Source organism: Amycolatopsis vancoresmycina, from assembly GCF_000716785.1.
Classification (GTDB): domain Bacteria; phylum Actinomycetota; class Actinomycetes; order Mycobacteriales; family Pseudonocardiaceae; genus Amycolatopsis; species Amycolatopsis vancoresmycina.
In genome coordinates this window covers 1-57,138 of the sequence record NZ_JNYY01000001.1, presented here as the reverse complement: position 1 = coordinate 57,138, position 57,138 = coordinate 1, and the positions used below count along the sequence as shown (strand labels likewise).

The window sequence follows — 57,138 nt, the reverse complement described above, 5'->3', positions numbered from 1 at the left end:
GCGATGTGGTCGGCGCGGCCGGTGAAGTCCTTGATCGCCAGTGGCAGTTGCCGCGGCACTCCCGGCCGCGTGCCCCCGGCCCACGGGTCGGGCGGCGCGGTCAGGCTGACGTGCCGGATCGTCCCGGCCTGCACCACCGGGCCCGTCACCCCGCCACGGACATCGTTGGCAACGCCGGTTCCCTCCGTCACGGGAGCAGTGTGTCGCTTCCCGTGCCTCCCGGCGCGAGCCGGACGTCCAGGTCCACCCGCACGGAGCAGGTCACGTGCCGACGACGACCGACGGTGTCAACGCCGTTCCGCGGTCCCGGACCACCAGCTGCACCGGGCCGCGGGCGACCCCGTCGAAGGCGAACCTCCCCTGTTCGTCGGACCTGGCCGGCCGCGGACCGTCCGCGGTGCGCAGCTCGACCGCCACGGCGCCGGGCGGGGTCAGCCAGCCGTCGACGCGGATCGTGTCGGCCGCCGACTGCGTCACGGTGAGCACGACCGTCCGGCTCGTTCCCTCGAACGTCATCGAGTGGGTCCGTTCGCCGCCGCGGGTGGTGGCGGGTTCGCGGCAGCCGCAGGTCTTGAGGATCTCGATGTCGGGGCCGGCCGGTTCCAGGGCGAACAACGCCCAGTCCGCCAGCAGGGGCGGTGGCGGGTCGACGGCCGACCACAGGTCGCGGATCCGGCGCAGGACGGCGTCCTCGGAGCTGGTCACGGTGTCCGTCCTTCCTCGCCGGGGATTCCGGCTTCCAGGAGCCGGCGCAGCCGGGCCAGGCACCGGCCGCGGGTCGGGCCGATCGAGCCGTGGGGCACGCCGAGGCTCTCGCTGATCGCGTCGTAGTCCGGGCGCGGGACGAACGCGACGATGCGCAGCAGGGCCTGGCACCGCTCGGGGAGCTGCTTCACCAGGCTCCAGAGCCGCCGTTGGGTGTCCGAAGCCACCGCGAGCTGCTCGGGGCCGGGATCGTCCGCCGGGGTGTCACGGAGGTCCCAGGGATCGACGAACCGCTCGGCGCGACCGGCGCGGGCGACCCGCCACGCCTCCCGCTTGGTGACCTGCACGAGCCAGCCGGTGAGCGCCGCGGGGGTGCGGATGTCCGCCAGCGAACGCACCAGGGCGAGCCAGGTCTGCTGCACGACGTCCGACGCCGTTTCGGCGTCGATCCCCTGCGCCCGCGCGACGTGCCAGAGCATCGGGCTCAGCGCGCGGACTATCTCGGCGAAACCGGTGCGGTCGCCGGCCCTCGCCGCCTCGAGCAGTTCGCCGATGTGCGCGTTCGTGGCCGGTGTCGGCGAGCCGGTCTCGGAAGTCATTCCCACCACCTCCGAAGCAGCCAGAAAACAATAACAGGATTTCCGGGGTATCCACGCGTTTCCGGCCGCACTCCTGGTGCCATCGGTGACCGGAATCCGGAGGAGTGGAGTGCAGTGGCGACGAAAGAAGAAGTGAACGCGTCGGTCGGGCTCGTGCTGGCGATCATCGGGGCGGTGTGCGGGACGGTGGCGACCAGCCTGGCCGCCGAACCGGGCCCGATCAGGCTGCTGGGACTCTGCCTCGGCGCGGCCATTCCCCCGTTCGTCACCGCGGTCGGCCGGTGGCGCCCGGTCCGGGCCGGTCTGGCGGTGCTGATCACCGTGGTCGCCGCGGTGGTCACCTATTCGGGCGCCTTCGGCGTGGGAGTGGCGACGGATCACAAGATCGTGCCTGCTCCGCCCGGCGTGCCGGGGCCGACCGCCCCGTGGCCACCCACCACACCGCCCACAACCGAAACATCCGTTCACGAAGACCGCGAACTCGAGACAACGCCGGAAAAATTGACCTGCCAACCGGTCTGCACCGGTGGAATCACGATCAAGAGCGTCGGCAAATCCCCTGTTCCCATCAAATCCGTGGAACTCACCGGCCCGGCGAAGGCGAAGTTCACCCGCACCGACGACTGCGTCGGAAAAACCCTCGCTCCCGATGCCACCTGCAGTTTCCAGGTGACGTTCGAACCCGGGGGCGCGAGTGGGCCGCAAACCGCCCAGGTGATCATCCGCGACGACCACGGGCTCGAGAAGACCGTCGAACTGAGCGGTGGAGGCGACCTTCTCGATCTGAGCGTTTCGCCGACCGGGCTGAGGTGCGTCGTACAACCCGCCGGCACCGTCGACGGCCGTGACGCGCTCCAGGTGTTCTTCCACGTCTCGCTGACCGGCGATCCCGCGGACCTGCCCGGGCTGGTCCCGGTGAAGGTGACCGCAGGCCCGGGCAAAACCGTCACGCTCCACACGGCGGTCGGCAAGACCGGCTCGACCGTCGCCGCGCTGCCGCTGGCCGCGACCGACTACGGCCAAACCCGCACCGTGATCGTCACCGTCGATCCGGCTCGTGAAATCGCCGAACTCAGCGAGGCGAACAACGCGCTCACGACCCACGTGAAGCTCCCCGCCAAGCCTGGCCACTCCACCGCAGTGCCCTGCTGACCCTTCGCCCCGCCGCGCCTGCGCGGTTTATGGTGGGAACGCCGGCGAGGGAGGGGTTCTGGACGAACGGATTTCGGCCCGCAACCGGGTCCACGGCCCGACCGGCCCGGTCCTGCAGGCGGGGGCGGTCCACGGCGACGTCCACCTGCATTCCGCGCCGTCGCCGGATCCCGGGCGCGTTCCGGCGCGGCCGGTCGGCGGGTGGAGCCCGTTCGACCTCGGTGTCCACCGGGCGATCACCGTGGGCGGGTCGCCGGCCGGTGAGCGGCTGCCGGATCTGCCCGGCTACCTGCGCCGCCCCCACGACGACGAGCTGGCCGGCCTGCTCGACGACGTGACCGCGAACGTGATGGTGGTGCTCAGCGGGGAATCGTCGACCGGCAAGACGCGGGCGCTCTACGAAGCGGTGCTGGCGAGCCGGTCCCTGCGCGACTGGCCGCTGTGGTACCCCCGCACCGCCGACGACCTGCTGCGGCTGCTGCACTCCGGCCGGCTCGCCGACAAGGCGGTGCTGTGGCTCAACGAGACCCACAACCACCTGTCCGGCCCGACCGGCGACCTCGCCGCGGCCGCCCTCCGGGACCTGCTGGACGGCTCCCACGGCGGGCCGTTCGCCGTCGTGGGCACGCTCTGGCCGCAGTTCTGGGCCGAGTTCGTCGCGCAGCCCAGAAGCGGGCAGCGGGACGAGCACGCGAACGCCCGGGCCCTGCTCCAGCACCGGGCCAGCCGGATCCGGGTCGCCGAGCAGCTGAGCCGGGCGGAGGTCGCCCGGCTCCGCGCGACCAGTGCCGTCGACCCCCGCCTCGCGGCCGCCGCGTCGGCGTCCGGCGACGGCCGCCGGGTGATCCAGACGATGGCCGGCGGCCCGATGCTCGTGGAGCTGTTCGAACACCCCGACGACGAAGACGGCCGCTACGCCGCCGCGATCCTCACGGCCGCGGTCGACGCCCGGCGCCTGGGCCACCTCCAGCCCCTGCCGCGTGCCCTGCTGGAAGCCGCCGCCGGCGGCTACCTCGGCGAACGCGACCGGGTGAACCCTCCGGACGACTGGTTTTCCCGCGGTCTCACGCGCGCCGCGGACGAGGCGCTGCTGGGCGTGACCGCCCTCGTCGCCCGGCGGAGACAGCCGGGCACCGGGCCACCCGACGGCTACGAGCTGCACGACTACCTCGACCAGCACGGCCGCGCGGCCCGCCGGTGGACACCGGCCGCCGCCGAGCTGTGGGAAGCCTGCGTGACCCATGCGGCGCACCCCGAGGATCTGGTGCGCCTGACCGAGAACGCTTACCAGCGCCTGTTGTACCGCTACGCGGATCCGCTGATGGACCGGACGCTGGAGCTGGCCGACACCGGGTACCGGAGTCACCTGGTCGATGTGCTCGCCGAGTTCGGCCGGGTGGAGCGAGCAACGGCTGTTCTTCGCACCGTTGGCGAATCTGAAGCCCCCGCCCTGATCACCCGATTGATGTGGCATTCTCACGAAGCCGTGACCACCATGCTCGTCGATACCGGCCGTATCTCCGATGCCGAGACGCTCCTTGAAACGCTGAACATCTCCGGATCCGACTCCCGATGGGCATGGAAGGCACTCACAGACCTCCTAGTCGCTTCGGGGCGAGCCGATGAAGGCATCGATCTGCTCCGCTGGCTCATCGAGCGAAGCCGAACCACAGCAGATTCACTCGTCGACGAGAGATCCACCGAACGACTGCCAACCACCACGGCGGCCGCGTACCTGTCCTTGGACGCAGGCACCGTGGGAGAACGGCTGGCCGACCTGTTAGCGGACGCCGGTCGTTGGGAGGATGCCTTGGCGGTGGCACAAACCACTGCCGCGCACTGGCCTCGCACCTGGCTCGCCCGGCAGTTCGCGAACCACGGACGGCTGGACCGGCTCAAAGCTCTTGCGGAGGTCGGCGACGCCGATGTTTCGCTCATCCTGGCGGAAAAGCTCCTCGAAAGGGGCGAGGTACCGGAGGCCATCCGGCTGGCGGCCGGAGCGAGCCCGGGTAATCCGAGCGCCCGGTTGTTGGAACTGCTGGTTCAGCACGGACGGCAGGAACTCGCCATCGAGCTCGGCCTCCCCCGGAACCGGCCACAGTCCGCTGAACTGTTGCAGGCGCTGGCCCGTGCCCTGCTCGCGCACGGCCACCGGGAACGTCTGGTCAGCCTGCTGAAGGAGCTCAGCGAACCCGTCTCGGCGTCCTTCCACAATGCCGTGGAGGAGATTTCGGAAACAGTCGCCGACCTGCTGGCCGACCTGGACTGCTGGGAGGAGGCGCTCAAGATCGCCCGGCGGGACTCGGAATGGGCGCGGCGCTGGGTCGCGCAGCGCCTGGCCAAAGCGGGCAACTTCACTCAGGTGAGGCGGCTGGCCGAAACGGGCAACGAATACGCGGGCGCCGAACTCGTCCGCCACCTCGTCGGCAACCGCCGCTCCCGCGAAGCGTTCGACCTACTCAACGAATCCGCCCGTTCGGGGGCGGCCTGGTCCGACCGCGAACTCGCGAACCTCCTGGCGGATTCCCAGCTCTGGGACGAGCTCGTCACCCGCGCGGCCAACGGCAGCCGGTACGCGGCTCGGGCGCTGCTGGCCGCCGCGCACCGGGCACAGCTGCCCGATTCCGCGCTGCTGCTCGAACGGGGCCTTTCCCCGCACGGCCGGGCCTGAAGGCCGCGGCCCGGGAGCCGCGCGCTCCCGGGCCGCGCCCGCTCAGCTCACCTGCAGGTCGATGCAGGCGTAGAACGCGTTGGCCGTGTCCGCGATGTTCCACACCGCCAGCACCGTCTGGCGGCCCGTGTGGCTGCCCAGGTTGACCTGGTGCGCCACCGTCGCCGGGGGCTGCTGGTTGTTGCCGCTCACCTCCGCGATCTTCTGGCTGCCGATGAAGTACTGGTAGTTCGACGTGCGGTGGCGGGCGGTGAAGGTCCACGTGAACGTCACCGTGCGGCCCACCGGGGCCGCGCGCCAGCCCTTGCTGTTGTCGTTCAGCTCGGCGAACTGGGACAGGCCGCCGTTGCAGGACTTGAGGCCCTTCGGCCCCTCCACGCTCTGGGGTTCGTACTGGATCTGCCCGCACTGCACCGTGTGCTGGGCGCACTGCGCCTGCCGGCTGGCCGGCGAGCTGACGTAGCCGTGCGCGCTCGCGATACCCGCCGGGTTCAGCACCACCAGCACCGGGGCCAGGAGTGCGCCCACCGCGGCCGCGACCAGTTTGCGGTTCATACCAGCTCCTTCGGGGACAGGCTCGCCTTCCGCCGCCGGGCACGGCGGAGCTGCGGCCGGGGTGGGCCGCCGCGTCGGAAGGGTTACGAGCGAAGGAAAATTGTGGTCTAGACCATACGTCGATTCGTTACGAAGGTCAACGGCTGGCAAAGTCCCGGTTGGTGTTGGTAAGGCGCCAACCGTCACCCGGTGTTCCGGTCAGCGGGACCGCGTGCCGGGGACCGGGCGGCGAGCGGCCGGCCGCAGCCCCTAGGATCACGCCCGTGACCACCTACGACGACACGTTCGAGCACCTCGACCCCTCGCTGCTGCCGGAGCGGCAGCAGAAGATCCTGGTGGCGATCCGGGACTGGGTGGTCCGGCACGGCTACTCCCCCAGCACCCGGGAGATCGGCGACGCCGTCGGCCTGCAGTCGACGTCGTCGGTGTCGAAGCACCTGGCCGCGCTGGAGGACAAGGGGTACCTGCGCCGCGGCGCGGGAGTCTCGCGGCCGATGGACGTGCGCGCGTTCCTGCACGGCACCGCCGCCCCCGAGGACGGCGACTCGGTGCCGGTGCCCGTGGTCGGCGACATCGCCGCCGGCACGCCGATCTCGGCCGTCGAGCACGTCGACGACGTCCTCAAGCTGCCCCGCGACCTGACCGGGCGCGGGAACGTCTTCGGGCTGCGCGTGCGCGGGGATTCGATGATCGACGCGGCCATCTGCGACGGCGACATCGTCGTGGTGAAGCAGCAGTCGGAGGCGCACTCGGGGCAGATCGTCGCGGCGATGATCGACGAAGAGGCGACCGTCAAGGTGTACCGCCGCCGCGACGGGCACGTCTACCTCGAGCCCCGCAACCCGGCCTACGACGTCATCGACGGCGACCGCGCCACGATCCTGGGCGCGGTCGTGTCGGTGCTGCGCAGCGTCTGACCTACCAGGTCACCGGCAGTTCGTAGACGCCGTAGACGGATCCGTCGTGCTTGAACGGGATCCGCCCGACGTCGGTGGCCGGCGCCAGCGTCGGGATCCGGCGGTACAGCGTGCTGTAGACGACCTGCAGCTCGAGCCGGGCCAGCGGCTGGCCGAGACACTGGTGGACGCCGAAGCCGAAGGCGACGTGCCGGTGCGAGTCGCGGGTGAGGTCCAGCCGGTCGCCGTCGGGGAACACCTCCGGGTCGCGGTTGGCGATGTCGCTCGCCATGATCAGGCCCTCGCCCGCGCGGATCGTCTCCCCGGCGATTTCGATGTCCTCCAGCGCGACGCGCCGGCGCCCGTTGTGCGTGATGTTCAAGTAGCGCAACAGCTCTTCGACCGCCGACGCGACCAGCGCCGGGTCGTCGGACTCGCGCAGCAGCGCCAGCTGGTCCGGGTGCTCCAGCAGGGCCAGGGTGCCGAGCGCGATCATGTTCGCCGTCGTCTCGTGGCCGGCGACGAGCAGCAGCAGGCCCATTTGCGCCGCTTCGGCCCGGGTCAGCTCCCCCGCCGCGACCCGGGCGGCGACACCGGAAAGCAGGTCGTCCGCAGGATTCTCGAGCTTCGCCCCCACCAGCCGGTCGAGGTAGCCGATCAGCGCCTGGTGCCCGGCCGCCCGCTCCTCGGGCTTCGCGTCACGGCGGACGATGACCTTGCTGTTCTCCTGGAAGAAGTCGTGATCGGCGTACGGGACGCCGAGCAGCTCGCAGATCACCAGTGACGGCACCGGCAGCGCGAACGCCTCGACGAGGTCCACCGGCTTCGGGCCGGCCAGCAGCTCGTCGATCAGGTCGTCGACGATCCGCTGCACCGCCGGGCGCATCGCGGCGACCCGGCGGATCGTGAACGGCGCCGTCACCATCTTGCGCAGCCGCGCGTGTTCCGGGTTGTCCATCAGGATGAAGCCGAACCCGGTGCCGCGCTTCGGCAGCGGCGCGGGGCTCGGGTACCCGGGCCGGGTGATGTCGGCGCTGACCCGGGGATCCACCAGCAGCTCCCGCTGGTCGGCGTAGCGGGTCACCAGCCACGGCGTGCTGCCGTCCCAGAGCCGGACCCGGGCGAGCGGGGTCTCCTCCTGCAGCGCGCGGGCGGCGGGCGGCGGGTCGAACGGGCAGCCCGCGGCCCGGGGCATCGGGAACTCGGGAATCTCAGTGGTCGTCATCGTTCCTCCACGGTCGCCGTCAGTTCGTCAGCAGTCAACCGAAGGCTGCTACGCTAAGTCAAGCGACTGATTTAATTGAACTCTGCTACCCGATCACCCGGAGGACCGCTCGTGCCCGATCCATCCAGAGCCGCCGGGGAGGCGTCGCCGCGCGCGAACCTCGTCGTCGCGGTCCTCGCCCTCGCGGGCATCACCGTCTCGCTGATGCAGACGCTGGTCATCCCGCTGATCCCGGCGCTGCCCGCACTGCTGCACGCGTCCGCCGCCGACGCCACCTGGGCCATCACCGCCACCCTGCTCGCCGGCGCCGTGGCCACGCCGACCATGGGCCGGCTCGGCGACATGTACGGCAAGCGGCGGATGCTGCTGATCAGCCTCGGCGCGCTGGTCGTGGGTTCGGCGATCGGCGCGCTCTCCGACAGCCTCGTGCCGATGGTCGCCGGGCGGACCCTGCAGGGCCTCGCCGCCGGCGTCATCCCGCTCGGGATCAGCATCATGCGCGACGAGCTGCCCGCCGAACGGCTCGGCTCGGCCACCGCGCTGATGAGCGCGTCGCTCGGCGTCGGCGGCGCACTGGGCCTGCCCGCGGCGGCGCTGCTGGCCGAAAACGCCGACTGGCACGCGCTCTTCTGGACCGCGGCCGGGCTCGGCGTCGTCGTCACCGCGCTGGTCGTGGCGCTGGTGCCGGAGTCGCCGGTCCGCACCGGCGGCCGGTTCGACGTGCCCGGCGCGGCCGGGCTCTCGGTGGCGCTGGTGTGCCTGCTGCTGGCCATCTCGAAGGGCGCCGACTGGGGCTGGGGCAGCGGCGCGACGCTCGGGCTGTTCGCCGCGGCCGCCGTCGTCCTGCTGCTGTGGGGCCGCTGGGAGCTGCGGACCCGGCAGCCGCTGGTGGACCTGCGGACGAGCGCGCGGCGGCAGGTGCTGCTGACGAACATCGCGTCCGCGGTGTTCGGCTTCTCGATGTTCGCGATGTCGCTGGTGCTGCCGCAGCTGCTGCAGCTGCCGGCGGCCACCGGGTACGGCCTCGGCCGGTCGATGCTGGCCGTGGGCCTGGTGATGGCGCCGTCCGGGCTGGTCATGATGGCGCTGGCGCCGGTGTCCGCGCGCATCACGCGGACCCGTGGCCCGAAGACCACGCTGATGCTCGGCGCGGTGGTCGTCGCGGCGGGGTACGCCCTCGGCGTCGTCCTGATGAGCGCGACCTGGCACCTGGTGCTGATCTCGTGCGTCATCGGCGCCGGGATCGGGCTGGCCTACGGCGCCATGCCGGCGCTGGTGATGGGCGCCGTGCCGGTGTCGGAAACCGCCGCCGCCAACAGCCTGAACACGCTGATGCGCTCGATCGGGACGTCGGTGTCGAGCGCCACCGCCGGGCTGATCCTGGCCCGGCTGACCATCTCGTTCGGGCCGGCGACCCTGCCGTCGCAGAACGGTTTCCGGCTGGTGCTGGGGATGGGCTCGGCGGCCGCGCTGATCGCACTGGCCGTCGCCGCGTTCCTGCCCCGGTGGTCCCCGGCGGTGCCCGCCGCGGCCCGCCCGGAACCCGCGGCCGCGGCTCGCTGACCGTCCGCGCACCGCTGCTCCGGCGGCGGTGCGCGCACGGTGCGTGTCCGGTCAGCGCCGGGCGGAAACCTTCGGTCAGCGCCGGGCCACCAGGGTCCGGCACCGACCCGGAGGAGCCGGACATGACGAGCAGGAACGCCTTGGTGACGGGGGCTTCGCGGGGAATCGGCCGCGCGATCGCCCGGCGGCTGGCCGCGGACGGCGCCGTGGTCGCCGTGCACCACGGCGGCAACGAGGTGGCGGCGAAGGAAACCGTCGCGCTGATCGAGGCGGCGGGCGGCCGCGCGTTCACCGTGGCGGCCCGGTTCGGCGAAGCCGGCGCCGTCGACCGGCTGGCGGACGCGGTCGCCGCGGAGTTCGGCGACGGCTTGGACATCCTGGTCAGCAACGCGGGAATCGGCTCGCACAGCACGATCGGGCAGCTGACCGAGGAGGAGCTGGACCAGCTGCTGGCCATCAACGTCAAGACACCGACGTTGCTGATCCGGCGGCTGCTGCCGGTGCTGAACGACGGCGGCCGGATCGTCACCGTCGGCTCGATGGCCAGCCGGATCGCGGTGCAGAGCCAGATCGGTTACACGATCAGCAAAGCCGCGGTCGAGGCGCTCGCCCCGACGCTGGCGAACGAGCTCGGCCACCGCGGGATCACGGTGAACACGGTCGCCCCGGGCCCGATCCGCACGGACATGACGGAGCCGCTGCTGGCCATCCCGGAGGCGGCGGCCGGCCTCACCGCGATGACGGCGCTGGGCCGGATCGGCGAGCCGGAGGACGTCGCCGACGTGGTGGGTTTCCTTACCGGGCCGGGCGGGCGGTGGATCACCGGCCGCACGCTCGACGTCTCCGGCGGGACGTTCCTCGGGCCGATCGCGCCCGCCTGAGGCCGGGAACGCGGAACTCGCGTGATTGAGCGGGCATCTCGCGTGATTGGGCGCGGATCTCGCGTGATTGGCGGGGCAGCACGGCGGCGGGGCCGCCCGGGTCAGGGCCGGGCGGCCAGGCCGTCGAGGTGGAGGACGCCGCCGGTGTGGTGGGCGGCGACGAACTCGGGGCCCTTCGTGATGAGGCGGGCGATGGCCGTCGCGTGGCCGTGGCCGAGGCCGTGTTCGGTCTTCAGCCAGGTGATGATTTCGCCGTGCTTCGTGCGGTTCTGGGCGGCGGCCAGGTCGAGGAAGCCGCGCGGGGTGATGCCGGTCTGTTTCTCGGCGTTGTCGAGGTAAGCCTGGAAGGACATGCCACCAAGGTCTCACCGACAACTTTTTTTGTCAATACTTCCGGGCGACGACGGCCAGGGTCGTGTACGGCAGCACGAAGCTCCCGCCGAGCCCGTCGATGGCCGCGCCGACCTCGGCCAGCACCTCCGCGAGCACTCCCGGCGGCACCCGGGTCAGCCCGCCGGTGGTGGGCAGGAAGTCCAGCCACTCGTCGCGCGTGTAGGTCCGCTCCCACGTGAAGCGGCGGCGGTCCGGGGCCCCGAGGCCGCCGGTTTTCGCGATCGCGTCGGCGAAACCGGTGAACATCACGTCGTAGACGTCGGAGGCCGGCCGGGACTCCCCCGCGAAGGGCGAGCCCGGCAGCACCCGCCGGCACGCCGCGGCGAAGGCCTCCGCGACCGCCGCGGGCGGCTGGAACACGTGGGCGAAGACGGCGAGCAGCCCGCCGGGCCGCAGGATCCGGGCCGCCTTGGCCGGTCCCGCCACCGGGTCCACCCAGTGCCAGGCCTGCCCGGCGACGACGGCGTCGAAGGTCCGCCCGGCCGGCTCCCAGTCCTCGAACGCCGCCACCTCCACGTCGATCCCGCCGCGGCGGGCGAAGGCGGCCATCCGCGCGTCGGGGTCGACGCCGAGCACCCGGCAGCCGGCGGCGCGGAACTGCCGCGCCTCGATCCCGGTCCCGCACCCGACGTCGAGGACATCGGCCCCGGGACTCTCGGCGACCACCCGGTCCACCAGGTCACGCGGGTACTCCGGCCGCGCCCGGTCGTAGCGTTCGACATCGGCACCGAAGGACTCTGCCATCGCGCGGGCTTCATGAGGTTGAGTGGGCATGCGCCCACTCTAATGGGCGCTCGCCCACTAGGACAACCACCGGCCGTATCGGAGAATGGGGCCATGCCAACCGGGGTCCATCTGCGGGACGTGCGCAAGCAGCTGTTCGAGGCGGCCGAGCGGGTCCTCCTCCGCGACGGCCCGAACGCCCTGACCAGCCGCGCGGTGACCACGGAAGCCGATGTGGCTAAGGGGGTCCTGCACCGCTACTTCACGGACTTCGACGACTTCCTGGCCGACCTCGTCCGCGACCGCCTCGCCCGCTTGGCCGATCAGGCGGCCCTCCTGCGGGCAGCAGCGGGCACCCGCGGGGTGACGGAAAACCTCATCGACGCGCTGACGGAGCTGTTCGACCCCGTGTCACTTGCGTTGACGAGCCTGGTCTTCTTCCGCGACGAGCTCCGCACCCGTTTGCGCCGGGGAAACGGCCTCCCGATCTTGACGGAGGCCCGCGACATGCTGAAGAGCTACCTGTCAGCCGAGCGCGAACAGGGCCGCATAGCGGCGGACGCCGAGGTGGACTCACTGTCCCTGTCGTTGATCGGCGCAGCCCACCTGCTCTTCGCAGGCCGCCGCCAAGGAACCCTCCCGAACGACAAGGAACTGGAAACGACGGTGACGACGATCATGGCCGACGCACTCCAGCGCCGCCTGCTGTGACCAAAACAGTCCGATGTGAACGAAAACCGCCACCCACCAACGCAAGGCAACCACACGCGGGGGTCCGGGGGCTTGCCCCCGGCGGGGGTGTGGGGGCTCGGCCCCCACAAGACACAGAATGAGAGAGCCCCGTTCGCGCAGTCCGCGAACAGGGCTCTCCCCGATTCGAATGGGCGATACTGGGATCGAACCAGTGACCTCTTCGGTGTGAACGAAGCGCTCTCCCCCTGAGCTAATCGCCCGTGGTACGAAATTCACGAGGTCCGGGGGGTGGACTCGTGGTGCGCGATACTGGGATTGAACCAGTGACCTCTTCCGTGTCAGGGAAGCGCTCTCCCGCTGAGCTAATCGCGCGCTGCGGAACTTCGTACTGGCGGAAAGCATATCGGACGCCCGAGACGGCTTCGCAGGGGGTCCGGTTCACCGAAAACCGCCTGACAGGGAGGGTGCGAAACGGGCACACTGCGAAGGACGTCCCGTGTGCCACGCGGCCGTCCCGGCCGACCAGGAGAGTCCCATCCCGATGACCGAAACCGTGTCCACTCCGTCTTCCGGCCTGGATCGCGCTCCGGCGCGCTCGGGGCTCCTCATCGGGGTGCTCGTGCTCTCCGCGTTCGTGATGATCCTCAACGAGACGATCCTGAGCGTCGGGCTGCGTGAGCTGACCGTCGACCTGCGGGTGCCGACCACGACGGTGCAGTGGCTGACCAGCGGGTTCCTGCTGACGATGGCGGTCGTCATTCCCACGACCGGGTTCCTGCTGGAGCGGTTCTCGCCGCGGGAGGTGTTCCTCTTCTCGCTGTCGGCGTTCAGCCTGGGCACGCTGGTGTGCGGTGTCGCGCCCGGGTTCGGCCTGCTGATGACCGGGCGGGTGATCCAGGCGTGCGGCACGGCGGTGATGCTGCCGTTGCTGATGACGACGGTGATGCGGCTGGTGCCGCCGGAGCGCCGCGGCGCGACGATGGGCACGATCACCATCGTGATCGCGGTCGCGCCGGCGATCGGGCCGACGATCGGTGGCGCGGTGCTTTCGCTGGGCTGGCGCTGGATGTTCTGGATCGTGCTGCCGCTGGCGGTGGCCGCGCTGGTGGCGGGTGCGCTGTTGCTGCGCCTGGCCGCCGAACGCCGGCGGGTGCCGTTGGACGTGCCATCGGTGCTGTTGTCGGCGATCGGGTTCGGCGGGGTGCTGTTCGGCCTGTCGGCCGGCGGGGAGCAGGCCGGGGCCGAGCCGCTGGTGCCGGGCTGGGTGCCGATCGTGGCCGGGGTCGCGGCGCTGGCGGTGTTCGTCTGGCGGCAGCTGCGGTTGCAGCGCCGGGACCGGGCGCTGCTGGACCTGCGGCCGTTCACGCACCGCAGTTTCGTGGTGGCGCTGGTGCTGACGGCGCTGTTGTTCGTGTGCCTGATCGGCGCGGCGGCGATCCTGCTGCCGCTGTACCTGCAGACGGTGCTGCACACGAGCACGTTCGTCAGCGGGCTGGCGATGCTGCCGGGCGGGCTGGTGCTGGGTCTGCTGGGCCGCCCGGTCGGGGCGCTGTTCGACAAGGTCGGCGGCCGCCCGCTGGTGATCCCGGGCGCGGCGGCGATGGCGGCTTCGCTGGGGCTGTTCGCGGTGCTGGGGCCGGGTTCGCCGCTGGTCGCGGTGATCGGGATCCACGTGCTGATGATGGCCGGGCTCGGCCTGATGATGACGCCGCTGTTCACCGAGGCCCTCGGCGTGCTGCCGGACCACCTTTATTCCCACGGCAGCGCGATCCTCTCGACGCTGCAGCAGGTGGCGGGCGCCCTCGGCACGGCGATGTTCGTGAGCATCGCGACGCTGGGCAGCCACGACGCGACGGCGAGCAGCCCGGACGCCGCGGGCCTGCGGGCGGCGTTCGTCGTGGCCGGGCTGGTCGGCCTGCTGGCGTTCGCGGGCAGCTGGCTGATCCGGCGCGGGCCGATGGCACCGTCCACTTCGGAGCACTGACGGAAGGCCCGCTTCCGCTCGGCGAAGGCTGGGGGGAGACCTGCGAGCGGAAGCGGGAGTTCGGGGCCGGTACGGGGGTCGCCTCGCGGCGGAAGGCACAACACGGCTCCGTCATGACAGGTATTCCGTGAAGGCAAGGGGTGAGGCCCGGGGACACCGCCGTACCGACACCCCTTACAACGCCACGCCGCCGCCGGTGTTCCCCGACGTGATCCGGCTCATGCCGGCACCTTCGGGGTCGCGCGGACGCCGCTGTGGAGGTACCGCTCCCCCGTCGGCAGCGTGTAGAACGTCGCCGAAATCCACGACCGCGCGCCCGGCTCGCGGAACGCGAACTGCGGTCCGCCGAGCGGGATCAGGTCGTGCTCGGTCGTCGGTTCCGGCACGAGGGCCGCGATCGGGCCCGTGACCGTCTGCCGCATCCGCAGGCCCGTCTCCCCTTCGAACACCTCGATCCGCATCGACGCGCGCTCGTACACCCCGAGGTACTCCGCGACGTCGACCGACGGCGGCGCCGCGGGAGGCGAAACCGGCTGCGGCAGCGCCACCCCGGCCAGCGCGGCGAAGATCTCGCGGTACAGCTCCTCGTACAGGTCGCGGGTGTTGCCGCCGTTGGTGAGCAGCGTGACCGCCAGGCCGTGCGAGGGCAGCAGCCGGAGGAACGCCGACTGCCCGATCGTGTTGCCGTCGTGGCCGATCACGCGGTGGCCGTCCCAGTCGAAGCGGATCCAGCCGAGGCCCCACGAGTCGCCCAGCGTGTGCTTGTCCGGCATGTCCGCCTGCCACTCGGTCATCGCCGCCGCCGACGCCTCCGACAGCACGTCGAGCCCGCCCGCCAGGTGCATCCGTGCGAACGCCAGCACGTCCGCCGCCGACGCCGTGATCAGGCCGGCCGGGCCCGCCGAGCGCGGCAGGCCCCACGCCGGGGCCGGCTGCGGCTCGCCGTCGCCCGCCGCGACGTGGCCCATCGCCGCTCGGTGCAGCAGCGCCTCCTCCGGCAACGTCCCCGTGTGGGTGAGCCCCAGTGGGGTGAACAGCCGCTCGCGCAGGGCCGCGTCCCAGGTCTGCCCGGTGAGCTTCTCGATCACCCGGCCGGCCAGCACGAACCCGGAGTTGCAGTAGGACAGCGTCGCCCCGAGCGGGTGGTTCTGCGCGACCTCCGGCAGCAGGCCGACGAACTTCTCGATGCAGTCGTCGCCGCGGCCGGTGTCGGTGAAGACGTCGCCGTCGATGCCGCTCGTGTGGGTGAGCAGGTGCCGCAGGGTCACCTGCTTGGTGACGTCGGGGTCGGCCAGCCGCAGCTCGGGCAGCACGTCGGCGACCGGCGCGTCGAGGTCCAGCAGGCCCTCGTCGATCAGCTGCATCGCCACCGTGGCCGTCCAGACCTTGGTGATCGAGCCGATCTGGAACACCGAGTCGTCGGTCACCTCGACGCCGGTCGCGGTGTTGAGCACGCCGTGGCTCGCCACCACCCGGTCGTCGCCGCGCAGGATGCCCAGCGACGCGCCCGGGACGCGGTGCTTGCGCGCGAGTTCGGCCAGGCGCCGCCGCCAGTGCGCGGCGTCCAGCGGCACCCGGGCCGGCTTGCCCGGCTCGCCCGCGTACTGCGAAACCCAGTCGACGATGCGCCGGTTGAAGTCCGTGCGGTGGGACGGCTTCCCGTTCAGGATGAACAGGTGCGACGCGCCGGGGTAGAGCACCATCCGCGCCGGCACACCCTGCTCGCGCAGCGCGGTGAACCACTGCTCGGCCTGCCCGGCCGGGCACCGGTCGTCGGCCGCGCCCTGCACCACCAGAGTCGGCGTGCGCACCTTTTCCACCTGGGACAGCGGGGAAAGGGCCGCGTAGTGCGCCCGGTTCTCCGACGGCAGCGCATCGAGTTCGGCGAAGCCGAGGTAGTGCCCGGCATCGGACGTCCCGGCCATGCTGACCACGTCGGACACCACCCCGCCCGCGACGGCCGCGGCGAACCGGTCGTCCCGGCTGGTCAGGTAGCAGGTCATGAAGCCGCCGTAGCTGTACCCCGCCACCGCGAGCCGCTGCGCGTCGGCCACGCCCTCGGCGACGAGGTCGTCCAGGGGCTCGAGGAAGTCCTTCGCGTCGGCGAGGCCCCAGGCGCCGACGGCCGCGGTGTAGAACGCTTCGCCGTAGCCGTCGCTGCCGCGCGGGTTGAGCAGCAGCACCGCCCAGCCGCGGGCGGCGAGCTCCTGGTGGTAGAGGTGCACGGCGTCGGCGGTGCCGCTCCAGGCGTTGTGCGGGCCGCCGTGGATGTCCAGCAGCAGCGGCCGCGGGCCGGTGCGGGCGGGGTCGCGCAGCAGCCAGCCGGACACGGTCGTGCCGTCGGAGACGGTGAACTCCCGCTCCTCGTGGGTGAACGGCTCGAGGTCGGCGGGCCCGTGCGCGGTGCGCACCTCGACCTCGCCGCCGGGCAGGCTGACCGTCGCGATCTCCCCGTACGACGTCGGCGTGGCCAGCACGATCGCCGCCGTGTCCCCGGCGACGGACATCGCCGCCACGGTCGTCCCGGCGCCGCCCACGACGAGCCGCGGCCCGGCACCGTCGACCGCGTACAGGTGGGTGTAGCCGCGGTCGCGCGCGCAGAACAGCACGCTGGTGCCGGAAAGCTGCGGGAGCGCGCCGGGGTAGCCCGGCGCGCCCGGCATGACGTTCCGGTCCAGCGGGGCGGCCAGGTCGGTGGTTTCCCCGCCGTCCACGGGGATCCGCAGCAGCTGGAGGTGCCCGGGTGCGGTGTCACGGCGGCCGACGGCCAGGAGCGCGGCGCCGTCGGCGGTCCACGCGACCGCGCCGCACATGCCCTCGCCGGAACCGATCAGCCGCGGCTCGGCCCCGCGGTCCCCGGGCTCGACGACGTACGCGCCGGAGCGGAACGTCAGGTCGGCGTCGGCTTCCGGGCCCGCCGGGAAGGCCAGCAGCGTGCCGTCCGGCGACCAGGCGGGGTCGCCGGCGTGCCAGTCCCCCGACGTCACCCGCCGGACCTCGCCGGTGGCGACGTCGAGGACGTGGACGTGCTTGCGCAGGGTCCGCAGCAGCCCGGCGCCGTCGGCCTTGAAGTCGAGCCGGTCGGCGACCACCGGAGCGCTCGCGCGGCGGGCGCGGGCGGCGGCGTCTTCGCCTTCGTCCGCGGCGAGGTCGACCGGGGCGGCGAAGGCGATCTCGGTGCCGTCCGGGCGCCACACCGGCGTTCCCGCGCCGAGCGGGAGCGTGCTGACCTGCTCGGGCTCGCCGCCGTCGGCCGGGAGCAGCCACAGCTGCGGCGGGCCGTCCTGGGCGCGCAGGAAGGCGAGCCGCGTGCCGTCCGGCGACCACGCCGGCGCCAGGTCGGCCGGGCCACGGGTGAGCCGGCGCGGCTCGCCGTCCTCGGTGCCGACGAGCCACAGCGAGCGGGTGTCCTCGTCCTGGGCGCGGTCGGCGGTGCGCAGCACGTACGCGATCCGGCGGCCGTCGGGCGAAATCGCCAGCTGCTCGGGGAACTCGAAGGCGTACAGGTCGTCGATGCCGGGACGTCGGGTCATGCGGATCTCCTCGTGGGATGGCTCGCGGCGTAGTGGCACGCCGCGGAGTGGGGCCGGCCCGCGGCGTCGCCGGCCGGGTCGGCGGTGACGCAGGCGGTGCGGTCGGGGTGCACGAGCGGCCCGATCGGGCAGCGCGGGTGGTAGCGGCAGCCGGACGGCGGGTGGTGCGGGTCGGCGGGTTCGGTGTCGGCGAGCGGGTCGTCGCCGGGGTCGTCGAGCAGGTTCCGCCGGGCCGAGGGCGCGGCGGCCAGCAGCTCGCGGGTGTAGGGGTGCTGCGGATCGGTGAGGACCTGCGCGGCGGGCCCGGCCTCGACGATCCGGCCGAGGTACATCACCGCGACGACGTCGCTGACGTACCGGACCACGGCGAGGTTGTGCGAGATGAACAGCATCGACAGCGAAAGCCGCCGCTGCACCTCCCGGACCAGGTTGAGCACGGCGCCCTGCACCGAGACGTCGAGCGCCGAGGTGATCTCGTCGGCGATCAGCACCTCCGGCCGGCCCGCCAGCGCCCGGGCGAGCGCCACGCGCTGCCGTTGCCCGCCGGAGAGGCGGCCGGGCAGCTCCGCGGCGCGGTCCGGGTCCAGGTTCACCAGCTCGAGCAGCCGGGCGACCTCGGCCCGCCGCTCGGCGCGGGACGTGCCCGGCGGCATCGCCTCGGCGATCGACTCGCCGACGGCCATCCGCGGGTCGAGCGACGAATACGGGTCCTGGAACACCATCTGCAGCGGACGCCGCCGCGGCAGCCGTCGCACGTCGACGCCGCCGAGCAGCACCCGCCCGGCGCTGACCGGGGCCAGTCCGGCCGCTGCCCGTGCGAGGGTCGACTTGCCGGAGCCGGACTCCCCGACCAGGCCGACGACCTGTCCGGGAGGGACGGTCAGGCTGACCCCGTCGACCGCGGTCAGCTTCCCGTAGCGGACGCTCACCGCGTCGAACTCCAGTGCGCTCACGCGGCACCCTCCTCATGCGACTGTCCGGAAAGGACGGTGACCTGCGGGTGCCAGCAGGCGACCCGGTGCCCCTCGCCCGCCGGTTCGAGCACCGGGTCTTCGGTGCGGCAGCGCTCGGAAGCCAGCGGGCAGCGGGCGGCGAACGCGCAGCCCGCCGGCACCTGGCCGGGTTCCGGCGGGCGGCCGGGGATGACTTCGAGGGGCTGGTCGCGGTCGGTGTCGAGGTCGACCGTGGTGGCCAGCAGCGCGCGCGTGTACGGGTGCCGGGCCGGGCTCCCGGTCGGCAGGTCTTCGACGATCCGGCCGGCGTACATCACCAGCATCCGTTCGCACGTCTGGGAAACGACCGCGATGTCGTGGCTGATCAGCAGGATCGCCGCGCCCTCGGCTTCGCGCGTGCGGGCCAGCAGGCGCAGCACCTGCCGCTGCACGGTGACGTCGAGCGCGGTCGTCGGCTCGTCGGCCACGATCAGCTTCGGACGGCCCATCAGGCCCATGCCGATCATCGCCCGCTGCCGCATGCCGCCGGAGAATTCGTGCGGGTACTGCCGGGCGCGCCGCTCGGCGGCCGGGACGCGGACCGCGGCCAGCCGGTCCACCGCGCGGGCGAACGCCTGGCGCCGGGACAGGCCGTGGTGCTGCTCGGACACCTCGGCCAGCTGGCCGCCGACCCGGCGGGCCGGGTTGAACGACGTCATCGGGTCCTGGAACACCATGGCCAGCGCGGTGCCGAGGTCCCGGTCCGACGCGTCGGCCAGTGCCTTCCCGGCGAACTCGAGCCGGTCGGCGGTGACCACGCCGGGTGCTTCGACCAGCCGGGACACGGCCAGTGCGGTCAGGCTCTTGCCGGAGCCGGATTCGCCGACCACGCCGATCGCTTCCCCGGCGCGGACGCTGAAGGTGACCCCGCGCACCGGGACCGTCCAGCCGGACGGCCCGGGGAACGCCACCCGCAGGTTCTCCACGACGAGCACGGCGTCCGCGGGGTGTTCCGCGAGCGCCGGTCGCGCGGCCGGGGCCGACGGTGCGCCGCGCCGGGTCACGCGCGTCCGGATCCCGACCACCGCGGCGACCGTCTCGCCGACGAGGTTGAACGCCAGGCCGGCGAGCACCACCGCGCCGGCGGGGGCGAGCGCGGCCGCCGGGTTGACGTAGATGCCGTCCAGACCTTCGCGCAGGAGCCGTCCCCAGTCGTAGTCCGGCGCCTGCACGCCGATCCCGAGGAACGACAGCCCGGCGAACGCCAGCAGCGCCGAACCGGCCCCGATGGTGGCGTTCACGACGAGCGGCTCGCCGATGTTCGGCAGCACGTGCCGGGCCAGCAGCCGAATCCGGCCGACGCCGGCGATCCGGGCCGCGGCGACGAAGTCGCGTCCGCTCACCGACGCCGACAGCGTCTGCACGAGCCGGGCGAACGCCGGCGCCATCGCGAACCCGATGGCCAGCACCGCGCCGTGCGTGCCGACGCCGAAGATCACCGCGAGGAACAGGGCCAGCAGCAGCCCGGGGAACGCGACGGCGATGTCGACGACGGCGGTGAGCAGCCGGCCCACCCGGCGCGGCAGCACCGACGGCAGCGTCCCGAGCACAACCCCGGTGCCGGCGCCGATCGCGGTCGCGAGCACGGCCAGCCCGACCGAGAGCCGGGTCGCCACCAGCGTGCGCAGCAGCAGGTCGCGGCCGAGGGAGTCGGTGCCGAACGGGTGCGCCCCGGACGGTCCCTGGCCGATCGCGTCGGTGTCGATCGCGGCGGCGCCGTCGCCCCACAGCAGCGGGGCCAGCGCCGCCAGTGCGACGACCAGGGCCAGCAGCACCGCCGAGCACGCGCCCACCGGGGTGCGCACCGCGGCCGCCCACGTCCCGCGTCGAGCCATGTCACGCCTCCCGAATGGCCGAGCGCGGGTCCAGCAGCCCGAGCACGACGTCGACCAGCAGGTTCACCAGCAGCACGCCGACGCCGTAGACCAGCACGATCCCCTGGACCAGCGGGTAGTCCTTCTGGAGGATCGACTGCACGATCGTCGAGCCGAGGCCGGGCCAGGCGAACACGTTCTCCACCAGTACCGTGCCCGCGACCATCCCGGTCAGCATCAGCCCGCCCAGGGTCAGCGTCGCGGTCAGCGCGTTCGGCAGCGCGTGCCGGACGTAGACCAGTCGCGCGGGCAGCCGCTTCGCCCGCGCGGTGCGGACGAAGTCGGCGCCCAGCACGGAAAGCAGCTCCACCCGCACGATCCGGGCGAGCACCGCCGACGGGCCGGTGGCCAGGGCCGCGACCGGCAGCACGTACGCGCTCGCGTCGTCGCTGCCGGCCACCGGGAACCAGCCGAGGCCGACCGCGAGCAGCGCCACCAGCGTGACCGCGATCAGGAATTCCGGGACGGCGGCGAGGAAGGCGCTCACCGAGGTGAAGGCCAGCTCGCTGCCGCGGCGGCGGCCGCCGCGGGTCAGCACCGCGAAGGTCACGCCGAGCGGGATCGCGACGGCGACGACGACCGCGAAGGCCAGGACCGCCAGCTGCAGGGTCGACGGCAGCCGGTCGCCGATCACCTGCGCGACCGGCTGGCCGCTCGCCATTGACGTCCCGAACTCGCCGGTGACCAGGCCGCGCAGGTAGTGCCCGTACTGCACCCACAGCGGGTCGTCGAGGCCGAGTTCCAGCCGTTTCGCCCGCACCAGGTCGGCCGGGGCGGTCATCCCGAGCGCGGCGCGCACGGGGTCGCCCGGGACCAGGTGGATCATCAGGAAGGCCGCGGTGACCAGCGCCCACAGCGAAACGGCGAACCGGGTCAGCCGCCGCGCGGCGAACGCGGGCCAGCCGCCGCCGCGCAGCCGCGCGGGCACCGCCGCCGTGGTCATCGCGCGTACATCCGGATCGACGACGGCGTGACGCTGCCCTGGCTGACCTCGAACCGGGAACCGCTCGCGTAGTACGGCACGACGGAGTCGATGTAGGGCACCACGTCGACGCGCTTGACCAGCGCGGTCTCGGCGGCCTGCCAGGCCGGGCAGCTGGTCTCGCCGCTCATCGACGCCGCCTGCTTCACGCTCTGCTCGTACGCCGGGTTGGCGATGTGGCCGAAGTTGGTCCCGTCCGGCGCCGCCGGGCCGGACACGAACGGCACCAGCTGGCTGGGCAGGGTGAGCCCGAGCGGGCCGAGCGAGACCTCCCACTCGCCGGTGCCGAACAGCACCTGGGACAGCCCGGGGCTGTCGACGGCCTTGAGCGTGACCTCGGCGCCGAGGGCCTTCCACGTCTGCTGGACGAGTTCGGCGGTGGGGGCCATCGTCGGGCCGAGCTGGGTGCCGTAGAGGACGGTCAGCGCCAGCCGCTTGCCGCCCTTGGTGCGCACGCCGTCCGGGCCCGCCTTCCAGCCCGCGGTGTCCAAAGTGGACGCAGCCGCGGCCGGGTCGTGGTTCGGCAGGTGGCCGGTGACGGTGTCGCCCGAGCACGCCCTCGGCTCGGCCGTGACCAGGCTCTGCGACGGCTTGCCGGTGCCGGTGGTCAGCACCTTGCCGAGCTGGGCCAGGTCGAGCGCCTGGGTGAGCGCGCGCCGCACGGCCTCGTCCTGGCCGGGGCGCCCGGCGGCCTGGTTGTAGAAGATCTCCCCGAGCGGGGCGAGGAAGTCCGCGTGGAAGAGCTTGCGCGCTTCGAGCCGCTGGCGGTCCGGCCCGTTGATCTGGCCGGCGTTCAGTTCGCCGGACAGCAGCAGGTTCGCCGCCGTCGCGGTGTTCGGGACGACCCGGGCGACGACCTTGTCCGGCAGGCCCGGCTGCTGCCCCTGCCAGTCCCCCGGTCCCCACGTGTAGTCCTTGCGGCGGGTGAACGTGTAGTGGTCGTTCGGCACGACCTCGGTGACGGCGAACATGCCGGTGCCGCTGCCGCCGGTGGCCAGCAGCTTGCGGTCGGCCAGGCCCTTGCCGCAGACGATCGGCAGGCTGCCGACGTTGCGGAGCAGGAACGCGTCGGGCGCGCCGCTGGTCACGGTGATCGTCCGGGTCGCTTCGTCGGCGGCGGCCTTCGTGCCGGGCGCGATCGTCAAGCCGGCGTAGGGCGACTTGTTGGCCGGGTCGCCGACGAAGGCGATGTTCGCCGCGACGTCGGCGGCGGTCAGCGGGCTGCCGTCGGCGCAGGTGATGCCCGGGCGCAGGGTGAACTTCGCCGTGGTGTTCGTGGCGTCCCACTTCCCGGCGAGCGCCGGGAGCGGCTTGCCGTCGGGGGCGAGTTCGAGCAGCGGGTCGTAGAGGAACCGGTTGACCTGGTTGGTCACCGAGAGCACCGACATGTGCGGGTCGAGGTTGCCGGGGTCGGAGGCGATCCCCAGGGTGAACGTCTTGCCGTCGGCCAGTGCGCCGCCGCTGGTCCCGGCGCTGCCCGGTCCCCCGCAGGCCGTGGCCACGAGGGCGAGCGCGCCGGCCAGGACCACCGCCGTCCGTGTGTGGGTCATGGGGTTTCCTTCCGCAGGTGGTCCACGGCGAGCCGGCCGGCCTTGCCGATCGCCGCGTCGACGGCGGGTTGCCGTTCCGACAGGGAGTTCGCTCGGGTGAACACCGCGACGGCGAACCGGCGGCCGTCCGGGAAGGACACGACGCCGGCTTCGTTGCGGACCGCGGGCAGGGTGCCGGTCTTGGCCGCGACCGCGACGTCCGAGCCGAACCCGGACGAGAGGCGGTGCGGCCAGATCTGCCGCGCCAGCATCGAGCGGACCCGCTCGCACGCCGCGGGTTCGCCGGCGCGGTCGGTCCACACCGCGTCGAGCAGCTCGGTGATCTCCCGGGGCGTCGACGACGTCGTGCGCTCCGGGTCCAGCACCGCGAGCTTCCAGGTCTGCTCGGAGGTGGCGCCGGCGAACACGGCGTCGATGTCGGCGCCGCCGGCCGCCCCGAGGTCGGCGAGGACCGAGGCGAACAGGTCCTCGCAGCAGCCGATCAGCCGGGTGCGGCGCAGGCCGAGGTCGGCGAGCACGCGGTCGACGGCGGCGGCCCCGATCCGGTGGTAGACGACGTCGGTGGCGGCGTTGTCGCTCATCGTCAGCATGAACAGCGCCAGGTCGCGCCAGCTCATCTCGACGTCGTCGGCGCAGCCCGCGGTCCCGATGCCGCCGATGCGGTAACGCGGCCCGACGCGCGTCCGGGCGGTCTCGTCGAGCCGTCCCGCCGCCACTTCGCGGGCGTAGGCGACGGCGACCGGGATCTTGAACACCGAGGCCAGCACCACCGGGTCGTCCGCGCCGACGGCCACCTCCGGCCCGCCGCCGATCTCCCGCGCGTGCAGGAAACCCCGCGCGCCCGCCGCGGCGAAGACGCCGTCGATCTCCGCCTCGACGGTGCTCACGCGGTCACCCGCCGGTCGGCGCGGCCGGTGTGCAGGTACAGCGCGCGGCCGGTGCCGTCGTCGCCGACGAACGCGTGCGGGATGTACATGCCCTGCATCGGCTCGGCCAGGATGAGCGTGTCGCCGTTCATCGCCACCAGCTCGGTCTTCTCCGGCTTGGCCAGCTCCGCGAAGATGCCCTTCGGGACGCGCTCGACCCAGACGCGGCCGTCGTCGTCCTGGCTGACCACGATGTCCGCCACCGACGACGAGTACTCGCCGACGTACCGCGAGGCGTCCACGCGCGGCGCGGCCGGGTCGGGCACCGGCGGCACGCGCAGCTCGATACCGGTCAGCTCGCGCAGGAGGTGCCCGACGAGCTCGGTGTAGACGGCGATCGGGTCGCCGCCGTTGGTCAGCAAGGCCACCGCGACCCCGTGCTCCGGAGCCACGCGCAGGAACGCGGACTGGCCGATCGTGCCGCCGTCGTGGCCGACGACCAGCCCGCCGGGCGCGTCGAACAGCGACCAGCCGAGGCCCCAGGCGTCGCCGAAGAGGCCGAGGTCGGGCAGCTCCACCAGGCGTTCCCGCATCGCCCGGGCGCTCGCCGCGCTCAGCACGCGGGTGCCGTCGGCGGCTTCGCCGTCCCGCAGGTGCATCGCGGCGAACGTGACGAGGTCGCGCGGGCGCATGGCGAGCATCGAGCCGGCCGGGGCGTTGGACGGCGTCAGCGCCCAGACGCCCGCGGGTTCCGGGTCGGCGCCGGGCTCGGCCGTCAGGTGGCCGAGCGCGGCGCGGAACCGGATCGCCTCGTACGGGCTCTGCGCCGCGTGCGTCAGGCCGAGCGGGGTGAACAGGTGGTCCTGCAGGCACTCGTCGTAGGTCTTGCCGCGCAGCACTTCCACCAGCCGGCCGAGCACGCAGAACGCGGCGTTGTTGTAGGAGAACATCTCGCCGGGCGCGAACAGCTGGGGCACGTCGCCGAGGGTGGCGACGTACTTCTCGATGCGGTCCTCGCCGCGGCCGGTGTCGGTGAAGATGTCGCCTTCGAACCCGGCGGTGTGGCACATCAGCTGCCGGACGGTGATCCGCGCAGCCGCCTCCGCGTCGCCGAGCACGAATTCCGGCAGGTACGCCCGGACCGGCTGGTCGAGGTCGAGCACGCCGTCGTCGACGAGCTGCATGGCCAGGGTGGTCGTCCAGACCTTGGTGATGGAGCCGATCTGGAACAGCGAGTCGGCGTCGGCTTCGACGCCGGTGGCCTTGTTGAGCACGCCGGCGGCGTGGTCGATGATTTCGCCGCCGGCGTACACCGCGACGGCCGCGCCGGGCACGTGGTGCTCGGCCAGCAGGGCGGGGAGACGGTGTTCGAGCCAGGCGGAGAGTTCGGGGAGTTTCGACATGGGGAGCCTCTCGTTTCGCTAGGCGAGCCAGGACTTCGCGGTGGTCACTTCGGCCAGCCGCCCGGGGATCGGGGTGACGCCGAGCCCGGGCCCGGACGGCACCGGCAGCCGGCCGGCTTCGAGCACGAACGGTTCGGTGATGTCGGTGCGGTAGAACCGGTCCGACGCCGAGGTGTCGCCGGGCAGGGTGAACCCGGGCAGCGACGCCAGTGCGACGTTGGCCGCGCGGCCCAGCCCGGTTTCGAGCATCCCGCCGCACCAGACCGGGATGCCGTGCGCGGCGCAGACGTCGTGCACCCGCCGGGCTTCGAGGTAGCCGCCGACCCGGCTCGGCTTGATGTTGACGATCCGGCAGGCGCCCAGCCGGATCGCGGCCGCCGCCGACGCCGCCGAGACGACGGTCTCGTCCAGGCAGATCGGCGTGCGGAGGTGATTGGCGAGCTCGGCGTGGCCGAGCACGTCCTCCTCTTCCAGCGGCTGCTCGATCAGCAGCAGCCCGAACGGGTCGAGCCGTTGCAGCTGGGGGACGTCCGAGAGCGTGTACGCCGTGTTCGCGTCGACCTGCAGCAGGATGTCGTCGCCGAAGCGCTCGCGGACCGCGCGGACCGGCTCGACGTCCCAGCCGGGTTCGATCTTCAGCTTGATCCGGAGGTACCCGGCGTCGAGGTAGCCGCCGACGACGTCGAGCAGCTGCGGGATCGAGTCCATGATCCCGACGGACACCCCGCACGGCACGGTGTCCGTTGTGGACCCCAGGGCGGCCCCGAAGGACATGCCGCGCGTGCGCAGTTCGGCGTCGAGCACGGCCATCTCGAGCGCGGCCTTCGCCATCCGGTGCCCCTTGAACTTCGCCAGCAGCGGGGCGACGCGGTACGCCGTGAGGTCGCCGGCGGCGAGGAGCGCGGGCACCAGGAACGCCTGCAGCACGTGCTCGACGCCGTCGATGTACTCCGAGGAGTAGAGCGGGCCGGCCATCGCCCCGCACTCGCCCCAGCCTTCGCCCTCGGCCGTCACCGCCCGCAGGAGCAGCAGTTCGCGGTCGGCCTGCGTGCCGAACGACGTCCGGAACGGGGCCACCAGGGGCATCCGTACCCGGAGGAGTTCCACCCCGGTGAGTTTCACGACGAGTGCTCCCTTGCGACCACGTACCAGCCGGCACGATCGAATCCGGTGACCGCGGCCCCCTCGGCGAGGAGGCCGCCCAGCACGTCCCGCACGGCGGCCCGCCACGCCCGGCCCTGCCCGGGATCGGCCCGCCGGAGCGCCTCGATGTCCGGCGGCACGGCGACGAGCACGACCGGCGCGTCCGCGGGACCGGCGACCGGCGCGCCGGCGGGATCCGCCGCCAGTGCGACCGCGGCGCCCCGGGCCCGCAACGCCGCCGCGTCCACCCGGTCCGGCCGGCCGGCGGCGGCCGTCCGGACGGCCGGGCTCGCCAGGTCCCAGGCGACCATCAGGCGGTCGGTGTCGCCCGTGCTGTTGATGCCGTCGGTCATCGGGCCGTAGAAGTCGGGCAGGTAGTGCTCCGGGCGGGCGGCGAGCTTGGTCAGGTTGAAGTGGGCGTTGCGGCGCACCAGCGGGTCGAACGTCCACGAGATCGCGGTGACGCCCTGGTGCAGCGCCCACGCGCGCTGGTGCTGCTTGAGCGCGAAGCCGATGCCGCGGCCGTGCCCGGGCGTCGCGACACCGGCGATGTGGCTGTGCAGTCCTCCCTTCGCCGGTTCGCCGAAGAACCCGAAGCAGGCGCCGAGCAGGTCGGGCCCGTCGAAGGCGCCGGCCACGTAGTTGCCCGCCGAAACCATGGCCCGCAGCAGTTCGGCCGTCACCAGGGGGTTCCGCGGGGCGCGCTGCCAGATCGCCTCGAAGAGCCGCGCCACGGCACCCAGCTCGGCGACCTCGGCCAGGGTCCGGATCCGGACGCCCGAGGCGAGGGCGGCGCCGTCCGCCGCGGCGGCGGCCTCGTCCCGCAGCGGCGGGGCGGTGTTCGTCACGAGATCTGTCACGCCCACCATCCTTTCCGGACGTTCGCGCCGGGTCACCGTTGTCCCGCACGGGTTTCACCCGGTTCGTTCGTCGGTGTGGACGAACTTCCCCGCGCCAGAACGGTTTCCGCGAGCGCGGTGAGCAACGCGGTGCGCCGCGGCAGCTCGGCGACGACGACGTGCTCGTCGTCGGCGTGCGCTCCGCCGCCGACCGCACCGAGGCCGTCGAGGGTCGGAATGCCCAGCCCGGCGGTGAAGTTGCCGTCCGACGCGCCGCCGACCGCGGCCTGGGTGAGTGTCCCGGCCGCGAGTTCGTTCGCGAGCCGGAACAGCTCCGAAGACGCGCCCGCGTCCAGCGGTGCGCGGTTGATGCCGCCGTCGATGCGGATCCGGACCTCTTCGTGCACCGGCGCGAGGCTTCTGATGGCGCGGTCGACGCGCTCTTGTTCGGCCGCGTCCCACACCCGCACGTCGACGGCGACGCTCGCCTTGGCGGGCACGGTGTTCGTCGTGGTCCCGGCGGTCAGCGCGGTCGGCACGACGGTGGTGCCCCGGTCCGCGTCGGCGAGCGCGGCGATCGCGAGGATCTGGTGGGCGACCTCGATCCCCGCGTTGACCCCCTTTTCCGGTTCGAGCCCGGCGTGCGCGGCGCGGCCTTCCACTTCGACGCGGTACAGGGAAACGCCCTTGCGGCGGGTCTTCAGCGCGCCGCCGTCGGCCGAGGCTTCGAGCACGAACACCGCGTCGCAGCTGCGGGCTTCCTTTTCGATCAGGGTGCGGGACAGCGGCGAGCCGATTTCTTCGTCGCCGGTGATGAGGATCGAGAGGCCGTCGCGGCCGGGCAGCGCGGCGGCGGCGTGCAGCGCCATCACCACGCCGGCCTTCATGTCGAAACACCCCGGACCGCGCAGGATGCCGCCTTCGACGGAGAACGGGTGCGTGCGGAGGGAACCGATCGGCCACACGGTGTCGTGGTGGCCGAGCAGCAGGACGCGCGGCTCGCCGTCGCCGAACCGCCAGCGCAGGTGCGTGCAGCCGCCGGTGACGATCCGTTCGGGCTCGACGCCGAGCAGGCGGCGGCCGATCCCGGCGACGGCCTCGGCGCTGCGCGCGACGGCTTCGTGGTCGGCCGACGGCGACTCGCACCGGACGAGCGTCTCGATGTCGTCGATCACCGCGGCTCACCCCGCAGCGGCTTGCCGGGCAGCGCTTTCTCGTCCAGGTTCCCGTCGGCGACCACCGGAACCCCGGCCACGAAGAGGTGCCGGACGCCGGCCGAAGGACGGGTCGGGTCGGCGTAGGTGGCGGTGTCGGTGATCGCGGCGGGATCGAGGACGACCAGGTCCGCGTCGGCTCCGGCACCGAGGTGGCCCTTGCCGCGGGCGGCGGGCGCGACCTCGTCGAGCAGCCGCGCGGGCAGGTACGAACAGCGCCGGAACGCTTCGAGCCAGCTCCAGACGCCGGCTTCGCGGACCATCAGCCGCAGGGTCTTGGCGAAGGTGCCCGCGGTGCGCGGGTGCGTCGTGCCGCCGGGCGGCAGGGGCCACTCGGTGCTTTCGGTGCGGCCGTCCGGCCAGTGGACCGGCATCGCGTCGCTGGCCACGATGGCGTCGGGGAAGGCGAGCGCCTGGTGCAGCAGGGCGCGTTCGCGGGGGTTCTCTTCGTCGAGGAACTCCAGCAGGCACGGCGCACCCGGGTCGTCCCGGCGCAGCTGACGCAGGCGGCCTTCGTCGCGCACGCGCTCCCCGGTGTCGAGGATGATCACACTCGACGGCCGGAGTCCCTTGAGCCGCAGGCGTTCCGGCTCGATGAAGGCGGCGCCGACCGCGGTGCTGCCCGCGCCGTAGGGGTAGGCCTCGACGGTGACGCGGGAGCCTTCGCGCCGGGCGTCGGCGAGGGTGGCGAGGACGCGGTCGATGTGGTGGCCGGAGGTGCTGTTGACGTGGCAGTGGTGCATCGCGGCGCCGGTCTCCCCCGCGGCGGCGACGATCTCCGCGGAGCCGTCGACCGGGATCGCGGGGTCGACCTCGACGAGCTCGCGGACGTGGGTGTAGGTCGGCACGCCGGCCATCGCGGCGAGGTGGGCGACGGCGAGGAACTCCGCGGGCGCCGACTGCGGCGCGTACCCCATGAGGACGCCGATTCCCAGGGCGCCGGCCCCGAGCTCGGTGTCCAGCAGGGACAGCCAGGCGGCCAGTTCCTTCGACGAGGAAGACCTTTGCCACGCGGGGTTCCCGAGCACGGCCAGGCCGCTGTCGATGTTCGCGTCGGGCTCGATCCCGGCCAGCACCTGTGCCCGCGCGGCGCCCCAGGAGGCGGAGAAGCCGTAGTGCAGCGGCCGCCCGGCCGCGGCGGCTTCGGCGTAGGCCCGCTCGACCGGCATCAGGCCCGCTTCGAGATCGAGCGCGGTGGTGACGCCGTCCATGGCCTGCAGCCGCTGCCCGGCGACGGAGTGCACGTGGCTGTGCAGGTCGACGAACCCGGGCCCGACGACGAGCCCGCTGACGTCGACTTCGGTGGCGTCCGCCGTCAGGTTCGCGCCGACGGCTTCGATCCCGGCCTCGGACAGGAGCACGTCGGCGACGCCGTCGAACCCGGTCCCCGGATCGACGACCCGCCCGCCCCGCAAGAGTGTCCGCACCCGCCGCCTCCTCGTCACCGCCCGATCGGGGTGACGTTAGGAGGATTTCCGGCACCGCCGTTCGTCCGCGGCGACGAACTCCGGCGGCCGGATCCATCCCGCCGGACGAATCCGGCCGGACGACACGCGTACCGGAATGGACGGCACGCGTACCTGGACGGACGACACGGCGGCAGGCGGGCCGCGAAGCGTGTCGTCCGCCTGCGTACGCGTGTCGTCCGCCGGGGTACGCGTGTCGTCCGGCCGGGTCAGGGAGCCGGGGTCACCGGGGCCAGCAGCAGGCCGGTGATCGCGTCGATCAGGCCCGTCCCGGCGTCGTTCCAGCTCGCGCGCGGGGTCGGTGTGCCCTCGGCCAGTGCGCGCTCGCGCTCGGCCGTCATGTGGATCATCAGCTGGCGGGCCATGTCGCCGCGCTCGGCGCGGACGTCGGGCGGGAGGCCGTCGAGGCAGCGGTTCAGGCCCTCGACCGTGCGGGCGAGGACCGGGGAGGAGAGGGACTCCTCCGCGAGGATCGCCCGCAGGGCCGGGTCGGTCATCACCTGGGCGCTGAACCGCGCGAACCACGTCGGCGACCCCAGCTCGTGCAGGTAGCTCGTCGACGGGCGGACCAGGCAGGCCACCCAGTCGCGCAGTTCGCCGTCGCCGCCGATCGTCTCGAGCAGCTCCTCGCGCAGCCGCTCGATCCGGCCGAAGTGCTTGCGGGCGATCGCGCGGACGAGGTCGACCTTGGTGCCGAAGTGGTAGTTGACCGCGGCGTTGTTGCCCTGCCCGGCCGTCTCGCTGATGTGCCGGTTGGACACCGCGTGCACGCCGTGCTCGGCGAACAGCCGCTCCGCCGTGACGAGGATGCTCTCCCGCGTGGCGCTCGCGCGATCAGCCTTGACGTTCATCCACCCACCCGGTCACCCCGACGATCTGCCGGCCCCCACCTTACGGAGCCGGTCACCGGAGCCGCCCCAGCCACGCCCGCGCCGCGGCCAGGTAGCGGCGGCTGAACTCGCTCGACGGCGCCCACGCCTCGAACCCGTGCGGGCCGCCGGCCACGACGTGCAGCGTCGTGGCGACGCCGGCCGCGCGCAGGCGCCGGGCGTATCCGGCGGCTTCGTCGTGGAACAGGTCGATGTCCCCGACGCCGATCCACGTCTCCGGCAGCCCGGTGACGTCGTCGCGGCGGGCCGGCACGGCGTACAGCGGCACCACCGGCGCGCCGGGTTCGGTCCCGAGGTAAGCGCGCCAGCCGAAGCGGTTGAGGCGGTTGTCCCAGACCCGGTGCCCGGCGTCGTCGAGCGCGCGCCGGGCGGCGGTGCGGTCGTCGAGCATCGGGCAGAACAGCCACTGCGCGCGCGGCCGCTCGCCCTCGTCGTGCAGGCGCTGCACGAGCGCCGCCGCGAGCCCGCCGCCGGCGCTCTGCCCGCCGACGACCACCCGCTCCGCGGCGACGTCGGCCCGCAGCCACGTCCAGGCGGCGTGGCAGTCGTCGAGCGCCGCCGGGTACGGGTTCTCGGGCGCGAGCCGGTATTCGGCCGACACCACGGTGATGCCCAGCTCGGCCGCCGTCCCGGCGCAGAAGCGGTCGTCCTGGGCCGCGCCGCCGATGACCAGGCCACCGCCGTGGATCCACAGCAAGGAAAGGTCCGACCGCGGCGTCCGCGGCCGGTACACCCGCAGGCCCGGGTGCAGTTCGACGGTGACGTCCGGCAGCGACGGCGGCCGCGTCCGCGCGGTCGCCGCCCGCACCAGGCGCCGCACCCAGGCCCGCTCCAGCGGCAGCCGCGGCATCCGCCGGACCCGGCCGCGCAGCTCGGGCGCCACCGCGGACAGCGGCACGGTCACTGCACCGACCAGCCGCCGTCGGACGGCAGCAGGGCGCCGTTGACGTTCACGCCGTCGTCGGCGAGCAGGAAGGTGATCGACGCGGCCAGCTGCTCCGCGGTGGCGATCGGCGGGATGAGCCCGAGGAACGCCCCGATCCGGCCCTGCCCGAACGCCGACGGCTCGGGGTGCATCCCCATGCCGGTCGCGACGCCGCCCGGCGCGACGGCGTTGACGCGGATGCCGTGCGGCCCGTACATGAAGGCGCAACTGCGGGTGATCCCGACGACGGCGTGTTTCGAAGCGGTGTAGGCGATCCCGGCGGCCGAGCCGCGCAACGCCGCTTCGGAGGCGACGTTCACGATGGCGCCCGAGCCCGCTTCGAGCATCGCCGGGACGACCGCGCGGATGAGCCGGAACGTCCCGTCGACGTTCACCGCGAAGACGCGCCGCCACAGCTCGTCGCTCACCTCGTGGGCCGGCGAGAAGTCGTCGACGACGCCGGCGACGTTCGCCAGCCCGTCGATGCGCGGGCCCGCGGCGGCGAGGATCCGCGCCACGCCGTCCTCGCCGGTGATGTCGGCCGGCACCGCGACCAGGTCCGGGGCGCCGAGGTCCGCGGCGAAGTCGTCCAGCCGGCCGGCGGAGACGTCGACCGCGACGACCCGGCCGCCTTCGCGGGCGACGCGCGAGGCGGTGGCCCGCCCGATCCCGGAAGCCGCGCCGGTCACCACGACGGTCCGGCCCTCGAACCGGCCGGGCACGATCCGCTCCCGCCACCCGGTCCGGCCGGCCCCCGGTGCCGGCACCACGCCGTGGTTGGCCCGGCTGACCAGGTCGTCGACCACGTCCTGGGCGAGCCGGCCCTGACTGAGGGCGACCAGGCGGCTCAGCGGCAGCAGGCGGACCGGGGCGAGCACGGTCTCGTCGACCCCCGCCTCGGCGAGCAGGGCGCGGATGAGCGGACCGCCGTCGGGGTGGGCGACCCAGTCGCCGATCGGGGTGTCCGCGGTGAGCGGTTCCGTGGTGGTCATGGCGGCAGCATACCCCGATTTTAAATCAATCGCTTGACGTAATGTGGCGAGATTCCGGTGGAGCCTGGCCGGACAGCCACTGGCCGCGGACCGGGCGGGTTCCTAGCGTCGGAGGTGTGATCGAGATCGTGGCGCCGATCCTCATCGGCCTCCTCTACGCCGTGCTCAACTCCCCGATCCCCGAGCCGCACCGGCGGCGCTTCAACGCGGTGATGGTCGGCGGCGCGGGTGCCGCCTACCTCTCCGGCGGCGCACTCGGGCCGTGGGAGCTGGTGTTCTGCGCGGTGCTGACGTACGTCGCGTTCCGCGGGCTCGACTCGTGGACGTTCATCGGGCTCGGCTGGCTGCTGCACACCGGCTGGGACGTCGTCCACCACCTGAAGGGCCAGCCGATCCTGCCGTTCGCCCACGGCTCGTCGTTCGGCTGCGCGATCTGCGACCCGGTGATCGCGATCTGGTGCTTCACCGGCGGGCGGTCCGTGTTCTCGTGGCGGCGGGTTGACGCGCCGCCGCCGGGGGTACCCGGGACGGCATGAGCGCCGAGGTCGAACGCGCCGCGCACGCCTACTGTCCCCGCTGCCACCCGGACCCGCGCCCCGGGGACGTGATCACCGCGTTGTGCGGCGCCCGCCATGCGTACCACGGCCGCCGCGACCGGCCGGTGAACAGCTGCCCGGCCTGCGTGCGGCTCGCGTCGGCCAACGTCTACGCCTGCGGGCACCCCGGCGCCTGAAGGGGCATACCGGGCGGTTTCGGGTGTTCCGGAACCGCCCGGCGAACCGACCACCTACGCTGACCGGCATGAAGAGGGTGGGGATCGCCACGGCGACCGCGGCGGTCGCCGCGCTGGCGCTGGCACTCGTCCTCGGCCTGCTGGGCGGGACACCGACCGGCGCCGGGGACAACGGGGACGGTTACCGGTTGTTCTGCGGGCCGGGGCTCACGCCCGCCACGCCGAACCACAAAGCGAGCTGGCTGGGCGGGGTCGTGCTGGACTTCGGGCGGGGCACGCCGTGCCCGGACCCGCAGCCGTCCAGCGCCGGGGTGCTGTTCCACTCCGTCGCCGGCGGGGACGGGGCGTTCAGCCTGCTCAAGCTCGGGTGGCTGTACGTGCTGCTGGTCTTCCTGGTCACGCTGCTCGCGGCGTGGGCGGTGCAGGCGCGCGGCCCGCTGCGGCTGCTGTTCCTCGTCCCGCCGCTGGTGCCGCTGCTCGAACCGGCCTTCGCGCGGCTGTTCATCTCCACCTTCGCCGAGCCGGCCGGGCTGTTCGGCGCCTACACGCTGCTGCTCGGGGTCGCGGTGATCGCCGCGACCCGGGCCGGTGACGGCTTCGCGCGGCTGGCCGCGCTCCTCCTCGTCGCCGCCGGCGGGGTCGTGGGCGGGCTGGCGAAGATCGGGTTCCTGCCGCTGTTCGTGCTGGCCGTGCTCGTCTGCGCGGTCACCGCCGCCCGGCCGGGCCACGGCCGGTGGTGGACCGGCCGGATCGTCGGGCCGGCCCTGGCGATCCTGCTCGTGCTGGAGATCATCGCCCCGGTGCGGGCGAACCTCGCGTGGCAGGAGCGCAACTACGCCGACGTCAACGCCGTCAACGTCGTCTACACCCTCACCCTGGCCGAGCTGCCCGGCTCGGCGCCGCGGCTCGGCCTGCCCGAGTCCGCGCAGAGCAGCGCCGGGCACGCGTACTACCCGGAAGGCCCCGAGGCGCTCGCCGGTTCGGACGTGCTGCTGGAAGATCCCAGCACGGTCAAGCGCAAGGCGTGGGACCTGCTGCTGGAGCACCCGTTCGTGCTGGTCCACGCGATCGGCATCGGCCTGCAGGCGACGCTCGGCCGCAGCCTGCCGTACCTGCCGGACCAGCCGTGGACCCCGGTGAGCCGTCCCCCCGACGGCTCGGCCCCGGTCAGCGGTGACATGGGCGGCGACGCCACGACGTTCCAGCAGTGGCTCGACGGGATGGGCATCCCCTGGCTGCCGGCGCTGCTCGTGTTCCTCGGCCTGGCCGCCGCGGTGGTGGCGCTGGTGCGCCGCCAGCGGTCGACGACCCGCTACGGCGTCGTCGCCGGCGTGGCCGTGACGAGCGCGCTCGGCATCGCCGCGATGGCGGTGGTCGGCGACGGGTACTTCGAGATCGCCAAGCACCTGTGGCTGGCGGCGTACCTGCTCGACGTCACGGCGCTCTCCCTGTGCGTCATGGTGGCGCCGGTCGTGCTGCGGCGCGGCCGGGAGCTCTGGAATCGCCGCCGCGCGGGGACGACGGTGCCGCCGGCCCGGGAACCCGAGCCGGCGGCACCGGTCAGCTGACCGCCGTCACGAGGCCAGCGAGGACAGCGGCACCGCGAACACCGCGCGGCCGCAGACCTGGTCCTTCGCCGCGCAGTCGGCCGTCGACCACTCCGACTGCGACCACACCAGGCCCGTCGACCAGTCGTAGGTGAGCGCCTCCGGGTGGACCGCCCAGCAGGCCGTCGTCGACGTCGCACCGCAGGTGGCCGAGCTGCTCTTCGCCGTGGTCTGGGTCCAGAGCTGGCCGTTGATCGTGGCCGAGCTGTGGGCGACGTACCACTTGCCGTTGTTCGACAGCACGCCCTGCATGTTGCCCACCGAGCTGCGGAACGCCTCCGACGCGGTCGGAGTCAGCAGGTAGTCCGTGCCGGTCGGGTAGCGGTAGAGCCGGCCGTGCAGGCTCTGGTCGGAGAAGTACTCCGTCGTCACGATCGACGCCGGGGACGTGCTGCGGTCCAGCGACATCGAGGAGAAGCACGGCACGCCGGTGTCGGAGGACATGCTGCAGGTGCCGCCCGCGTAGGTGTAGTAGCCGATCTGCATCATCGCGTACTTGTAGGTGTAGGCGGCGTACCCGCCCGAGGTCTTGCCGATCGTGTTGCTGGTCGTGTCGGTCATCTGCAGGATGTGCTTGGTGCTGAAGACGCGGATGGCGGTCGAGGTGCTGCCTTCGGCCGTCACGTAGATCTTGTCGCCGTACCAGGCCATCCCGCCCATGTGGGCCTGCGCCGCGGAGAAGCTGCTGCCGGTGCTGTTGGGCACGGCCAGGTAGAACATCCGGTACGACGGCGACGCGGGGTCGTTGTAGTTGATCGCCTGGATCCGCGCGTCGTTGTAGCGGCCGAGCGCGTCGGTGCCGTGCCAGCCGGACAGGATGATCTTGTCCGCGCCCCACATCCCGTCGTCGTCGGCGTCGCCGGAGGTCGTGATGCCCTGCGGGCTCCACGTCGTCGTCCCGGCGCGGTCGGCATCCCAGCACATCGACTTCGCCGCCACCGGAGCCTTGGGCAGCGCGGCCTTTTCCGCGCTGGTGCACCCGGTCATGGCGTAGCTGGGGTCGTTGACGACGGTGTTGAGGCTGACGTTCGGCAGCGCGTTGTCCAAAGCGGTCAGCGCGGCGGCCGGCGTGGCGTGCCAGACCAGGTTCTGCTTGGCCGTGGTGGTCAGGGGATCGCTGTAGGCGGCGCTCGCCGTCCCGGGCAGCGCCAGTGCACCGGCCGCCACGGCCAGCGCGAGGAGGAGTACCTTCCGGATTCGCATGGGTGCCAGTACGCCAGTGGCGGATCCAAATCGCGTACACCGGCGTTGTACGGCTCTTGTACCGGCTATTCCTCGCGCAGGTGCGCCGGGCTCGCGGTGCGCCACAGCGCCGGCAGCGTCACCGCCGTCACCAGCAGCACCGCCGCGGCCGCGGTCGCGGTGAGGAGCCCGATCGTCGCCAGGTCGGCCACCATCGGGCGGTGCACCACCAGGGTGAGCAGCAGCCAGTCGAGGCCGAGCCCGGCGAGCACCGCGACGACCGCGGCGATCGCCACCGGGATCGCCAGCTGCCACAGCAGGGACCGGGCAAGCACCCCGCGGCCGACGCCGTTCGCCGTCAGCGCGGCGAGGGTGGACCGGCGTTCCCGCAGCTGTTCCCACGCCGCGATCAGCAGGCTGCCCGCGGCGAACAGCAGCACCAGGACCGACCCCACCGACAGCACCCGGGTGATCAGCGCGTAGGTGCCGTCGCGTTCGGTGCCCAGCGAGCTGACCACGCCGTTCCAGCCCACGAGGTTCCGCACCCGCTCGACCACGTCCGGTCCGGCGGCGGGGATCGTCGCCGTCGCGCTCAGCCCGACGCCGGTCGCCGTGGCCAGGGCCGCCGGCGTGACGAGCAGCGCCGCACCGTCCGCGGCGGCCGGGTGGTATCCCGCCACCGGAACCGTCCATTGTGGAGGATCCGAGCGGTCGGCGCCGTCGGACCAGAGCCGCTCCCCCGGTGCGGCGCGGCCTTGGCCGCCCGCGTAGACGTCGCCGTCGCGGCAATCCGCGACCGCGAGTTCGGCGCACGTCCCCACGACGAGCGAAACCAGCTCCCCCGCCGCGTTCTGCAGCAGGCCGCGGGTGGTCACCGGCACACCGCCCAGGCCGGGCAGCGCGCGCAGGCCGTCGGCGAACGCCCGCGCGTCGTCGAAGCCCGGGGCGAAGGCGGTCGCCAGCACGCGGACGTCCCCCCGGGGCGGCTGGTCGCTCTCGGCCCGGGCGTAGACCCCTTGCAGTGCAATGGATCCGGCCAGTACGACGGCGACGCCGCCGACCAGCCGCGCCGCCGTCGCGCTGTCCAGCTGGAGCCGGCGCACGGCCAGCAGCCAGGCCGGCGATCCGCCGCCGAGCAGGCCGGCGACCCGCTCGACCAGCCACGGCAGCAGCACGGGGACGGCCGCGAGGACGAGCACCACCCCCGCGATCACGAACGGATCCCTGGCGTCTTCGCCGGCCGGCCGGGCGAGCACCGAAACCCCGCCGGCCACCAGGGGCAGGAGGCGCCACCACAGCCTCCGGCGGACCCGCGTCCCGCGCCGCACGACGCCGAGGGGCTCGATGACGACCTTCCGCAGCGCGAAGACGGCCGCCGCGCACGCCAGGACGGGCAGCGCAAGCAGGACCGGGCCGCCGAGGCGCCAGTCCGGGACGACGTCGGCGGCGAAGATCCCGCCCCGGAACGCCGAGACGGCGATCTCCGGGACCAGCACGCGCACGAGCAGGAACAGCGCCGCCCCGGCGGCGAGCCCGGCGAACGCGCCGAGCAGCGCCTCGCCGGCGGCGATCCGGCGGACCTGGCCGCGGTCGGCGCCCACCAGCCGCACGGCGGCCAGCCGCCGGTCGCGGGCGGCCGCGGCCAGCCGGGTGCTCGCGACGACGAAGACGAACACCGGCACCAGGCACGTCGTCGCCCCGAGCACGACCAGCAGGACCTCCAGGGGGTCGAGGCCGCGCCGGACCGGTTCGCCGCCGAACCCGCCGACCGGGCGGGCCGGCGGCTGCCCGGCGACGTCGCCGGCGCCGACGTAGAAGTACAGCTCGTTCGGCCCGGTCAGCCCGGCGTCGCCGATCGTGCCGATGACCCGCTGTGAGAACCGCGGGCGCAGCAGCTCCCCCTCCGGGGACCGCAGAAGCGCCGCGAGCGCCGGGGAAAGCACCGCCTCGCCGGGGCCCGGCAGCCGGTCGACGCCGGGGGCGACGGGCAGGCGTGGCCCGGTCGGCTGCACGAGGTAGCCCTGCAGGGCGCGGCCGCGGAACTCGTCGGTGCGCGCGGCCGCGAACACCGGATCGACGCCGCCGACGGCCTCGGCGGCGGGCATGCGGGCGGCCGAGCGGTCGGCGCGCGCGGCCAGCATGTGCGGCAGCGACGTCGCGCTGAGCAGGACGACGACCCCGAGCCCGACGCCGGTGGCGGTCAGGGCCAGGCGCGCCCACGCGGTCCGCGCGCCACCGCCGCCGAGGGCCAGGCGCAGCCCGAGCGCCAGGTCGGCGGCCCAGCGCGGGCTCACCGGGTCACCTCGAGCTGCCGGGTCCGGCCGTCGCGCACGACGACCTCGCGGTCGGAGTAGGCCGCGACGCGCGGTTCGTGCGTCACCAGGACGACCGCCGCGTCGCGGTCGCGGGCGGCCGTCGTCAGCAGCTGCATCACCTGCTCGCCGTTGAGGGAGTCCAGTGCACCGGTCGGCTCGTCGGCGAAGATCACGCGCGGCGCGGTGACCAGCGCCCGGGCCACCGCCACCCGCTGTCCCTGCCCGCCGGACACCTCCCCCGGCCGCTTCCGCTCGATGGCGGTGAGGTCGAGTTCGGCCAGCACCTCCCGGGCCCGGCGGGCGGCGACGCGGCCGCGCACGCCGTTCAACCGCAGCGGCAGCGCCACGTTCTCCAGGCAGGTGAGCTCCGGGACCAGCCTGCCGAACTGGAAGACGAACCCGAATTCGGTGCGGCGCAACGCCGAGCGCGCCCGGTCGGACAGCGTGGCCAGGTCCGCGCCCAGGTAGCGGACGGTGCCGTCGTCCGGCCGGACGATCCCGGCCAGGCAGTGCAGCAGGGTCGACTTGCCCGCCCCGGACGGGCCCATCAGCGCCACCACCTCCCCCGCGCGCACCCGCAGGTCCGCGCCCGCGAGCGCCTCGGTCGGCCCGTACGCCTTCCGGACGCCGGCCGCCTCCAGCAGGACGTCGCCGCTCACGCGATCTCCTCCGCCAGCCGGCCGAGCCGGGCCGCGGTCAGTTCCAGCCACCGCAGGTCGGCTTCGAGGTGGAACAGCGCGTGGTCGCAGATCAGCTGGTCGACGAGGTCGCCCCCGGTCTTGCGGCGGGTCAGCTCGCGCATCGCGTCGAGGTGGGCGGCCCGCTGGACGTCGAGGACGTCGGCGGCGGGCCGCCCGGACAGCAGCGCGAGCACGACCTTCGTGTACAGCGTGTTCTGCAGGTAGGCGTCGGGCTTCTCCGGCGTCGCCAGCCAGCTGCCGACGTCGGCGACCCCGGCTTCGGTGATCGCGTACCGCTTCCGCTCGGGGCCGCCGTCAACCTCGACGCCGTCGGCCTCGACGAGGCCCTGCTTCAGGAGCCGGGCCAGCGTCGAATAGACCTGGCCGTAGTGCACGCGGCGGTCGTGCCCGAAGCGGTCGTCGTAGGCCCGTTTCAGGTCGTAGCCGTGCCGGGGGCCGTTCTCCAGCAACCCGAGCAGGGTGAGTCCGATCGACATGCCGACGACTGTACACCGTGTGTATAGCCGGAGTGCATAGTGATCATCACTCCGGCAAAGCCGCAGCCAGGACGGCCCGCAGCGGCGTCGCCGGCCGTCCCAGCAGCTCCTCCAGACCCGCGCCCGTGGTGGCGAATTCGCCGCGGCGGGCCGCCCGGAACATCCCCAGCAGCAGCTCCGCACGAGCCGCCGGCACGCCGTGGCCGGTCAGGCCGGCCACCCAGTCCTCGTCGTCGGCGACGACGCGCCGGATCGGCCAGCCGGCGAGCTCGCCGAGCAGGGTGGCGACGTCCTCGAGGTCGAGGGCGACCGGTGCGGTGAGCGGCGGAGTCGGGCCGTCGAACCGGCCCTCGTCGGCCAGGATGATCGCCGCCGCTTCGGCGAGGTCGTCGTGCGCCGTCCACGAGACCGGCCCGTCGGCCGGTGCGACCAGCTCGCCGGTCCGCAGCGCGTCACCCAGCAGCAGGGGCACCGTGCTCGCGTAGAAACCGTTGCGCAGCGCGGTGAACGGCGCGCCCGCGAGCCGCCCCTCGGTGGCGGCGTGGTCGACCATGGGAGCGAACCGCGAATCCGCGCCCGCCCCCTGGTGGCTGGTGTACAGGACGCGCTTGACCCCCGCCTGGCGCGCGGCTTCGATCGCCGCGGCGTGGTGCGCCACCGCCGCGTCGCCGGCTTCGTTCGTCGAGACGAGGAGGACCTGCGCCGCCCCCTCGAACGCCTCAGCGAGCGAGCCCGGATCGGCGAAGTCGCCGCGTCGCACGCGGACGCCACGCCCCGACAGCCCGGCCGCCCGGGCGGGATCGCGGACGCTGACCCCGATTTCCGCCGCCGGAACCCGCTCCAGCAGCCGGTCGACGATCCGGGACCCGAGCTGCCCGGTGGCGCCGGTGATGACGATCATGGTGCACCCTCTCCGTTGTTCACGCTGATAACAACGACGGTATCATCATCGATACCGAGAGAGCGTTATCGGTGGAAGTTCAGGTGGCTCGCAGGACCGCGGCGCCGTTCACCCGGTCCGCGGCGAGGTCGGCCAAGGCCCGGTCCGCCGCGTCCAAGGCATAGGGCACGGTGCTCACGGCCAGGCGGTGCCGCCCGGCGAAGGCCAGGAACTCCCGCGCGTCGGCGCGCGTGTTCGCGGTGACGCTGCGTACCTGCCGCTCCTGGAACAGGTGCCGCTGGTAGTTCAACGGCGGCACGTCCGACAGGTGGATGCCGGCGACGGCCAGCGTTCCGCCGCGGTCCAGGGCGGCCAGCGCGGGGAGCACCAGCTCGCCCACCGGCGCGAACAGGATCGCCGAGTCCAGCGGTTCGGGAGGCGGTGAAGCCGCGTCGGCCGCCGACGCCGCGCCGAGGGCCATGGCCAGTTCACGGGCTTCGGCGCTGCGCGTCATGACGTGCACCGTGGCCCCGCGCGCGATCGCCACCTGCGCCGTCAGGTGCGCGCTCCCGCCGAACCCGTAGATACCCAGCCGGCCGCCGTCCGGCAGGTCCGCCCGGGCGAGCGCGTGGTAGCCGATCAGCCCGGCGCACAGCAGCGGGGCCAGCTCGTCGTCGGAGTAGCCGCCCGGCAGCGGCAGCGCGTACGCCGCCGGGACGACCGCGTACTCCGCATACCCGCCGTCGGCGTCCCAGCCGGTGTAACGCGAGTCCGGGCACAGGTTCTCCCGCCCGCGCCGGCAGTACCGGCACGCACCGCACGTCCCGCGCAGCCACGCGATCCCGACCCGGTCACCGGCCCCGAACCCGGAGACGCCGGCACCGAGGCCGGCGACCTCGCCGACGACCTCGTGCCCGGGGGTCACGCCCGGCCGGTGCACCGGCAGGTCGCCCTCGGCGACGTGCAGGTCCGTCCGGCAGACCCCGCACACCAGGACCCGCACCAGCAGCTCTCCCGCGCCGGGCCGCGGCACCGGCGTGCGCACCAGCTCCACCGGCTTCGACGGCATCGGGCCCGGCCGCGTGACGCGCCAGGCGGGCATAGTCGTCGGCGCGGCCACGGTAAACCTCCTCGTTCGGCGGATGCGTCCCCAGCATGGCCGTACCGCCGCGGCCACGCGAACGGCGGTGAGTCATTTCCGGCCCGCACCGGTTACGCGGTTCGGGGACATTCTTGGCTGCGACGTAACAACTATCGGACTTCCGGCGCCATAGGGGACGGCGTTCGCGCCGGTCCGGTCCCCGCCGTACGAGGAGTTCGTGATGGGTTCTCGTCGTTTCCTGGTTCCGCGAAGATCGCGAAGATCGAGACGCGCACTGGCGGCGGGGGTGATCGTGCCCCTGGCCGGTGCCCTCGCGGTGGCGGTCGCCGCCGCGGCTCCCGCGGCCGCCGTGCCCGCCGGGTTCACCGACACGGTGGCGATCGGCGGCCTCACCTCGCCGACCGCCGCCGCGTTCGCCCCCGACGGGCGCGTGTTCGTCGCCGAGAAGAGCGGCCTGGTCAAGGTGTTCGACTCCCTCGCCAACCCGACGGCGACGGTGTTCGCCGACCTCCGCACCCCGACGCAGGACTTCTGGGACCGCGGGCTGCTCGGGCTGGCGGTCGACCCGGCCTTCCCCGCGCGGCCGTACGTCTACGTGTCCTACACCCTCGACGCCGAGCCGGGCGGGACCGCGCCGCGGTGGGGCGACACCTGCCCCACCCCGCCGGGCGCGACCGACCAGGGCTGCGTCGTGACCGGCCGCGTCTCCCGGCTGACAATGGGCCCGGCCGGCACCGCCGTCAGCGAAAAACCGCTGGTCACCGGCTGGTGCCAGCAGTTCCCCAGCCACTCGATCGGCGCGCTGGCCTTCGGTCCGGACGGCGCCCTGTACGCCGGCGGCGGGGACGGCGCCAGCTTCAACTTCGCCGACTACGGCCAGGTCGGCAACCCCTGCGCCGACCCGCCGTCGCCCGCCGGCACGAACCTCACCCCGCCGGCGGCCGAAGGCGGGGCGCTGCGCTCGCAGTCGCCGCGGCGCGCGGCCGGGCAGCCGGTGCTGCTCAACGGCGCGCTCCTGCGCATCGACCCGGACACCGGGGACGGGCTGCCCGGCAACCCGTTCGCGAGCAGCGCCGACGCCAACGCCCGGCGCGTCATCGCCTACGGCTCCCGCAACCAGTTCCGGTTCGGGTTCCGGCCCGGGACCGGCGAGTTGTGGGCCGGCGACGTCGGCTGGAACACCTGGGAGGAGATCAACCGGGTGGCCGATGCCGGTGACGGCGTCGCCGAGAACTTCGGCTGGCCCTGCTTCGAAGGCAACGCCCGCCAGGCGGGCTACGACGGCGCGAACCTCGACCGGTGCGAGTCGCTGTACTCGGCCGGCGGGCAGACCGCGCCCTACTACACCTACAACCACAGCGCCAAGGTCGTGGCGACCGACCCGTGTCCCACCGGCGGCTCCTCGATCAGCGGCATCGCCTTCGAATCCGGCAGCAGCTACCCGGCCGAGTACGCCGGCGCGCTGTTCTTCGCCGATTCCTCCCGCGGCTGCATCTGGGCGATGCAGACGGTGGGCGGCCAGCCGAGCCCGAGCCGCCTGGTGCCCTTCGTGACCGGCGTCAGCACGCCGGTGCAGGTGCTCACCGGCCCCGGCGGTGACCTGTTCTACGTTGCGCTGGGCAGCGGCGAACTGCGCCGGGTGAGCTACGCCGGCGGCACGAACCGGCCGCCGGTCGCCGCGGCCACCGCGACGCCGTCGAGCGGCCCGGCGCCGCTGACCGTGCAGTTCGACGGCACCGGCTCCACCGACCCGGACGCCGGCGACACGCTGTCCTACGCGTGGGACCTCGACGCGGACGGCGCCTACGACGACTCGGCAGACCCGCGGCCCACGTGGACTTACACCACCGCGGCGGCGGTCGACGCCGGGCTGCGCGTGACCGACTCCCACGGCGCGACGGCGGCCACGACCGTCCGGGTCACCGTCGGGACACCGGCCGGGCTCGACCCGGTGCCGGTCATCGACACCCCGAGCCCGGCGCTGACCTGGTCGGTCGGGCAGCCGGTGGCCTTCTCGGGCCGCGCGGTCGACGCCCAGGACGGCGACCTGCCGCCGTCGGCGCTGTCCTGGCGGCTGGCCATCCGGCACTGTGCGGCCAACGGGACCTGCCACACCCACAACGTCCAGGACGTCCCGGGTGCCGCCGCCGGATCGTTCGTCGCACCGGACCACGAGTACCCGTCGTACCTGCAGCTGACGCTGACCGCGACCGACTCGACGGGCCGCACCGGGTCCAAGACGATCGACCTGCAGCCGAAGACGGTGACGCTGAACTTCACGTCGAACCCCGGCCAGGCCACGCTCACCGTCGGTGGGACCCAACAGCGCACGCCGTTCGCCAGGACGGTGATCGCCGGATCGGTCAACTCGATCAGCGCGGACAGCCCGCAGAACCTGCCCCCGCTGAACCTGAAGTACGCCTTCACCAGCTGGGCGCACGGCGGGGCGCGGACGCAGAACGTCGTCGCCCCGGCGACGGGTGCCACCTACCAGGCGAACTACCGGCTCTGCTGGCTGCTGCAGCCCTGCTGAGCGGGATGACCCGGCGCCCGTGCGGCGCCGGGTCACTCCCCGGGGTTCTTCGTCTTTTCGGCCTTTTTCGACGCTTTCGACGATTCTTTCGCCGCCTTGGACGACTCCTTGGCCGCCTGTTTGGACGACTTCGCGGCCGGGTCGTTCCCGAGGCCGTTCCCGTTGTTCCCGTTGCCGTTGTTGCCGTTCCCGTTGCCGTTGTTGCCGTTCCCGTTGCCGTTGTTGCCGTTCCCGTTGCCGTTGTTTCCGTTGCCGTTTCCGGTTCCCGCCGACGATTCCCCGGCACCCGGGGTCCCCGTCGATCCGTCCGCCGGCTGGGCCCCGGTCGGTTCCACGCCCGGGGGCACCGAGGTGGTCACCGCGGCGCCGGAAGCCGGCGCGACGCCGCCCGGCGGCACCCCGGCGCGGGAGCCGTCCTGCGGCCCGCTGCGCCCGGGCTGGCTCGTCGTGCCGTCGCTGCCGGGAAGCGACGGCGAAGGCGCATCGCTGGAGGTGCTCGCGCCGATCGTCACCGTCGTGACCAGCGCCGCGCCCGCAGCGGCCACCTTCGCCGCCGTGGCCCACGACAGCGCCGACGCGCTCGTGCCGGTGGCTCCGGCCGCGGCGCCGGACGACGCCAGCGACCCGGTGGCCGACAACCACTGCGAGACGATCGGGACGCCCAGGATGAGCGGGGCCATCGCGGCCGGCAGCTCCGAGTTGAGCTGCCGGAGCCCGGCGGCCAGCTCCCGGCAGTCCGCACAGCGCTCCAGGTGGGCTGCGACCCGGTGCGCCTTGTGGTCGGAGATCCCGTCCCGCACGAACTTGGCCAGCTGGCCGGAGACGACCCGGCAGTTCCGCCGCCGCGCGGCGGGGACGTGCTGGTCCAGGTATGCCTGCCGCAGGCCCTCGCGGGCGCGGTAGGCCAGCGCGGCGACCCCGTTCGGCGTCATCCCGAGGTCCTCGGCGATCCGCGCGGGCGGATCGCCGTCGATCTCGGTCCGCCAGAGCACCGTCCGCCAGCGCTCGGGCAGGCTCGCGAACGCGTCCGCGGCGACGGTGGCGTGCAGCCGGCTGCCCACCGGCTCGTCGCTGCCCGCCCCCGGCAGGACGTCCGGCACCTCGGCCACCAGCGAGACGGCCGAGTCGCGCCGCCGCCAGCTGATCATCGTGTTCCGGATGGTCGTCAGCAGGTACGGGCGGAAATCCTCGTCCGGGCCCTCGCCGTTGCGCAGAATCCGCAGTACGCGGGTGAACCCTTCGGCGATCAGGTCTTCGCGCTCCGCCTGGTCGGCCGCGATCGCGGCCGCCACCCGGCGGGCGGCGACGAGGTGCCGGTCGTAGAGCTCGCCGTAGGCCGCGATGTCCCCACCGCGGACCGCCGCGATCAAGGCCGCGTCGCTCGGGGCGTCCGTCGTGCCGGCCGCCGCCGGCGCCACTTCGGTCACCACACCCCTCTCGCCGTGCGCATGCACGTGCAGAACGTCCGGAGATAGTCGCGCAACGAGTGACACCTGCGCAAGGTTGCGGCGCCGAAAGGACTTTCGGAGTTTTTTCCGGCCGCGCGCAGCCGGGGCGTGGACTTGTCACTTCCCTGAGCGTTCCCCGCCCGGTTCCGCCCGGTTCGCCGGGCCCGCATTGCCCGGGACCGTACCGGCGAGTAGAAGACGAAGGCGGTGGCCACGCGGTCACCGCCTTACTGTCCGATGTGGACGGTGCAGAGCCCGGAGCCGCTCGGCTGCCGTCCACCACCAGAAGGGTTTCCCCATGCGCAGAGCCCTGCTCGTGCTGCTGACCGTGCTCCTGCTACCACTGGCAACGACCGCCACCGCCCAAGCCGCCCCCGCCGCGGCGCCGGCGGTCACGGCGGTGCCCGCGGACGCCGGCCGGGGCTGGCCGGTCAGCGGCGCCCGAGGCGTCCTCGACCTCGCCGCCCGCGGGTACGTCGAGGAGGAGTACCTGCTGTCCGGCCAGGCCGACACGTTCGACCAGGCAGGACTGTGGACCGACGACGGCCGCTGGGCCACCCGCGTGGCCACCACCGGCAACCCGTACACCACCCGGCTGGTCGTGGTGCGGCCGCGCGACCCCGCCCGGTTCACCGGCACGGTCGTGGTCGAATGGCTCAACGTCAGCTTCGGCGTCGACATCCCGGTGGACTTCTCCCAGTCCTACGAGCACTTCATCCGCGAGGGCTACGCCTACGTCGGCGTGACGACCCAGAAAGCCGGTGCCGACAAGCTCAAGAGCCTCGACCCGGCACGCTACGGCGCCGTGAACCTGAGCGGGGATGCGCTTTCCTACGACGTTTTCTCCCAGGCGGCGCAGGCGGTACGGGCGAATCCGCAGCTCCTGGGCGGCCGGCCGCCGGCGGTCGTCCTCGGCACCGGGCACTCGCAGTCGGCGCTGCGGCTGACCACCTTCGCCAACGCGGTCCAGCCGGTGCGCCGGGCCTACGACGGCTTCCTGATCCACGGCCGGGCGGCACTGGCGGCACCGATCGGCGACGGCGTCGTCGGGCCGCTGTCGGCCCGGATCCGGACCGACCTCGGCGTCCCGGTGTTCGTCCTGCAGTCGGAGACCGACGTCATCGCGTCGGCCTCGGTCCGGCAGGACACCGCGCGGGTGCGCACCTGGGAGGTGGCCGGCACCGCGCACGCCGACCGGTACGGGCTGGACCTGTACAACGCGGCCAACGCCCGTGACCGGTCCATCAACGACGGTGCCCCGACCACGTGCGACCAGCCGGTCAACAGCATGACGTTCCGGTACGCGGAGAACGCGGCGTTCCGCCACCTGGACCGCTGGGCACGCGGCGGCGCGGCCCCGCCGACGGCGACGCCGATCTCGATGCTGCTCAACCTCGTCATCCTGCGCGACGGCGACCGGAACGCCCTCGGCGGCGTCCGGCTGCCCGACTTCGACGTCCCGGTGGCCTCCTACGCCCCCAACAACAGCGGCGGCAACGTGCCGGGCGCGTGCCTGCTGCTGGGCACGACCACGCCGCTGACCCCGGAGCGGATCCGGCAGCGGTACCCGGACCACGCGGCGTACGTGGCCGCGTTCACCGCGGCGGCGGACCGCGCCCTGCGGGCGGGTTACCTGCTGCAACCGGACCGCGACGAGGCCGTGGCCCGCGCCCAGGCCGCGCCGGTGCCCTGACCGCGATCGTCCACAAAGGAGTCCAGCGGCCCGTCCCCCGGCGGGCCGCTGGAACCCGTTCCACCCGTCCCGCGAGCTGACAAAACCGCTCCGGCCCGCGTATGGTGTCGAAAACAGTAACGTGTTCTAGTTTGACGCCGTGGAAGGACCGGGATGGACGAGCAGGCGATGCGGTACCCCAACCACCTCGGCCACCTGGTGGTTTCCGCGCTGAAGCGGCACCGGGACAAACCGGTCATGGTGCTGGGCGACACCACGATGACCGGGGGCCGGACCGCCGAGCAGGTCAGCCAGTACGCGCAGGCGTTCGAGGCCCTCGGGGCCGGCACCGGCGCGCCGGTCGCGCTGCTGTCGCTCAACCGCCCGGAAGTCCTGCTCATCATCGCCGCCGGTCAGCTGCAGGGCTCGCGGCGCACGGCGCTGCACCCGCTGGGTTCGCTCGACGACCACGCCTACATCCTCGCCGACGCCGGCATCACCACGCTGATCATCGACCCGGTGCCCGCCTTCGTCGACCGCGCGCTCGGCCTCCTGGACAAGGTCCCCGGCCTGACCCAGGTGCTCACCATCGGCCCGGTGCCGGAACCGCTGGCCCACGTCGGACACGACCTGACGGCGACCGCCGCGACGTTCGAGCCGCGGCCCCTGGTGCCGGCCGTGCTGCCGCCGGACCAGGTCGTCTCGATCACCTACACCGGCGGGACGACCGGCAAGCCGAAGGGCGTCATGGGCACCGCGCAGGCGATGACCACGATGACGCAGATCCAGCTGGCCGAATGGGAGTGGCCGGAGGCGCCGAAGTTCCTCATCTGCACGCCCCTTTCGCACGCCGGGGCGGCGTTCTTCGCGCCGACCCTGCTCAAGGGCGGCTCCCTGGTCGTGGTGCCGAAGTTCGACCCCGGCGAGATCCTGCGGATCGTCGAAGAGCAGCGGATCACCGCGACCATGCTCGTGCCCACCATGCTCTACGCGCTGCTGGACCACCCGGACTCGCGCACCCGCGACCTGTCGTCGCTGCAGACGGTGTACTACGGGGCCGCGTCGATCAACCCGGTCCGGCTGCGCGAGGCGATCGACCGGTTCGGGCCGATCTTCGCCCAGTACTACGGCCAGTCCGAGGCCCCGATGGCGATCAGCTACCTGGCCAAGGGCGACCACGACGACGCCCGGCTGGCGTCCTGCGGCCGCCCGTCGGCCTTCCTGCGCACCGCCCTGCTCGGCGCGGACGGGACCCCGGTGGCCCCGGGCGAGCCGGGCGAGATCTGCGTGGCCGGCCCGCTGCTCGCGGGCGGGTACTGGAACCTGCCGGAGGTGACGGCCGAGACGTTCCGCGACGGCTGGCTGCACACCGGCGACGTCGCCCGCGAGGACGAGGACGGCTTCTGGTTCATCGTCGACCGGGTCAAGGACATGATCGTCACCGGCGGGTTCAACGTGTTCCCCCGCGAGGTGGAGGACGTCGTGGCCGAGCACCCGGCGGTCGCGCAGGTGGGCGTGATCGGCACACCGGACGACAAGTGGGGCGAGGCGGTGACCGCGGTCGTGGTGCTGCGGGCGGACGCGGACGGCGACGTAGAGCGGCTCACCGCCGAAATCCAGGCGGCGGTGCGGGAGCGCAAGGGCCCGGTGCACGTGCCCAAACAGGTGATCGTGGCCGGTTCCCTGCCCATGACGGGGCTGGGGAAGCCGGACAAGAAGGCCCTGCGCGCCCAGTACGCGCGGCACGGGGCCGCCGTGTAGGGCGTTATACGACGGCTGAGCCGTTCGAGCGAACCGGCCTGCGGTGTCACGTTCCGGCGCGCCATCTTGTCCCTGGGGTGTGCAGCCGTCCCGGGGCCACCGGGCGGCGCCGAGCGGAAGGAGCGGACATGGTGGTCGTCGTCATCGGCGGGACCGGTCTGATCGGCAGGAACCTCGTGACCCGGCTGGCCGCGCAGGGCCACGACGCGGTGCCCGCCGCGCCCAGCACCGGGGTGAACACCTTGACCGGCGAAGGGCTGAAGGAGGTGTTGCAGGGCGCGGACGTGGTGGTGGACGTCTCGAACTCGCCGTCGTTCGCCGACGACGACGTCATGGCGTTCTTCCGGACCTCGACCACCACCCTCGCCGGTGCGGCCGCGGAAGCGGGGATCGGGCACTACGTCGCCTTGTCGGTGGTCGGCACGGACCGGCAGCCGGGTGTCGGGTACTTCCGGGCGAAGGTCGCGCAGGAGGAGCTGATCGCCCGGTCCGGGCTGCCGTTCTCGATCGTGCGCGCGACGCAGTTCTTCGAGTTCGCCGGCGGGATCGCGGACGGTTCGACGGCCGACGGCGTCGTGCGGCTGCCGGGGGCGGGCGTGCAGCCGATGGCGGCCGCCGACGTGGCCGCGGCGGTCGGCCGGGCCGCCACCGGAGCCCCGGCAGGCGGTGTCACCGAGGTGGCAGGCCCCGAGGTCTTCGGACTGGACGAGTGGGTGCGCACGGTGCTGACCGCGCGCTCGGACCCGCGGCCGGTGGTCACCGACCCGCAGGCGCCGTACTTCGGTGCGGTGCCGGGGCCGGAAGACCTCCTGCCGGGGCCGGGCGCGCAACTCGCCGAGACCACGCTCGCCGAGTGGCTCGCCCGGCCGTGACAGCTACGTGCCGTCGTGGTCGGGGCCGGCGTTGAGGACGATGCAGCCGGCGTAGCCGTCGCGCGCCCGGGTCACCTTCAGCAGCATGCCCGTCGAAGTAGCACGGCCCCTGCGTGGTGGACGCGGTGAGGGTGCAGGTCCGCGCGCCGGTTCGCGGTCGTGGTGGGTAATGGCCGGTTGACTTCCGCCTGACCGGGCCTTGGGTCAGCGTGGTGAGCACAGCTGTGGCAGGGCTAATGCAGAGCTGTGCGTCATCGAGCGGTCACCGAAGGCGAACCGGTACGCTCACGGAGTCATACTCAACAAAGTGACTATGCGAGGTGCCCGTGAGCAGCTTCCGCAAGGCCGTCGAGGCCCGCGATCCCGAGGCCATGGCGGCGGCGCTGGCCGAGAACGTCGTGTTCCGCAGCCCGGTGGCGTTCCGGCCGTACCCGGGCAAGGCGATCACGGCCGCGATCCTGCGCGGCGTGCTGCGCGTGTTCGAGGACTTCCGTTATGTGCGCGAGCTGACCGGCGGCGAGGGGCGGGACCACGCGCTCGTCTTCGAGGCCCGGATCGGGGACGTGCGCGTCGAAGGCTGCGACTTCCTGCACCTCGACGACGACGGCCTGATCGACGAGTTCACCGTGATGGTCCGCCCGCTCTCGGCGGCGCAGGCGCTGTCGGAGGCGATGGCGGCGCAGTTCCCGCAGATCCAGCGCGAAGCACTCAACTAGTTGAGTATGGCACTCCGGCACGCGCTGATGGCGGCCTTGCTCGAAGGCGAGGCATCGGGTTACGACCTGGCGAAGGGGTTCGACGCCTCGGTGGCGAACTTCTGGGCGGCAACCCCCCAGCAGCTCTACCGGGAACTCGACCGCATGGCGGCCGACGGCCTGGTGCACGCCCGGGTGGTCCACCAGCAGCACCGCCCGGACAAGCGCCTGTTCGCGCTGTCGGAGGCCGGCCGCCGGGCACTGCACGAGTTCACGGCCCGGCCACCCCGCCCGGGCGTGATCCGCGACGAGCTGCTCGTCCAGGTGCAGGCGCTGGACATGGGCGACGAGCGGGCGGTCCGGAGCGCGCTGGCGGAGCGGATGGCCCGGGCGGAGACCAAGATCGCCGCGTACGAGCGGCTCCGCGCCCGCCTGCTGGACGGCCGGTTCGAAGACGACTACCTCGCCGAGGCCGAGCGCGTCGGCCCGTACCTGACGCTGATGCGCGGGCTGTCGTTCGAGCGGGAGAACCTGCGGTGGTGCGAGCAGTCGCTGAAGGTGCTCGACCGCCGGGCGGCGCGGTAGCGGGCCGCGGTTGTACGGCCCTTGTACGGCCGTGGCCGACGATGGTTCGCATGTCATTGCACCGTCTAGCCCAGGCCGCGCTGGCCGCCGGCCTGCTCGCGGGTCTGGTGGCCGCGCCGGCCGCCGCGGCCACCGCCGCGGCCGCGCCTTCCACCCTGCCTGCCGACCAATACACCCTGTCCGCCAGCTACACCCAGTTCGACTCCGTCAACAGCGCGCTGGTCTCGACGCTGGGGACCGCGGCCGTCCACACCGTGATGGACAACGCGAACCACGACCGCACCGCCCTGCCGTCCTCCTTCTCCGTCGCCGGGCTCTCGACCGGGTTCCGGTTCGACAGCGGCGACAACTCCGACTGCACCAACTACCCGCAGGGCATCACCACCAGCCGCGACGCCGTGGGGACCGCGAACGGCGGGAACTACGACGGGCACCAGCTCGTCGCCGTCAGCTGGTACACCAAGGACGGCTGTGACGGCGGCCAGTCGCGCAGCCGGATCACCCTCGTCGACTGGGATGCCGACTACCCGAACGCCTACCGGAAGATCCTGCTGGTCGAGCCTACCGGGACCGCGGCGGCGCCGGACTTCAAGGACATCCCGATCCACGCCGGTGGCATGTCCTGGTACGGCGACTACCTCTACGTCGCCGACACCGGGAAGGGCATGCGCGTGTTCGACATGCGCAAGATCCTCAAGACCGACAGCGGCGGCACGGCCGACCAGATCGGCCACCAGAGCGGCAGCACCTACTACGCCCACAACTACGCCTACGTCCTGCCGCAGGTCGGCACGATCACCTCGAAGACGACGTCGGGCACGAACCTCGCGTGGTCGTCGATCTCCCTCGACCGGGTCAGCAAGTCGATCGTGATGACCGAGTACACCTGCTCCTCCGGCTGCACGGACTACCCGAACCGGGCGCCGCGGGCGATCCGCTACCCGTTCGCCGCCTCCGGGACCTTCGCCGCGACGACGACGGCGAGCCAGGCGCTGCAGCTGCCCTGGTACAAGCTCAACGGCGTCGCCTCGCACAACGGCCGCTGGTGGTTCAACTCCTCCGGTTCGAAGCAGCTCTACTACTGGAAGCCGGCGGCCGCCGCGCAGACCTTCGCCTGGGTAGGCAGCGGCGAAAGCCTTTCCTACTGGGAGGACGACACCGCCGCCGACCTGCTGTGGTCGCTGCAGGAAGGCGCGGGCAACCGCAACGTCTTCGCGGTCACCCAGGCCACCTACGGCGGTGGCTGAGCCCGCCTGATCACCCACGGCCCGCCCGGGACAGCTCCCGGGCGGGCTTTTTCGTGACCCCGTCAGGGTGTGGTTGCGGCGGCGCACCGCTGCCCATACTGGCTTCATGGAGGCCAGACGACGACTCGGCGAGTTCCTCCGGACCCGCCGTTCCCACCTAAGACCCGAGGACGTCGGCCTCGGCACCCACGGCGACCGGCGCCGGGTGCCCGGGCTGCGCCGCGAAGAGCTCGCCCGGCTCGCCGGGGTGAGCGCGCCCTACTACTCGAGGCTCGAACAGGGCCAGGCGGCGAATGCTTCGCCGGAGGTACTGGACGCCCTCGCCCGGGCCCTCCGGCTCGACGACACCGAACGACGGCACCTGCACGAGCTGGCCGCCGGCGCCCGGCGGCCGGTCACGCGCCGCCGCCCGCCGCCGGAACGCGTCACGCCCGCCGTCCGGCAGCTCCTGGCCGCACTCGGCGACGTGCCGGTGGTCGTGCTCGGCCGGTACCGCGACGTCCTGGCCTGGAACACCGCCGGCCACGCGCTGTTCGCCGGGCACCTGGCCCCGGACGCGCCCGAACGGACTGGACAGCGCCCGAACCTGGCGCGGCTGGTGTTCCTCGACCCGCACACCCGTGAGCTGTACGCCGACTGGCCGGCCAAGGCCCGCGCGGTCGTGGCGACGCTGCGGATGGCGTCCGGACGCCACCCCGACGATCCCGGCCTGGCCACCCTCGTCGGGGAACTTTCCCTGCACAGCACGGAGTTCGCGGCCTGGTGGGCGGACCAGCGCGTCAAGGCGGGCGGCGATGCGGTCTACGAGATGCGCCACCCCTTGGTGGGCGCGATGACCGTCACGCACCAGGCACTGCTGACCGAGGACGACCAGCACGTCGTCGTCGCGACCACCGAACCCGGCTCCGCGTCGCACGCGGCGATGACCCTGCTGACCCACACCACCGCCACCGCGCGCCGGGAATCGCCCGCGCGCGGCTGAAAACGCTTTCCCCACGAGGCACCCCCAGCGGATGCCTGGCTCGAACGCGCCCGGAAAACCCCGCAGAGAAGGAAAAATGACGGAAATCAAGCTCGGGGACGTCACCGTCACCCGCATCGAAGAGCAGCACGGCCCGATCATGCCGGCCCGGGACTTCTTCCCGGACCTGCCGGAACGGGCGTGGCAGGAGCACCGCCACGAGCTGGTACCCGACCACCTCACCGCGGACGACCTCGTGCTGTCGTCGATGCAGACCTGGCTGCTGCGCAGCGAAGGCCGCACGATCCTGATCGACACCGCCGTGGGCAACGACAAGCACCGCCCGGCGGTCCCCGCCTGGGACCACCTCCGGCTGGACTACCTGGACCGGCTGCGCGAAGCCGGTGTCCGCACCGAGGACGTCGACCTGGTCGTGCACACCCACCTGCACCTCGACCACATCGGGTGGAACACCCGCCTGGCCGGCGGCACCTGGGTGCCGACGTTCCCCAACGCCACGCACCTCATGCCCCGCGCGGACTTCGAGCACTGGGACCCGGCCCGCAACCCGGCCGTCTCCGGCGGCGTGAACGCGCACGCCTTCGAAGACAGCATCCAGCCGGTGTACGAGGCGGGCCAGGTGGTGCTGTGGGAGGACGCCCACCCGATCGACGCGAACCTCTGGCTGGAGGCCGCGCCGGGCCACACCCCCGGCTCCAGCGTGGTGAAACTGGCCTCCGGCGGCGACCGCGCCCTGTTCGCCGGCGACATCCTGCACACGCCCCTGCAGCTCGCCGAGCCCGGGCACAACAGCTGCTTCTGCGAAGACCCGGTCCAGGCCCGAGCCACCCGCCGCCGTCTGCTCGGCTGGGCCGCCGACGAGCGCGTCCTGCTCGTGCCCGCCCACTTCGGCGGGCACAGCGCGCTGGAGGTCGAGCGGCGCGGCAGCTCGTTCGCCGTCAAGGGGTGGGGTCCGTTCCCGCGGCGGTGACCACCGGGTGAGATCCGGATCACGTCGGCGTGGCTCGGCGCGCCCCGCGGGGCCGCTCCTGCCATCCTGTGCCGTCAAGGGACGCTGACGAGAGGACACCGCCGTGGGCATCATCGCCTGGATCGTGCTCGGGCTCATCGCCGGGTTGATCGCGAAAGCCCTCATGCCGGGCAAGGACCCGGGCGGCTGCATCATCACCATCCTGCTCGGCATCGCGGGCGCGTTCGTCGGCGGCTGGATCGGCAAGACGCTGTTCCACACCCAGCTCGGCACGTTCTTCGACCTGCGGACCTGGGGCCTGGCGATCCTCGGCGCGCTGGTCATCCTGGCCGGCTACCGGCTGATCTTCCACCGCCGCGACTGACGCGGCGGCCGGGGCACCGGCGTGGTGCTCCGGCCGCCCGCCGGTCAGTTCAGGGTGACGCCGTACGCGCTCAGCGCCTCGCCCACCGGCTGGTAGTAGGAGCTGCTGCCGCCCTTGCCGGAGGTGATGCCCAGGCCGGTGCTGCCGGCGAACAGGCAGCCGCCGGAGTCGCCGGGGTTGACCAGCGCGCTGGTCTGGATCAGCTGGGACACCGAGCCTTCGGCGTAGTTCACCGTGACGTTCAGCCGCTGCACCGAGCCCGACGTCAGCTGGGTGGTGCTGCCGCTCTTGCTGATCCGCTGCCCGACGGTCGCGGTGCCGGCGGAGCTGATCCGCTGCGTGGAGCCGTTCCACAGGGTGACCGCGCCGGGTGCGCTGCCGGTGGTGTTGCGGATGAGCCCGTAGTCGTTGCCGGGGAAGCTCGATCCCTGCGAGGGGCCGACGTTCCACTGCGACACCGCGCGGGTGCAGTGGCCGGCGTCGACGATGTAGTTCTGGCCGCCGCGGTTGGTGTTGAAGCCGACCGAGCAGCGGACGCCGCCGCCGGTGATCGCCTCGCCGTTGTAGATCGCGGTGTGCATCTCGCCGGCGACCCGCTCCACGCGGACCCGGTCGCCGAGCGCCCCGGCGGCCTTCAGCAGGGCTTCGGTGCCCTTGGCCGCGTCGGCCACGGTGAGCACGACCTGGTTGGTCTTCGGGTCGAGGCCGATCGAGGTGTGCGCCACCGCGGGCAGCGCCTGCAGGGCGTCTTGCGCGTTCGCCAGCGCGGCGGCGGAGTGCTTGACGACCCGGGCCTGCGCCCCGGCCTGCTCGGCCTGGACGGCGGCGGCCCGGTCGAGCACGTTGACCACGGGTTTGGCGGCCGCGTCGAGGTAGCCGTCCGCGGCCCGGGCCCCGAGGGCCGCGGTGACCGCGTGCAGGGTGTCGACGCTCGCCGCCTGCGTGCGCAGGAGGGCGACGGCGGCGGACTCGCTGATCCCCGCTTCGGCGGCGAGGGAGGCGACCGCTTCGCGCTGCACCGTGGCCGAGTAGCCGTCGATGGTGGTGGCGGTCGCGGTGACCGGGGTGAAGAAGGCGGCGGCCGCGGCGGCGGCCACGACAGTGGTGGCGGAGCGGGCGAGGAGGTGGTGTCCCGGGGACGTTCTGCGCATGCCGGTAACTCGCTTTCGCGGGCGAAGCCGGCGCGAGGGGTGGCCGCGCCGGCCGCGGTGGGGGTGAGCCGGCCGGGGCCGGCGCCGGGGATCCGGTGCGGTCGAGGGTGGGCCCGCGGCCGGGCCGGGCGGTACCGACTTTCGTCGGACAGGACAAAAGATAGGTACCGGGCAATTCGCCCACCGGGAATTCGCGCAGAGCAACCCGGGCACCCCTGTCACGTTCCGCTGCTCCGGCGTACGAGTGGTTCCGGGGCCGCCCGCCCGGCCGCGGCGTACCGTTCCAAGGACGGACATGGCGCGCTCTCCTCCCCCTCGGGGCGCGCCGTGCCCGCCGGGGAGACGGCGTGAACGACCAGCGGCAGGTCCTCGTCCGGGCCGAGTCCCGGCGCATCACCGTGCCCGGCGCCGACGGCGGCACCGAGACGCTCGCCTATCCCGGCGTCACGCTGATCCGCGTCATCGCCGGCACCCCGGACGACGAGCGCTGGCTGCCGATGGGCGAGCAGCCCAGCGAGGTCGACGACGAAGCGCTCGTCACCGCGTTGCGGGAGGCGTTCCTCTGGCGCAGCGGGCACCCGTAACATCGCCCCCGAACGTGTAACTCGGGCTTATCCGGGTAGGCCTTTCCCGAGAAGGAGGGCCGCACGGTGCGAGTGAACTGGGGCGCGGCGGGCGAACCGGGCTGGGACGTGCTGGACCTGACCGGGACCGGTCCCGCGGGGCCGGCCACCGGACGCCGCTGGGCCGGCACCCGGCTGGCGTCGCTGGCCGAACCGGACCGGGTCGACGCGCTGATCGTCATCGGCGAACTGCTCGAGAACGCCTACGTCCACGCCACCGGCCCCCGCCAGCTGCGGCTCCACGTCGCGGCGGATCCGTGCGAGGTGACGGTGGCGGTCACCGACGTCGGCACCGGCGAGCCGCGGCTGCGGGTCCCCGGCCAGGCGGGCGGCCGGGGCCTGCTGCTGGTCGACGAACTCGCCGACACCTGGGGCGTGAGCCACCACGACGACGGCAAGGTCGTCTGGGCCCGCCTCGCCTGCGCCTGAGGGTCGTGAGTGAGAAACAGTGTTCTAAGAGCCTGTTCTTGAACTTAGGTGCGTTGGGTGAGGCGGCGGCTGGTGATGCGGATGATGCTCCAGCGGACCAT

At 73.2% G+C, this 57,138-nt stretch carries 51 protein-coding genes and 2 tRNA genes (1 of these 53 only partly in view); 22 read left to right on the top strand and 31 right to left on the bottom strand.

Features of this window, described 5'->3' with window-relative positions; all coding sequences use genetic code 11:
* From OO60_RS00265 to OO60_RS00255, 3 genes are all read right to left on the bottom strand, one after another.
* Positions 1-191 carry the 5' portion of an ATP-binding protein gene (locus tag OO60_RS00265; RefSeq protein WP_240490939.1) on the bottom strand. The gene continues 1,984 nt to the left of window position 1, outside the view, so 191 of the gene's 2,175 nt are visible here — the first part of the coding sequence; the start codon lies at positions 189-191; its stop codon lies off the left edge, out of view.
* A gap of 70 nt (positions 192-261) precedes the next feature.
* Positions 262-705 (bottom strand): hypothetical protein, encoded by a 444-nt coding sequence (locus OO60_RS00260; RefSeq protein ID WP_004562233.1) that lies wholly within the window; start codon positions 703-705, stop codon positions 262-264.
* Positions 702-1,304 (bottom strand): RNA polymerase sigma factor, encoded by a 603-nt coding sequence (locus OO60_RS00255; RefSeq protein ID WP_004562234.1) that lies wholly within the window; start codon positions 1,302-1,304, stop codon positions 702-704. The genes OO60_RS00260 and OO60_RS00255 overlap by 4 nt, the downstream gene beginning before the upstream one ends.
* A gap of 114 nt (positions 1,305-1,418) precedes the next feature.
* Between OO60_RS00255 and OO60_RS00250 the strand changes: the two genes are divergently transcribed.
* Both OO60_RS00250 and OO60_RS44860 read left to right on the top strand, forming a co-directional pair.
* Entirely contained in the window at positions 1,419-2,456 is a 1,038-nt protein-coding gene (locus tag OO60_RS00250) for a hypothetical protein (protein WP_004562235.1), read from the top strand.
* Positions 2,457-2,697: 241 nt separating this feature from the next.
* Complete coding sequence (locus OO60_RS44860; RefSeq protein ID WP_051767602.1) at positions 2,698-5,127, top strand: tetratricopeptide repeat protein; 2,430 nt, start codon at positions 2,698-2,700, stop codon at positions 5,125-5,127.
* Positions 5,128-5,169: 42 nt separating this feature from the next.
* Here OO60_RS44860 and OO60_RS00240 read toward each other — a convergent pair whose 3' ends face one another.
* A complete protein-coding gene (locus OO60_RS00240; protein WP_003103314.1) occupies positions 5,170-5,682 on the bottom strand; it encodes a lytic polysaccharide monooxygenase auxiliary activity family 9 protein in 513 nt (170 codons plus the stop codon).
* A 263-nt stretch (positions 5,683-5,945) separates the two neighbouring features.
* Here OO60_RS00240 and lexA point away from each other — a divergent pair, with 263 nt between their 5' ends.
* The gene (gene lexA, locus OO60_RS00235; RefSeq protein WP_003103316.1) at positions 5,946-6,599 is read left to right on the top strand and encodes a transcriptional repressor LexA; all 654 of its coding nucleotides are present in this window, start codon (positions 5,946-5,948) and stop codon (positions 6,597-6,599) included.
* A 1-nt stretch (position 6,600) separates the two neighbouring features.
* On the opposite strand, the gene OO60_RS00230 is transcribed toward lexA, so the two are convergent.
* On the bottom strand, positions 6,601-7,803 hold the full coding sequence (locus OO60_RS00230) for a cytochrome P450 (protein ID WP_003103318.1): 1,203 nt from the start codon (positions 7,801-7,803) through the stop codon (positions 6,601-6,603).
* Between the two features lie 111 nt (positions 7,804-7,914).
* Between OO60_RS00230 and OO60_RS00225 the strand changes: the two genes are divergently transcribed.
* Both OO60_RS00225 and OO60_RS00220 read left to right on the top strand, forming a co-directional pair.
* Positions 7,915-9,366 carry an MFS transporter gene (locus OO60_RS00225; RefSeq protein WP_033260580.1) on the top strand — a complete coding sequence of 484 codons (1,452 nt, stop codon included), beginning with the start codon at positions 7,915-7,917 and terminating at the stop codon, positions 9,364-9,366.
* Positions 9,367-9,488: 122 nt separating this feature from the next.
* Entirely contained in the window at positions 9,489-10,247 is a 759-nt protein-coding gene (locus OO60_RS00220; protein ID WP_033260857.1) for an SDR family NAD(P)-dependent oxidoreductase, read from the top strand.
* A gap of 101 nt (positions 10,248-10,348) precedes the next feature.
* Here OO60_RS00220 and OO60_RS00215 read toward each other — a convergent pair whose 3' ends face one another.
* Both OO60_RS00215 and OO60_RS00210 read right to left on the bottom strand, forming a co-directional pair.
* Positions 10,349-10,600: a DUF4287 domain-containing protein gene (locus OO60_RS00215; RefSeq protein ID WP_004559319.1), complete on the bottom strand. Its 252-nt coding sequence runs from the start codon at positions 10,598-10,600 to the stop codon at positions 10,349-10,351.
* Positions 10,601-10,631: 31 nt separating this feature from the next.
* Positions 10,632-11,384: a class I SAM-dependent methyltransferase gene (locus tag OO60_RS00210; RefSeq protein ID WP_004559320.1), complete on the bottom strand. Its 753-nt coding sequence runs from the start codon at positions 11,382-11,384 to the stop codon at positions 10,632-10,634.
* 93 nt (positions 11,385-11,477) lie between these two features.
* On the opposite strand from OO60_RS00210, the gene OO60_RS00205 reads away from it, so the two are divergent.
* Positions 11,478-12,074 (top strand): TetR/AcrR family transcriptional regulator, encoded by a 597-nt coding sequence (locus tag OO60_RS00205; protein ID WP_004559321.1) that lies wholly within the window; start codon positions 11,478-11,480, stop codon positions 12,072-12,074.
* Between the two features lie 170 nt (positions 12,075-12,244).
* Here the strand turns inward: OO60_RS00205 and OO60_RS00200 are convergent.
* Both OO60_RS00200 and OO60_RS00195 read right to left on the bottom strand, forming a co-directional pair.
* A tRNA-Val gene (locus tag OO60_RS00200) sits at positions 12,245-12,316 on the bottom strand.
* A 37-nt stretch (positions 12,317-12,353) separates the two neighbouring features.
* Positions 12,354-12,428 (bottom strand) — tRNA-Val (locus OO60_RS00195).
* Positions 12,429-12,597: 169 nt separating this feature from the next.
* Between OO60_RS00195 and OO60_RS00190 the strand changes: the two genes are divergently transcribed.
* Positions 12,598-14,040, top strand: coding sequence for a DHA2 family efflux MFS transporter permease subunit (locus OO60_RS00190; RefSeq protein WP_033260856.1), 1,443 nt, complete (start codon positions 12,598-12,600; stop codon positions 14,038-14,040).
* Positions 14,041-14,258: 218 nt separating this feature from the next.
* Here OO60_RS00190 and OO60_RS00185 read toward each other — a convergent pair whose 3' ends face one another.
* The 14 genes from OO60_RS00185 to OO60_RS00120 form a co-directional block, all read right to left on the bottom strand.
* Positions 14,259-17,573, bottom strand: coding sequence for a serine hydrolase (locus OO60_RS00185; protein WP_033260579.1), 3,315 nt, complete (start codon positions 17,571-17,573; stop codon positions 14,259-14,261).
* Positions 17,570-18,526 (bottom strand): ABC transporter ATP-binding protein, encoded by a 957-nt coding sequence (locus OO60_RS00180; RefSeq protein WP_003099662.1) that lies wholly within the window; start codon positions 18,524-18,526, stop codon positions 17,570-17,572. Before OO60_RS00180 ends, OO60_RS00185 begins: the two co-directional genes overlap by 4 nt.
* On the bottom strand, positions 18,523-20,400 hold the full coding sequence (locus OO60_RS00175) for a dipeptide/oligopeptide/nickel ABC transporter permease/ATP-binding protein (RefSeq protein ID WP_033260578.1): 1,878 nt from the start codon (positions 20,398-20,400) through the stop codon (positions 18,523-18,525). The genes OO60_RS00180 and OO60_RS00175 overlap by 4 nt, the downstream gene beginning before the upstream one ends.
* Before the next feature lies 1 nt (position 20,401).
* Positions 20,402-21,382, bottom strand: coding sequence for an ABC transporter permease (locus OO60_RS00170; protein WP_003099666.1), 981 nt, complete (start codon positions 21,380-21,382; stop codon positions 20,402-20,404).
* Complete coding sequence (locus tag OO60_RS00165; protein WP_033260577.1) at positions 21,379-22,971, bottom strand: ABC transporter substrate-binding protein; 1,593 nt, start codon at positions 22,969-22,971, stop codon at positions 21,379-21,381. Before OO60_RS00165 ends, OO60_RS00170 begins: the two co-directional genes overlap by 4 nt.
* A complete protein-coding gene (locus tag OO60_RS00160) occupies positions 22,968-23,858 on the bottom strand; it encodes a serine hydrolase (protein WP_003099669.1) in 891 nt (296 codons plus the stop codon). Before OO60_RS00160 ends, OO60_RS00165 begins: the two co-directional genes overlap by 4 nt.
* Positions 23,855-25,240: a serine hydrolase domain-containing protein gene (locus tag OO60_RS00155; protein WP_003099672.1), complete on the bottom strand. Its 1,386-nt coding sequence runs from the start codon at positions 25,238-25,240 to the stop codon at positions 23,855-23,857. The genes OO60_RS00160 and OO60_RS00155 overlap by 4 nt, the downstream gene beginning before the upstream one ends.
* A gap of 18 nt (positions 25,241-25,258) precedes the next feature.
* A complete protein-coding gene (menC, locus tag OO60_RS00150) occupies positions 25,259-26,362 on the bottom strand; it encodes an o-succinylbenzoate synthase (protein ID WP_003099675.1) in 1,104 nt (367 codons plus the stop codon).
* The gene (locus tag OO60_RS00145; protein ID WP_209441364.1) at positions 26,359-27,252 is read right to left on the bottom strand and encodes a GNAT family N-acetyltransferase; all 894 of its coding nucleotides are present in this window, start codon (positions 27,250-27,252) and stop codon (positions 26,359-26,361) included. The genes menC and OO60_RS00145 overlap by 4 nt, the downstream gene beginning before the upstream one ends.
* 23 nt (positions 27,253-27,275) lie before the next feature.
* On the bottom strand, positions 27,276-28,397 hold the full coding sequence (locus OO60_RS00140) for a M20 family metallopeptidase (RefSeq protein ID WP_003053967.1): 1,122 nt from the start codon (positions 28,395-28,397) through the stop codon (positions 27,276-27,278).
* Positions 28,394-29,863 (bottom strand): amidohydrolase family protein, encoded by a 1,470-nt coding sequence (locus OO60_RS00135; protein ID WP_003053965.1) that lies wholly within the window; start codon positions 29,861-29,863, stop codon positions 28,394-28,396. The genes OO60_RS00140 and OO60_RS00135 overlap by 4 nt, the downstream gene beginning before the upstream one ends.
* 248 nt (positions 29,864-30,111) lie before the next feature.
* Entirely contained in the window at positions 30,112-30,753 is a 642-nt protein-coding gene (locus OO60_RS00130; RefSeq protein ID WP_003053963.1) for a TetR/AcrR family transcriptional regulator, read from the bottom strand.
* A gap of 52 nt (positions 30,754-30,805) precedes the next feature.
* A complete protein-coding gene (locus OO60_RS00125) occupies positions 30,806-31,696 on the bottom strand; it encodes an alpha/beta hydrolase (protein ID WP_003053961.1) in 891 nt (296 codons plus the stop codon).
* Positions 31,693-32,709 (bottom strand): SDR family NAD(P)-dependent oxidoreductase, encoded by a 1,017-nt coding sequence (locus tag OO60_RS00120; protein WP_033260575.1) that lies wholly within the window; start codon positions 32,707-32,709, stop codon positions 31,693-31,695. Before OO60_RS00120 ends, OO60_RS00125 begins: the two co-directional genes overlap by 4 nt.
* A 116-nt stretch (positions 32,710-32,825) precedes the next feature.
* Here OO60_RS00120 and OO60_RS00115 point away from each other — a divergent pair, with 116 nt between their 5' ends.
* The 3 genes from OO60_RS00115 to wsfD all read left to right on the top strand — a co-directional run bounded on the left by OO60_RS00115 (position 32,826) and on the right by wsfD (position 35,010).
* Positions 32,826-33,245, top strand: a complete 420-nt coding sequence (locus OO60_RS00115; RefSeq protein WP_033260574.1) for a DUF6010 family protein — start codon at positions 32,826-32,828, stop codon at positions 33,243-33,245.
* Positions 33,242-33,442 (top strand): hypothetical protein, encoded by a 201-nt coding sequence (locus OO60_RS00110; RefSeq protein WP_033260573.1) that lies wholly within the window; start codon positions 33,242-33,244, stop codon positions 33,440-33,442. Before OO60_RS00115 ends, OO60_RS00110 begins: the two co-directional genes overlap by 4 nt.
* Positions 33,443-33,510: 68 nt before the next feature.
* The gene (wsfD, locus tag OO60_RS00105) at positions 33,511-35,010 is read left to right on the top strand and encodes a glycan biosynthesis hexose transferase WsfD (RefSeq protein ID WP_033260572.1); all 1,500 of its coding nucleotides are present in this window, start codon (positions 33,511-33,513) and stop codon (positions 35,008-35,010) included.
* A gap of 6 nt (positions 35,011-35,016) precedes the next feature.
* On the opposite strand, the gene OO60_RS00100 is transcribed toward wsfD, so the two are convergent.
* The 6 genes from OO60_RS00100 to OO60_RS00075 all read right to left on the bottom strand — a co-directional run bounded on the left by OO60_RS00100 (position 35,017) and on the right by OO60_RS00075 (position 41,705).
* Positions 35,017-36,252 (bottom strand): hypothetical protein, encoded by a 1,236-nt coding sequence (locus OO60_RS00100; protein ID WP_033260571.1) that lies wholly within the window; start codon positions 36,250-36,252, stop codon positions 35,017-35,019.
* A gap of 65 nt (positions 36,253-36,317) precedes the next feature.
* Positions 36,318-38,525, bottom strand: coding sequence for an FtsX-like permease family protein (locus OO60_RS00095; protein WP_033260570.1), 2,208 nt, complete (start codon positions 38,523-38,525; stop codon positions 36,318-36,320).
* Entirely contained in the window at positions 38,522-39,205 is a 684-nt protein-coding gene (locus OO60_RS00090; RefSeq protein ID WP_033260569.1) for an ABC transporter ATP-binding protein, read from the bottom strand. Before OO60_RS00090 ends, OO60_RS00095 begins: the two co-directional genes overlap by 4 nt.
* Positions 39,202-39,723 (bottom strand): PadR family transcriptional regulator, encoded by a 522-nt coding sequence (locus OO60_RS00085; RefSeq protein WP_033260568.1) that lies wholly within the window; start codon positions 39,721-39,723, stop codon positions 39,202-39,204. Before OO60_RS00085 ends, OO60_RS00090 begins: the two co-directional genes overlap by 4 nt.
* Before the next feature lie 46 nt (positions 39,724-39,769).
* Positions 39,770-40,624, bottom strand: coding sequence for an NAD(P)H-binding protein (locus OO60_RS00080; RefSeq protein ID WP_033260567.1), 855 nt, complete (start codon positions 40,622-40,624; stop codon positions 39,770-39,772).
* A gap of 79 nt (positions 40,625-40,703) precedes the next feature.
* Entirely contained in the window at positions 40,704-41,705 is a 1,002-nt protein-coding gene (locus OO60_RS00075; RefSeq protein ID WP_033260566.1) for a zinc-binding alcohol dehydrogenase family protein, read from the bottom strand.
* A gap of 286 nt (positions 41,706-41,991) precedes the next feature.
* Between OO60_RS00075 and OO60_RS00070 the strand changes: the two genes are divergently transcribed.
* Complete coding sequence (locus OO60_RS00070; protein ID WP_033260565.1) at positions 41,992-44,238, top strand: PQQ-dependent sugar dehydrogenase; 2,247 nt, start codon at positions 41,992-41,994, stop codon at positions 44,236-44,238.
* 32 nt (positions 44,239-44,270) lie between these two features.
* On the opposite strand, the gene OO60_RS00065 is transcribed toward OO60_RS00070, so the two are convergent.
* Entirely contained in the window at positions 44,271-45,665 is a 1,395-nt protein-coding gene (locus OO60_RS00065) for a sigma-70 family RNA polymerase sigma factor (protein WP_240490906.1), read from the bottom strand.
* Between the two features lie 319 nt (positions 45,666-45,984).
* Between OO60_RS00065 and OO60_RS00060 the strand changes: the two genes are divergently transcribed.
* From OO60_RS00060 to OO60_RS00020, 9 genes are all read left to right on the top strand, one after another.
* Complete coding sequence (locus tag OO60_RS00060) at positions 45,985-47,379, top strand: alpha/beta hydrolase domain-containing protein (RefSeq protein WP_004561236.1); 1,395 nt, start codon at positions 45,985-45,987, stop codon at positions 47,377-47,379.
* Positions 47,380-47,532: 153 nt separating this feature from the next.
* The gene (gene fadD8, locus OO60_RS00055; RefSeq protein ID WP_033260564.1) at positions 47,533-49,119 is read left to right on the top strand and encodes a fatty-acid--CoA ligase FadD8; all 1,587 of its coding nucleotides are present in this window, start codon (positions 47,533-47,535) and stop codon (positions 49,117-49,119) included.
* A 128-nt stretch (positions 49,120-49,247) separates the two neighbouring features.
* Positions 49,248-49,991: an SDR family oxidoreductase gene (locus OO60_RS00050; RefSeq protein WP_033260563.1), complete on the top strand. Its 744-nt coding sequence runs from the start codon at positions 49,248-49,250 to the stop codon at positions 49,989-49,991.
* A 326-nt stretch (positions 49,992-50,317) separates the two neighbouring features.
* A complete protein-coding gene (locus tag OO60_RS00045) occupies positions 50,318-50,707 on the top strand; it encodes a nuclear transport factor 2 family protein (protein WP_003103244.1) in 390 nt (129 codons plus the stop codon).
* A 6-nt stretch (positions 50,708-50,713) separates the two neighbouring features.
* Positions 50,714-51,271, top strand: coding sequence for a PadR family transcriptional regulator (locus OO60_RS00040; RefSeq protein WP_003103242.1), 558 nt, complete (start codon positions 50,714-50,716; stop codon positions 51,269-51,271).
* A 50-nt stretch (positions 51,272-51,321) separates the two neighbouring features.
* Positions 51,322-52,518, top strand: coding sequence for a hypothetical protein (locus OO60_RS00035; protein WP_033260562.1), 1,197 nt, complete (start codon positions 51,322-51,324; stop codon positions 52,516-52,518).
* A 106-nt stretch (positions 52,519-52,624) separates the two neighbouring features.
* Positions 52,625-53,500: a helix-turn-helix domain-containing protein gene (locus OO60_RS00030; protein ID WP_033260561.1), complete on the top strand. Its 876-nt coding sequence runs from the start codon at positions 52,625-52,627 to the stop codon at positions 53,498-53,500.
* Positions 53,501-53,576: 76 nt separating this feature from the next.
* Positions 53,577-54,470 (top strand): MBL fold metallo-hydrolase, encoded by an 894-nt coding sequence (locus OO60_RS00025; RefSeq protein WP_004561338.1) that lies wholly within the window; start codon positions 53,577-53,579, stop codon positions 54,468-54,470.
* Positions 54,471-54,573: 103 nt separating this feature from the next.
* Entirely contained in the window at positions 54,574-54,834 is a 261-nt protein-coding gene (locus OO60_RS00020) for a GlsB/YeaQ/YmgE family stress response membrane protein (protein WP_004561337.1), read from the top strand.
* Between the two features lie 44 nt (positions 54,835-54,878).
* On the opposite strand, the gene OO60_RS00015 is transcribed toward OO60_RS00020, so the two are convergent.
* Complete coding sequence (locus OO60_RS00015) at positions 54,879-55,985, bottom strand: S1 family peptidase (RefSeq protein WP_033260560.1); 1,107 nt, start codon at positions 55,983-55,985, stop codon at positions 54,879-54,881.
* Between the two features lie 347 nt (positions 55,986-56,332).
* Here OO60_RS00015 and OO60_RS00010 point away from each other — a divergent pair, with 347 nt between their 5' ends.
* Both OO60_RS00010 and OO60_RS00005 read left to right on the top strand, forming a co-directional pair.
* On the top strand, positions 56,333-56,569 hold the full coding sequence (locus tag OO60_RS00010) for a hypothetical protein (RefSeq protein WP_033260559.1): 237 nt from the start codon (positions 56,333-56,335) through the stop codon (positions 56,567-56,569).
* 66 nt (positions 56,570-56,635) lie between these two features.
* Positions 56,636-57,037 carry an ATP-binding protein gene (locus OO60_RS00005; RefSeq protein ID WP_033260558.1) on the top strand — a complete coding sequence of 134 codons (402 nt, stop codon included), beginning with the start codon at positions 56,636-56,638 and terminating at the stop codon, positions 57,035-57,037.
* Positions 57,038-57,138: the final 101 nt, after the last annotated feature.

Excerpts from the sequence above, each read along its gene's own strand:
- OO60_RS00230 (WP_003103318.1), bottom strand. The coding sequence starts at position 7,803 with ATGACGACCACTGAGATTCCCGAGTTCCCGATGCCCCGGGCCGCGGGC.
- OO60_RS00190 (WP_033260856.1), top strand. The coding sequence starts at position 12,598 with ATGACCGAAACCGTGTCCACTCCGTCTTCCGGCCTGGATCGCGCTCCG.
- OO60_RS00025 (WP_004561338.1), top strand. The coding sequence starts at position 53,577 with ATGACGGAAATCAAGCTCGGGGACGTCACCGTCACCCGCATCGAAGAG.
- OO60_RS00155 (WP_003099672.1), bottom strand. The coding sequence starts at position 25,240 with ATGTCGAAACTCCCCGAACTCTCCGCCTGGCTCGAACACCGTCTCCCC.
- OO60_RS00145 (WP_209441364.1), bottom strand. The coding sequence starts at position 27,252 with ATGGTGGGCGTGACAGATCTCGTGACGAACACCGCCCCGCCGCTGCGG.
- OO60_RS00015 (WP_033260560.1), bottom strand. The coding sequence starts at position 55,985 with ATGCGCAGAACGTCCCCGGGACACCACCTCCTCGCCCGCTCCGCCACC.
- fadD8 (WP_033260564.1), top strand. The coding sequence starts at position 47,533 with ATGGACGAGCAGGCGATGCGGTACCCCAACCACCTCGGCCACCTGGTG.
- OO60_RS00205 (WP_004559321.1), top strand. The coding sequence starts at position 11,478 with ATGCCAACCGGGGTCCATCTGCGGGACGTGCGCAAGCAGCTGTTCGAG.
- wsfD (WP_033260572.1), top strand. The coding sequence starts at position 33,511 with ATGAAGAGGGTGGGGATCGCCACGGCGACCGCGGCGGTCGCCGCGCTG.
- OO60_RS00210 (WP_004559320.1), bottom strand. The coding sequence starts at position 11,384 with ATGGCAGAGTCCTTCGGTGCCGATGTCGAACGCTACGACCGGGCGCGG.
- OO60_RS00170 (WP_003099666.1), bottom strand. The coding sequence starts at position 21,382 with ATGACCACGGCGGCGGTGCCCGCGCGGCTGCGCGGCGGCGGCTGGCCC.
- OO60_RS00110 (WP_033260573.1), top strand. The coding sequence starts at position 33,242 with ATGAGCGCCGAGGTCGAACGCGCCGCGCACGCCTACTGTCCCCGCTGC.
- OO60_RS00050 (WP_033260563.1), top strand. The coding sequence starts at position 49,248 with ATGGTGGTCGTCGTCATCGGCGGGACCGGTCTGATCGGCAGGAACCTC.
- OO60_RS00165 (WP_033260577.1), bottom strand. The coding sequence starts at position 22,971 with ATGACCCACACACGGACGGCGGTGGTCCTGGCCGGCGCGCTCGCCCTC.
- OO60_RS00030 (WP_033260561.1), top strand. The coding sequence starts at position 52,625 with ATGGAGGCCAGACGACGACTCGGCGAGTTCCTCCGGACCCGCCGTTCC.
- OO60_RS00240 (WP_003103314.1), bottom strand. The coding sequence starts at position 5,682 with ATGAACCGCAAACTGGTCGCGGCCGCGGTGGGCGCACTCCTGGCCCCG.
- OO60_RS00100 (WP_033260571.1), bottom strand. The coding sequence starts at position 36,252 with ATGCGAATCCGGAAGGTACTCCTCCTCGCGCTGGCCGTGGCGGCCGGT.
- OO60_RS00060 (WP_004561236.1), top strand. The coding sequence starts at position 45,985 with ATGCGCAGAGCCCTGCTCGTGCTGCTGACCGTGCTCCTGCTACCACTG.
- OO60_RS00220 (WP_033260857.1), top strand. The coding sequence starts at position 9,489 with ATGACGAGCAGGAACGCCTTGGTGACGGGGGCTTCGCGGGGAATCGGC.
- OO60_RS00035 (WP_033260562.1), top strand. The coding sequence starts at position 51,322 with ATGTCATTGCACCGTCTAGCCCAGGCCGCGCTGGCCGCCGGCCTGCTC.
- OO60_RS00255 (WP_004562234.1), bottom strand. The coding sequence starts at position 1,304 with ATGACTTCCGAGACCGGCTCGCCGACACCGGCCACGAACGCGCACATC.
- OO60_RS00185 (WP_033260579.1), bottom strand. The coding sequence starts at position 17,573 with ATGACCCGACGTCCCGGCATCGACGACCTGTACGCCTTCGAGTTCCCC.
- OO60_RS00130 (WP_003053963.1), bottom strand. The coding sequence starts at position 30,753 with ATGAACGTCAAGGCTGATCGCGCGAGCGCCACGCGGGAGAGCATCCTC.
- OO60_RS00085 (WP_033260568.1), bottom strand. The coding sequence starts at position 39,723 with ATGTCGATCGGACTCACCCTGCTCGGGTTGCTGGAGAACGGCCCCCGG.
- OO60_RS00075 (WP_033260566.1), bottom strand. The coding sequence starts at position 41,705 with ATGCCCGCCTGGCGCGTCACGCGGCCGGGCCCGATGCCGTCGAAGCCG.
- OO60_RS00120 (WP_033260575.1), bottom strand. The coding sequence starts at position 32,709 with ATGACCACCACGGAACCGCTCACCGCGGACACCCCGATCGGCGACTGG.
- OO60_RS00080 (WP_033260567.1), bottom strand. The coding sequence starts at position 40,624 with ATGATCGTCATCACCGGCGCCACCGGGCAGCTCGGGTCCCGGATCGTC.
- OO60_RS00040 (WP_003103242.1), top strand. The coding sequence starts at position 50,714 with ATGGCACTCCGGCACGCGCTGATGGCGGCCTTGCTCGAAGGCGAGGCA.
- OO60_RS00215 (WP_004559319.1), bottom strand. The coding sequence starts at position 10,600 with ATGTCCTTCCAGGCTTACCTCGACAACGCCGAGAAACAGACCGGCATC.
- OO60_RS00175 (WP_033260578.1), bottom strand. The coding sequence starts at position 20,400 with ATGGCTCGACGCGGGACGTGGGCGGCCGCGGTGCGCACCCCGGTGGGC.